The organism is Leptospira chreensis (assembly GCF_016919165.1).
Classification (GTDB): Bacteria; Spirochaetota; Leptospiria; order Leptospirales; family Leptospiraceae; genus Leptospira_A; species Leptospira_A chreensis.
Genome location: NZ_JAFFPS010000010.1, coordinates 1 through 57,671, shown reverse-complemented (window position 1 = coordinate 57,671; position 57,671 = coordinate 1). Strand labels below are relative to the sequence as shown.

Annotated in this window: 59 protein-coding genes and 1 tRNA gene (1 of these 60 running past the window's edge); 54 read left to right on the top strand and 6 right to left on the bottom strand. The window is 40.6% G+C overall.

All coding sequences use genetic code 11. From position 1 onward, the window contains the following. The 5 genes in view from JWG41_RS03280 to JWG41_RS03260 are tightly spaced (at most 19 nt apart) and all read left to right on the top strand, a layout consistent with a single transcriptional unit that may run on beyond the window. Positions 1-586, top strand: partial view of a BamA/OMP85 family outer membrane protein gene (locus JWG41_RS03280; RefSeq protein ID WP_205268527.1) — the 3' portion only. Its footprint begins 2,291 nt before the window's first position; the window shows 586 of its 2,877 coding nt (coding positions 2,292-2,877); its start codon lies beyond the left edge, outside the window; it ends in the stop codon at positions 584-586. Beyond that, complete coding sequence (locus JWG41_RS03275) at positions 587-2,770, top strand: ATP-dependent helicase (RefSeq protein WP_205268526.1); 2,184 nt, start codon at positions 587-589, stop codon at positions 2,768-2,770. Between the two features lie 18 nt (positions 2,771-2,788). Further along, a complete protein-coding gene (locus JWG41_RS03270) occupies positions 2,789-3,217 on the top strand; it encodes an LIC11625 family surface-exposed protein (RefSeq protein WP_205268525.1) in 429 nt (142 codons plus the stop codon). Between the two features lie 19 nt (positions 3,218-3,236). After that, positions 3,237-4,106 (top strand): 3'(2'),5'-bisphosphate nucleotidase CysQ, encoded by an 870-nt coding sequence (locus tag JWG41_RS03265; protein ID WP_205268524.1) that lies wholly within the window; start codon positions 3,237-3,239, stop codon positions 4,104-4,106. Continuing rightward, positions 4,100-5,242 (top strand): glycosyltransferase family 4 protein, encoded by a 1,143-nt coding sequence (locus tag JWG41_RS03260; protein ID WP_205268523.1) that lies wholly within the window; start codon positions 4,100-4,102, stop codon positions 5,240-5,242. The genes JWG41_RS03265 and JWG41_RS03260 overlap by 7 nt, the downstream gene beginning before the upstream one ends. Here the strand turns inward: JWG41_RS03260 and JWG41_RS03255 are convergent. Next, a complete protein-coding gene (locus JWG41_RS03255) occupies positions 5,225-5,620 on the bottom strand; it encodes a hypothetical protein (RefSeq protein WP_232373645.1) in 396 nt (131 codons plus the stop codon). The genes JWG41_RS03260 and JWG41_RS03255 overlap by 18 nt on opposite strands. Between JWG41_RS03255 and JWG41_RS03250 the strand changes: the two genes are divergently transcribed. The 3 genes from JWG41_RS03250 (at position 5,611) to JWG41_RS03240 (ending at position 8,968) form a co-directional block, all read left to right on the top strand. Further along, complete coding sequence (locus JWG41_RS03250; RefSeq protein ID WP_205268522.1) at positions 5,611-6,144, top strand: TlpA family protein disulfide reductase; 534 nt, start codon at positions 5,611-5,613, stop codon at positions 6,142-6,144. The two genes, JWG41_RS03255 and JWG41_RS03250, sit on opposite strands and share 10 nt — an antisense overlap. A gap of 135 nt (positions 6,145-6,279) precedes the next feature. After that, positions 6,280-8,214, top strand: coding sequence for an AMP-dependent synthetase/ligase (locus JWG41_RS03245; protein WP_205268521.1), 1,935 nt, complete (start codon positions 6,280-6,282; stop codon positions 8,212-8,214). Positions 8,215-8,296: 82 nt separating this feature from the next. Further along, on the top strand, positions 8,297-8,968 hold the full coding sequence (locus JWG41_RS03240; protein WP_205268520.1) for an LIC11631 family protein: 672 nt from the start codon (positions 8,297-8,299) through the stop codon (positions 8,966-8,968). Here JWG41_RS03240 and JWG41_RS03235 read toward each other — a convergent pair. Then, a complete protein-coding gene (locus tag JWG41_RS03235; RefSeq protein ID WP_232373664.1) occupies positions 8,952-9,503 on the bottom strand; it encodes an LON peptidase substrate-binding domain-containing protein in 552 nt (183 codons plus the stop codon). The two genes, JWG41_RS03240 and JWG41_RS03235, sit on opposite strands and share 17 nt — an antisense overlap. A 111-nt stretch (positions 9,504-9,614) precedes the next feature. On the opposite strand from JWG41_RS03235, the gene rfaE1 reads away from it, so the two are divergent. From rfaE1 to JWG41_RS03095, 28 genes are all read left to right on the top strand, one after another. Further along, a complete protein-coding gene (gene rfaE1 / locus JWG41_RS03230) occupies positions 9,615-10,628 on the top strand; it encodes a D-glycero-beta-D-manno-heptose-7-phosphate kinase (protein ID WP_408611702.1) in 1,014 nt (337 codons plus the stop codon). Between the two features lies 1 nt (position 10,629). After that, positions 10,630-11,118 carry a D-glycero-beta-D-manno-heptose 1-phosphate adenylyltransferase gene (rfaE2, locus tag JWG41_RS03225; protein WP_205268517.1) on the top strand — a complete coding sequence of 163 codons (489 nt, stop codon included), beginning with the start codon at positions 10,630-10,632 and terminating at the stop codon, positions 11,116-11,118. 63 nt (positions 11,119-11,181) lie between these two features. Then, a complete protein-coding gene (locus tag JWG41_RS03220) occupies positions 11,182-12,804 on the top strand; it encodes a CTP synthase (protein WP_205268516.1) in 1,623 nt (540 codons plus the stop codon). Between the two features lies 1 nt (position 12,805). Further along, positions 12,806-13,651: a 3-deoxy-8-phosphooctulonate synthase gene (kdsA, locus tag JWG41_RS03215; protein ID WP_205268515.1), complete on the top strand. Its 846-nt coding sequence runs from the start codon at positions 12,806-12,808 to the stop codon at positions 13,649-13,651. Positions 13,652-13,661: 10 nt separating this feature from the next. Continuing rightward, entirely contained in the window at positions 13,662-14,207 is a 546-nt protein-coding gene (lptC, locus tag JWG41_RS03210) for an LPS export ABC transporter periplasmic protein LptC (protein WP_205268514.1), read from the top strand. Beyond that, on the top strand, positions 14,204-15,541 hold the full coding sequence (locus JWG41_RS03205; protein ID WP_205268513.1) for an LptA/OstA family protein: 1,338 nt from the start codon (positions 14,204-14,206) through the stop codon (positions 15,539-15,541). The genes lptC and JWG41_RS03205 overlap by 4 nt, the downstream gene beginning before the upstream one ends. Positions 15,542-15,596: 55 nt before the next feature. Next, on the top strand, positions 15,597-16,304 hold the full coding sequence (gene lptB, locus JWG41_RS03200) for an LPS export ABC transporter ATP-binding protein (protein ID WP_205268647.1): 708 nt from the start codon (positions 15,597-15,599) through the stop codon (positions 16,302-16,304). Continuing rightward, complete coding sequence (gene rpoN, locus JWG41_RS03195) at positions 16,305-17,726, top strand: RNA polymerase factor sigma-54 (protein ID WP_205268512.1); 1,422 nt, start codon at positions 16,305-16,307, stop codon at positions 17,724-17,726. It abuts the gene before it with no gap. Positions 17,727-17,730: 4 nt separating this feature from the next. Then, complete coding sequence (gene hprK / locus JWG41_RS03190; RefSeq protein WP_205268511.1) at positions 17,731-18,699, top strand: HPr(Ser) kinase/phosphatase; 969 nt, start codon at positions 17,731-17,733, stop codon at positions 18,697-18,699. Beyond that, entirely contained in the window at positions 18,674-18,949 is a 276-nt protein-coding gene (locus JWG41_RS03185; protein WP_205268510.1) for an HPr family phosphocarrier protein, read from the top strand. The genes hprK and JWG41_RS03185 overlap by 26 nt, the downstream gene beginning before the upstream one ends. Next, positions 18,939-20,762 carry an LIC_11548 family sensor histidine kinase gene (locus JWG41_RS03180; RefSeq protein ID WP_205268509.1) on the top strand — a complete coding sequence of 608 codons (1,824 nt, stop codon included), beginning with the start codon at positions 18,939-18,941 and terminating at the stop codon, positions 20,760-20,762. Before JWG41_RS03185 ends, JWG41_RS03180 begins: the two co-directional genes overlap by 11 nt. Next, on the top strand, positions 20,762-22,114 hold the full coding sequence (locus tag JWG41_RS03175; protein WP_205268508.1) for a sigma-54-dependent transcriptional regulator: 1,353 nt from the start codon (positions 20,762-20,764) through the stop codon (positions 22,112-22,114). Before JWG41_RS03180 ends, JWG41_RS03175 begins: the two co-directional genes overlap by 1 nt. A gap of 1 nt (position 22,115) precedes the next feature. Further along, positions 22,116-22,934: a hypothetical protein gene (locus JWG41_RS03170; RefSeq protein WP_205268507.1), complete on the top strand. Its 819-nt coding sequence runs from the start codon at positions 22,116-22,118 to the stop codon at positions 22,932-22,934. 1 nt (position 22,935) lies between these two features. Then, positions 22,936-24,888, top strand: coding sequence for a replication restart helicase PriA (gene priA, locus JWG41_RS03165; RefSeq protein WP_205268506.1), 1,953 nt, complete (start codon positions 22,936-22,938; stop codon positions 24,886-24,888). Between the two features lie 11 nt (positions 24,889-24,899). After that, on the top strand, positions 24,900-25,868 hold the full coding sequence (fmt, locus tag JWG41_RS03160) for a methionyl-tRNA formyltransferase (protein WP_205268505.1): 969 nt from the start codon (positions 24,900-24,902) through the stop codon (positions 25,866-25,868). Beyond that, positions 25,865-26,884 (top strand): PASTA domain-containing protein, encoded by a 1,020-nt coding sequence (locus tag JWG41_RS03155; protein ID WP_205268504.1) that lies wholly within the window; start codon positions 25,865-25,867, stop codon positions 26,882-26,884. The genes fmt and JWG41_RS03155 overlap by 4 nt, the downstream gene beginning before the upstream one ends. 1 nt (position 26,885) lies before the next feature. Further along, on the top strand, positions 26,886-27,548 hold the full coding sequence (gene rpe, locus JWG41_RS03150; protein WP_205268503.1) for a ribulose-phosphate 3-epimerase: 663 nt from the start codon (positions 26,886-26,888) through the stop codon (positions 27,546-27,548). 47 nt (positions 27,549-27,595) lie between these two features. Continuing rightward, a complete protein-coding gene (gene rpsP, locus JWG41_RS03145) occupies positions 27,596-27,853 on the top strand; it encodes a 30S ribosomal protein S16 (RefSeq protein WP_002987273.1) in 258 nt (85 codons plus the stop codon). Positions 27,854-27,860: 7 nt separating this feature from the next. Beyond that, on the top strand, positions 27,861-28,091 hold the full coding sequence (locus JWG41_RS03140; protein ID WP_002974362.1) for a KH domain-containing protein: 231 nt from the start codon (positions 27,861-27,863) through the stop codon (positions 28,089-28,091). Further along, positions 28,081-28,617, top strand: a complete 537-nt coding sequence (rimM, locus tag JWG41_RS03135; protein ID WP_205268502.1) for a ribosome maturation factor RimM — start codon at positions 28,081-28,083, stop codon at positions 28,615-28,617. The genes JWG41_RS03140 and rimM overlap by 11 nt, the downstream gene beginning before the upstream one ends. After that, positions 28,607-29,260: a tRNA (guanosine(37)-N1)-methyltransferase TrmD gene (trmD, locus tag JWG41_RS03130; RefSeq protein ID WP_205268501.1), complete on the top strand. Its 654-nt coding sequence runs from the start codon at positions 28,607-28,609 to the stop codon at positions 29,258-29,260. The genes rimM and trmD overlap by 11 nt, the downstream gene beginning before the upstream one ends. A gap of 8 nt (positions 29,261-29,268) precedes the next feature. Next, entirely contained in the window at positions 29,269-29,712 is a 444-nt protein-coding gene (gene rplS / locus JWG41_RS03125) for a 50S ribosomal protein L19 (protein ID WP_205268500.1), read from the top strand. Next, positions 29,709-30,410 (top strand): ribonuclease HII, encoded by a 702-nt coding sequence (locus JWG41_RS03120; RefSeq protein ID WP_332461276.1) that lies wholly within the window; start codon positions 29,709-29,711, stop codon positions 30,408-30,410. The genes rplS and JWG41_RS03120 overlap by 4 nt, the downstream gene beginning before the upstream one ends. Then, positions 30,391-31,044 carry a hypothetical protein gene (locus JWG41_RS03115; protein ID WP_205268499.1) on the top strand — a complete coding sequence of 218 codons (654 nt, stop codon included), beginning with the start codon at positions 30,391-30,393 and terminating at the stop codon, positions 31,042-31,044. The genes JWG41_RS03120 and JWG41_RS03115 overlap by 20 nt, the downstream gene beginning before the upstream one ends. Then, entirely contained in the window at positions 31,041-31,301 is a 261-nt protein-coding gene (locus tag JWG41_RS03110; RefSeq protein ID WP_205268498.1) for an EscU/YscU/HrcU family type III secretion system export apparatus switch protein, read from the top strand. The genes JWG41_RS03115 and JWG41_RS03110 overlap by 4 nt, the downstream gene beginning before the upstream one ends. Before the next feature lie 34 nt (positions 31,302-31,335). Next, the gene (locus tag JWG41_RS03105) at positions 31,336-32,523 is read left to right on the top strand and encodes a cyclic di-GMP phosphodiesterase (protein ID WP_205268497.1); all 1,188 of its coding nucleotides are present in this window, start codon (positions 31,336-31,338) and stop codon (positions 32,521-32,523) included. Between the two features lie 30 nt (positions 32,524-32,553). Further along, positions 32,554-32,916: a YraN family protein gene (locus tag JWG41_RS03100; protein WP_408611701.1), complete on the top strand. Its 363-nt coding sequence runs from the start codon at positions 32,554-32,556 to the stop codon at positions 32,914-32,916. Positions 32,917-33,019: 103 nt separating this feature from the next. Next, positions 33,020-33,220, top strand: coding sequence for a hypothetical protein (locus JWG41_RS03095; protein ID WP_039937918.1), 201 nt, complete (start codon positions 33,020-33,022; stop codon positions 33,218-33,220). On the opposite strand, the gene JWG41_RS03090 is transcribed toward JWG41_RS03095, so the two are convergent. Then, entirely contained in the window at positions 33,221-34,666 is a 1,446-nt protein-coding gene (locus JWG41_RS03090; protein WP_205268495.1) for an ATP-binding protein, read from the bottom strand. It abuts the gene before it with no gap. Positions 34,667-34,786: 120 nt separating this feature from the next. Between JWG41_RS03090 and JWG41_RS03085 the strand changes: the two genes are divergently transcribed. The 14 genes from JWG41_RS03085 to gspN all read left to right on the top strand — a co-directional run bounded on the left by JWG41_RS03085 (position 34,787) and on the right by gspN (position 48,179). Continuing rightward, positions 34,787-35,155: a type II secretion system-associated lipoprotein gene (locus JWG41_RS03085; protein WP_205268645.1), complete on the top strand. Its 369-nt coding sequence runs from the start codon at positions 34,787-34,789 to the stop codon at positions 35,153-35,155. Positions 35,156-35,266: 111 nt separating this feature from the next. Continuing rightward, positions 35,267-36,172: a peptidoglycan DD-metalloendopeptidase family protein gene (locus JWG41_RS03080; RefSeq protein ID WP_232373644.1), complete on the top strand. Its 906-nt coding sequence runs from the start codon at positions 35,267-35,269 to the stop codon at positions 36,170-36,172. A gap of 29 nt (positions 36,173-36,201) precedes the next feature. Then, positions 36,202-37,116: a general secretion pathway protein GspC gene (locus JWG41_RS03075; RefSeq protein WP_205268493.1), complete on the top strand. Its 915-nt coding sequence runs from the start codon at positions 36,202-36,204 to the stop codon at positions 37,114-37,116. 1 nt (position 37,117) lies between these two features. Continuing rightward, positions 37,118-38,875 carry a type II secretion system secretin GspD gene (gspD, locus tag JWG41_RS03070; RefSeq protein WP_205268492.1) on the top strand — a complete coding sequence of 586 codons (1,758 nt, stop codon included), beginning with the start codon at positions 37,118-37,120 and terminating at the stop codon, positions 38,873-38,875. After that, the gene (gspE, locus tag JWG41_RS03065) at positions 38,872-40,548 is read left to right on the top strand and encodes a type II secretion system ATPase GspE (RefSeq protein ID WP_205268491.1); all 1,677 of its coding nucleotides are present in this window, start codon (positions 38,872-38,874) and stop codon (positions 40,546-40,548) included. The genes gspD and gspE overlap by 4 nt, the downstream gene beginning before the upstream one ends. Positions 40,549-40,553: 5 nt before the next feature. After that, the gene (locus tag JWG41_RS03060; RefSeq protein ID WP_205268490.1) at positions 40,554-41,780 is read left to right on the top strand and encodes a type II secretion system F family protein; all 1,227 of its coding nucleotides are present in this window, start codon (positions 40,554-40,556) and stop codon (positions 41,778-41,780) included. 5 nt (positions 41,781-41,785) lie between these two features. After that, positions 41,786-42,247, top strand: coding sequence for a type II secretion system protein GspG (locus JWG41_RS03055; RefSeq protein ID WP_002974101.1), 462 nt, complete (start codon positions 41,786-41,788; stop codon positions 42,245-42,247). Then, positions 42,222-42,854: a type II secretion system protein gene (locus tag JWG41_RS03050; RefSeq protein ID WP_205268489.1), complete on the top strand. Its 633-nt coding sequence runs from the start codon at positions 42,222-42,224 to the stop codon at positions 42,852-42,854. The genes JWG41_RS03055 and JWG41_RS03050 overlap by 26 nt, the downstream gene beginning before the upstream one ends. Next, the gene (locus JWG41_RS03045; RefSeq protein ID WP_205268488.1) at positions 42,832-43,359 is read left to right on the top strand and encodes a prepilin-type cleavage/methylation domain-containing protein; all 528 of its coding nucleotides are present in this window, start codon (positions 42,832-42,834) and stop codon (positions 43,357-43,359) included. Before JWG41_RS03050 ends, JWG41_RS03045 begins: the two co-directional genes overlap by 23 nt. Beyond that, positions 43,359-44,003 (top strand): type II secretion system protein GspJ, encoded by a 645-nt coding sequence (locus JWG41_RS03040; RefSeq protein WP_205268487.1) that lies wholly within the window; start codon positions 43,359-43,361, stop codon positions 44,001-44,003. Before JWG41_RS03045 ends, JWG41_RS03040 begins: the two co-directional genes overlap by 1 nt. Beyond that, positions 43,966-45,066, top strand: coding sequence for a type II secretion system minor pseudopilin (locus JWG41_RS03035; RefSeq protein WP_232373643.1), 1,101 nt, complete (start codon positions 43,966-43,968; stop codon positions 45,064-45,066). Before JWG41_RS03040 ends, JWG41_RS03035 begins: the two co-directional genes overlap by 38 nt. A gap of 2 nt (positions 45,067-45,068) precedes the next feature. Then, entirely contained in the window at positions 45,069-46,691 is a 1,623-nt protein-coding gene (gene pilM / locus JWG41_RS03030; protein ID WP_205268486.1) for a cell division protein FtsA, read from the top strand. After that, positions 46,691-47,215, top strand: a complete 525-nt coding sequence (locus JWG41_RS03025; protein WP_002987159.1) for a hypothetical protein — start codon at positions 46,691-46,693, stop codon at positions 47,213-47,215. Before pilM ends, JWG41_RS03025 begins: the two co-directional genes overlap by 1 nt. Position 47,216: 1 nt before the next feature. Beyond that, positions 47,217-48,179 (top strand): type II secretion system protein GspN, encoded by a 963-nt coding sequence (gene gspN, locus JWG41_RS03020; RefSeq protein WP_205268485.1) that lies wholly within the window; start codon positions 47,217-47,219, stop codon positions 48,177-48,179. Between the two features lie 298 nt (positions 48,180-48,477). Here gspN and JWG41_RS03015 read toward each other — a convergent pair whose 3' ends face one another. Beyond that, positions 48,478-52,095, bottom strand: a complete 3,618-nt coding sequence (locus JWG41_RS03015) for a vitamin B12-dependent ribonucleotide reductase (protein ID WP_205268484.1) — start codon at positions 52,093-52,095, stop codon at positions 48,478-48,480. Between the two features lie 220 nt (positions 52,096-52,315). Here JWG41_RS03015 and JWG41_RS03010 point away from each other — a divergent pair. Further along, positions 52,316-52,391, top strand: a tRNA-Asn gene (locus tag JWG41_RS03010). A gap of 20 nt (positions 52,392-52,411) precedes the next feature. Next, on the top strand, positions 52,412-53,149 hold the full coding sequence (locus JWG41_RS03005) for a L,D-transpeptidase family protein (protein WP_205268483.1): 738 nt from the start codon (positions 52,412-52,414) through the stop codon (positions 53,147-53,149). 228 nt (positions 53,150-53,377) lie between these two features. Here JWG41_RS03005 and JWG41_RS03000 read toward each other — a convergent pair whose 3' ends face one another. After that, on the bottom strand, positions 53,378-54,844 hold the full coding sequence (locus tag JWG41_RS03000; RefSeq protein ID WP_205268482.1) for a flavin-containing monooxygenase: 1,467 nt from the start codon (positions 54,842-54,844) through the stop codon (positions 53,378-53,380). A gap of 736 nt (positions 54,845-55,580) precedes the next feature. Between JWG41_RS03000 and JWG41_RS02995 the strand changes: the two genes are divergently transcribed. Both JWG41_RS02995 and JWG41_RS02990 read left to right on the top strand, forming a co-directional pair. Continuing rightward, positions 55,581-55,910, top strand: coding sequence for a metalloregulator ArsR/SmtB family transcription factor (locus tag JWG41_RS02995; protein WP_205268481.1), 330 nt, complete (start codon positions 55,581-55,583; stop codon positions 55,908-55,910). Next, the gene (locus tag JWG41_RS02990; protein WP_205268480.1) at positions 55,897-56,379 is read left to right on the top strand and encodes an SRPBCC family protein; all 483 of its coding nucleotides are present in this window, start codon (positions 55,897-55,899) and stop codon (positions 56,377-56,379) included. Before JWG41_RS02995 ends, JWG41_RS02990 begins: the two co-directional genes overlap by 14 nt. A 406-nt stretch (positions 56,380-56,785) precedes the next feature. Here the strand turns inward: JWG41_RS02990 and JWG41_RS02985 are convergent, their stop codons facing one another. Further along, positions 56,786-57,403 carry a hypothetical protein gene (locus tag JWG41_RS02985; RefSeq protein WP_232373642.1) on the bottom strand — a complete coding sequence of 206 codons (618 nt, stop codon included), beginning with the start codon at positions 57,401-57,403 and terminating at the stop codon, positions 56,786-56,788. Positions 57,404-57,671 lie beyond the last annotated feature (268 nt).

Genomic DNA, 57,671 nt, shown 5'->3' with positions numbered 1-57,671 from the left:
AGAACGAATTCCTTATATCCAAGTGCAGGACCGTTTGTTCCTCGGGGGATATGAATCACTTCGTGGATGGTTTTTTGATGATAAATACTATCCTGATGAATGGAAAGATGGTGGTTCTAGTAGGGTCTTGTTTACTTCCGAGTTAAGATTCCCGATTGAACCTTCATTACTCTGGTTTGTAATTTTCTTCGATGCCGGTGCGATGTATGAACAGATCAACCGGGCTGTCGGAGAAAGAAAAGAATTCTTCAGGAACTATGATTCCCTCGTTCGTGCCCAAAGATATTCGGAACCTGTGGAAACTTATCTTTTTGAAAATTATAATTCCTATGGCCAAAAACTCCCCGAATCACCCCTTGTTGTGAATGATCCTGGGAACCTAGTCCTTTCTAGTAAAAACTTATCGATGTCAAACTTTCGATTTTCTTGGGGTTTTGGTCTAAGGATCCAAATTCCCGTATTACCGCTTCGTTTGTATTTTGCGCAAAGGATTCGTTATACGGGTGTAGAAGAGAGACCTTTTGGGTTATATCCAGACAATAATAGTTTTCAGTTTGTTTTTGGTATTGGGGATATGCGATTCTAAGTGGAGTTAGTTGGACTCAATTCCGAACAGAAAAAAGCTGTTGAAGCGGTAGACGGGCCACTCCTCATTTTGGCCGGTGCGGGTTCTGGTAAAACGCGAGTGATTACTTACCGCATTGCCAATCTCATTTTAAATCATAAAGTTTATCCGAACCAAATTTTAGCTGTTACCTTTACAAACAAAGCTGCGGAAGAAATGCGAATCCGCTGCCGGAGTTTATTACCAGAGGGGAATAGTGAACCTTTCGTTCGCACCTTCCACTCCCTTTGTTTGTATTTGTTACGTCGAGAAGGGAAAGCTCTGGGGCTTGGGAATAATTTTACTGTTTATGACAGTGATATGCAAGAGTCACTCATCAAAGAAATTCTAAAATCCAAAGATATGGATACGAAAGAGTTTCGTCCATCGAGTCTTGCCAATATTTTTTCTTCTACGAAAGATTCCTTTATGACAGCAGAGGAATATGCCAAAAAAAAAGCAGACGACTCTTATACAAAAACCATTGCCTCCGTTTTTTTAGAATATGAAAAAAGAAAAGACTTACGGAATGCTTTGGATTTTGGAGATTTGATTTTAAAAACCGTTATTTTGTTTCGTGATTTTCCTGTGATTCTGGAAAAATACCAAAGACTTTGGAAATACATCATGGTAGATGAATACCAAGATACAAATAAAATCCAATACCATTTGGTACAATCTCTGTCTTCCTTTCACAAAAACCTTTGTGTTGTGGGTGATGACGACCAGTCCATTTATTCTTGGCGCGGTGCTGATATTTCGAATATTCTAAACTTCAAAAAAGATTATCCAGAAGCTGTGGTTGTTAAGTTAGAAGAAAACTATCGTTCTACCAAAACCATCATTGAAACCGCTGCCGCACTTATTTCCAATAACAAACAAAGGACTAATAAAACCCTTCGGACGGAAAATCCGATGGGCGATAAAATCAAAGTCACTTCTTACCAAAATGAAATGGAAGAATCCGAAGGGATTGTTCAAAAAATCCAGGCCGGAGTGAGAAGGGGACAGAAGTATTCGAATTTTGCAGTATTTTACAGAACCAATTCGCAGTCCCGATACTTTGAAGAAGCCTTACGAAAAAGAGCCATCCCCTATAAGATTTTTGGTGGATTTCGTTTCTTTGATAGAAAAGAGGTAAAGGATTTAATTGCCTATCTTTCTGTTGTTGTGAATCCAGTGGATTCCACTTCACTCCTTCGAATCATCAATTCGCCACCGCGTGGGATTGGAGACACAACTGTCAGTCGTTTGTTGTCTTATTCTGTAAACGAAGGTCTTTCTCTATTTGAATGTTTAGGAAGAGCGGTTCCGGAAATCAAAAAAGGAACCGTGCAGAAGCTAACATCATTATATCGTATGTTTGATTCAGCGATGGAAGACCTTGGAAAAAAAACTCCCTCAGAAATTGCATATGAGGTTTTAGAACATTCCGGATACCGGGAATTTTTGGAAAACGAAGGGACAGAGGATTCTTTTTCTCGGCTCTCCAACTTAAATGAATTTGTAAATGCCCTCAAAGAATTTGAGGAAAACAACCCCGAAGCCACACTCGAAGAATACCTTGGCAATATTTCTCTCATCACAAGTGAAGACAATACCAAAGATTTACCGGACTATGTGATCCTTATGACGGTTCACAATGCTAAAGGATTGGAATTCCATCATGTATTTATGGCCGGAATGGAAGAGGGAACCTTCCCTCATTTTCTATCCATTGATTCCGCGGACGGGTTGGAAGAAGAACGTAGGCTTGCTTATGTTGCCATCACTCGGGCTCGTAAGAATTTAGAGATAAGTTTTTCGCGATTTACACGTAAGTTTGGAGATGTGGATGCAAGGCTTCCTTCCCAATTTTTGGAAGAACTTCCGAGTGAATTTGTAGAAGGAGAATTTACAGAAAATCGGTATGGGGTGCGTCGTCCGGAATTTACCCCAAGGGCCGAAAGGTTCCAAAAATCGGAAGAAAAGTTTGAATCGGTGCAAGCAAAGGTGGGCGACGGAGATTTCCAAGTCGGAACGAAGGTACGCCATAAAGTTTACGGGGAAGGTCGGATTTTAACCATTTCAGGATCAGGGGATAACCGTAAGGTCGAAGTGCGATTTGGTTCTCATTTGGATAAAAAATTCTTATTGGCATACACACCATTAGAGATAATTTCATAAACTAGAAGAGGAACGGCAATGAAACGAGTTTGGATTTTATGTATGGTTGTATTATTTCCGGTAACGTTTGTCTATGCAGAGCAAAACACCGGTTTGGCGGAAGAGTTTACTAAACTAGAAGATTATCTTAGAAATCCAAAACTAACCGAAGAACAGAGAAAAAAGAATTTTGAAACCAATTTGGTGAGTTCTGTTCGTAGTACATTATCAAAACGTCTAGCCAATCCTAAAAAAGATTTAAAAGATCTAAAATTTCAGGACTTACAGTCCGAACGTTCGGAAGGAACCAATACTTTTTTTGTAAAATATAAGAACTATTATTTTCAATATCTATTTCCAGTAGATCCTGAGACCTATGTAACTTCTCCCTCAGAAGAAATTGTTTTGGAGAAACCGGAAGGTGTAGACCTCGGGTCAAACGCACACAAAGAAGAAAAGAAGAATTAGTTTTTTTAATAAGGGCGGAATGGAAGAAAACGATTTTAGGGAAGTTTGGCGGTGGGTATTATCTGTTGGGGACTCAATCCTTTCTATTTATAAATCGGACTTTCAGATTCGGGACAAAGGTGGGAATGATCCTGTCACAGAAGCAGATTTATTTGCGAGTGAGTTTCTTTTCGAAAAAATTTCCCACCGGTTTCCGGGCCATGGATTTTTATCGGAAGAGAAGTTAGATACAAACAGCCGTTTGGATAAGGAGTGGGTTTGGATTTTAGATCCCATTGATGGCACTCGCGAGTTTGTTAAAAAAAATGACCAGTTTGCTCTCAGTTTGGGCCTTGTTCGTAACGGCGAAGCCATTTGGGGAGTGATTTTCAATCCTGCCACGGGTGAGTTTTTTTCTAAAAACAGAAATACCTTTTTTGCCAAATTACATCCTCCTTTTGCTACAGAGGAAAATTTTAGAACCTTACTTGTGGAAAGTGGTTCCGTATTGCACCCGTTAGAGGAATCAAAGCCGGTCGCAGAAAAACCCATCCTGCTTGTATCCTTATCCGAAATGAAAGAGGGCCTCTTTTCTGATTCCTTTTGGCATGAGGATTTTGAGATTCGTTCGATGGGAAGTATCGCTTATAAACTGGGACTACTGTCTGCCGGATTTATCGATCTCATTGTCTCCCTAAAACCCAAAAATGAATGGGATATTTGCGGGGGAATTGCCTTACTCGATGAAGAAAATTTCACCTGTTTTCCTTTGAAGGACAAAGGGTATCAATTCAACCAGGCACAAACACTTTCTTACGGATTGGTCGCGGGAAAAAAAACAGCGATCCAGTATTTAGAATCCAAAATAGATTTCCACCAATTATCACTTAAGGTAAAGGAACGATGGTAAGACCCACCAAAAGGATTGGTCTCGACGCAAGGCCTTTGTCTACAAGGGTTTCTGGAGTGGGACGACTCATTGCTGAAACCTTAAAGGCATTCCCGCATAAAGAAGAATATGATTTCTTTTTATTTTCTCATTTGCCCATCCACGAGGATCACAAAGCTGTTTTGAGTTTGCCCAATGTGACTTGGGTTTCTGGTGGCGGTTTTTTAAAATGGAAAGGGGGGTTGTATTACAATCTTTTTGTTCCGTTTTACTTACTCAAACACCGATTGGATTTGTTTTGGGGTTCGCAACAAGTATTACCTCCCTTTTTGCCTAGAAGTTTAAAAGCAGTGCTTACATATTGTGATTTGGTTTTGTATTTGTATCCAGAGACCATGCGTTGGATTGCAAAAGTCCAACAAAGATTATTTCAAAGTTATTCTGTTAGGCGATCTAGTTTTATCCTATCTATTTCCAAACAAACAAGTGATGATATGTGTCGTAAATTTGGATATCCCTTAAACCAAACGGGGGTCTCTTATCCCGGTGTGAATCCAATAGAGATGACAAATCTTTTGGAAACCAAACCTTCCAATCGGGTGAAAGATTTAGGCACTGACTATTTGTTATCTGTATCTACAATTGAACCTAGAAAAAATTATCCGTTTTTACTCGAAGTCTTTCGTGAGTATCGCAAACTGGATCCCCATCACTACAGGCCGTGGGTGATCGTAGGAAAAATAGGTTGGGAGTCTCCTGAGTTTATCGAAGAATTACTACAAGAGCGTACCTTGTATAAAGACATTCATATATTGGATTCTGTTTCTGATTCTGAATTGCAACACCTCTACAAAAGAGCGGGTCTTTTTGCTTTTGCCAGCAAATACGAAGGATTTGGAATTCCTATGGTAGAGGCCATCTTTCATGGATTGAATTGTGTGGTATCCGATATCCCTACCTTCCATGAAATTGGAAAAGACGGAGTGACCTACCTTCCTTACCAAACCAGGGAGGATGCAAAACTTTGGGCCTTGGCTATCAAAAAGTTTTTTGAGAATCCGACACCGCCTACGGTATCGATCGAAAGTTTTACTTGGGAAAATGCAGCCAAGATCACAGAAGATGTGTTTCGAAAGGTGTTAGAGGAAGGAGAATAGTCCTTTTTTTTTGGTCACAACCCCTGAGTAGAGAATTTTGGATTTGTCCGATTTGGGAAGGACATGCAGATGGAAACGATCCCGTGTCATGGCTTGAATTTCGCATTCCCAATTTTGTCCTTCTGCAGTCAGTTTGATCCTGTCACAGAGCACGGGAGATTCTAGAATCCAAACCAGAGAAAATTCAGTCTTTCCTCGCTTGAACCTAGATTTGGTTTCTTTCGGGTTTGCCTTCCAAGTAACGGTTGTTTCATCTCCCGTTTCATAGGGTTCTGCAGTGGAAGGAATCATCGAAATTCCTTTTCCTGACCAGTTTCCCTTTACGTAATCATTCCATTCGTCTAAATTGGAGAAGTAATTATAAATCAATGAATTCAAATTTAATGACCCAGGCTTTTTGGAACCTTAGATCCAGATTTTATCTGATCTGTATCCTATCGCTCTTTTTTTGTAAACCCCAAGGGACAGTCAGTGAATTTTATCCCGAACCCCTTCCGAACCTCACAGGTGGAACAGAAACATTGGAAGATTTTAAGGGAAAGGTTTTGGTTCTAGATTTTTGGGCCACTTGGTGTGAACCCTGTGCCAAGGCAGTTCCTACCATCAACGAGTGGAAGTCTTCTGTTTCCGAAAAGGATTTTGTATTTCGTGGGATCAATACGGATACAACAGAACCCATTGAAAAAATCAAAAAAGATATGAACCTTTTGAAAATGAGTTATCCCACCTTACTAGATAAAGACTGGAAAATGACTGATTTTTATCAAGTGGAGGGAATTCCATGCCTACTTGTATTTGATCGGTCGGGTAAGATTGTCTATCGCCAGTATGGACTTGTCCCGTCCGACCTTTCCGGGCTTGTCATTCGATCTCATGTATGGGCCGCGTCGGATCTGCCATAATTGTGCAATGCGAAACAACATTTTGATTTTCCCTTGATTTCAATGACAAGATTGAAAATGTCTTGACTCATGTTCGTTAAAAAAGTCCCTTAAAGATACCTTTTTACGTTTTCTTTTGAGAAAGGAGTCAGAATAATGCCAGCCAATTTGCCCGAACTCTTCCAGCAGAGTGCTGAAAAATTTGGGAACCGCCCCGCGTTCGTTAGTAAAGACGAATCTAAGTCCTATAAACCCGTCACTTTTCAAGAAGTATATGATCTTGGTATCAACTTAGCAGAAGCTCTCATTGATTTGGGTGTATCCGCGAAAGAAAATGTTGCCTTGCTTGCAGATAACCGATTGGAGTGGATTGTTTCCGATTATGGAATTCTCATGAGTGGTGCTTGTGATGTTCCGAGAGGAACAGACATTACCGATTCAGAAATTGCTTATATTCTAAATCATTGTGAAGCCAAAGTTGTTTTCTTAGAAAATGACAAAATGTTAGAGAAGTTTCAAAAGAACCGCTCTCAATTAGAATATGCAAAGACTCTAATTGTTATGGATAAAAAATCCACAGCAACTGGTGTTCTGAAGTTATATGAACTGATTGAAAAAGGTGCGGAACTTCGTGCGAAAGGTTCAAAAAAAGCAGAAGAGCGAATGAAAGCCATTGCTCCTGATGATCTTTTTACCATCATTTACACTTCCGGAACCACTGGTATGCCAAAAGGTGTAATGTTGAAACATAGCAACATGATCCACCAAACTTCTGTCATTCTAAACAGCATGATCGAAATCAAAAAAGATGAAAGGATGTTATCCATTCTTCCTGTTTGGCACGTATTTGAAAGGGTGTTTGAATACCTAGCGATTGCTGCCGGTTGTGCTACATACTATACCAATGTCCGTGACCTTCGTGATGATATGAAAAAGTCAAAACCGACTTTTATGGCATCAGCTCCTAGACTTTGGGAAAGTATCTATAATGGAATTTATACAAGAATCAATGATCCAAAACAAACACCTGCGATCCGCCGTGGTTTGTTCAATATGGCTTATTTTTTCTCCAAACATTTCAATGCCGCCATAAGGTTTTTGAAAGGAAACCAAGTCGACTATGTAGGAAGAAATCCTATCGTTTCTCTTTTTAGAGGATTCTACTATTTGGTTGTGGCGATTGTTTTAGCCGTTCCTTACTTCTTACTGGATTTGGTCGTACTCTCTAAAATTAGAGAAGCTACTGGTGGGGAACTAAAAGCTTCTGTTTCCGGTGGTGGTGCTCTCCAAAGACATGTGGATGCATTCTTTAATGATATTGGAATCAACGTACTTGAAGGTTATGGAATGACGGAAACATCTCCGGTCATTTCTGTAAGAACTTTCAAAAAGTTAGTCCAAGGTTCTGTGGGTCTTGTCACTCCAGAAACTTCCGTACAAATTCGAGATGATTTGGGTAAGGTTCTCACTCACGTGGATGCCAACCAAAAACTCATTTCTGGTAAATACGGAGCTCGTGGGGTCATCCATATTCGTGGACCACAAGTGATGAAAGGATACTATAAAAATCCTGAAACCACTGCGAAAGTTCTGAAAGACGGTTGGATGGATACGGGAGATATTGGAATGTTCAATTTCAAAAAGACCCTTACCATTACTGGTCGTGCGAAAGATACCGTGGTTCTTCTGGGTGGTGAAAACGTAGAACCGGTTCCGATCGAAGACAAACTCACCGAATCTCCATTCATTGCGCAAGTTATGGTCATTGGCCAAGACCAAAAGAATTTGGGCGCCCTGGTGGTTCCCGATTTCGACAAATTGACCGAGTGGGCCAAGGAAAATGGAGTTTCTGAGACGGACAAACAGAAACTCATCGACCACCCGAAGGTTCTTGATTTCTACAAAAAAGAAATTAAGGCACTCAACAATACCAAAACTGGATTTAAGTCTTTTGAACAAGTGACTCCGTTCATCCTCATTACCAAACCGTTTGAAGTGGGTGATGAATTGACAAACCTGTTCAAAATGAAACGCCACTTGATCACGGAAAAATACAAAGATAAAATCACAACTTTGTATACTGCTGATTAAGAGAGTTTAATTTTCTAGATCGCCCGCACCTTGCGGGCGGTTTTTACTCTTCTGTTTTTCTCCTCCAGTCGATACTCTAATTGTGAATCGATCGGACGGATCTTTAGTTTCCTCATCTACAGGCGTTTTTTACCCCTACCAACACCAGGACTTTTATGCGATGGATTCCTTGTTTTTATCTACTTTGAAACAGGAAGAAGTCTGGGACTTCCAATCCGTTTCGCAGGTGCATTTAGGTTTCCTAGGATTTTTGACCTTAAGAGGTTTTTTACGGGAAACCTTATCTCTACCCAAACTCCAAGTGAAGGGACTCTCCAAACATTGGAAGTCCTACCTTGCTAAGGTGAATTTTTTAGGCAAAGGGGTGCCTTGGGAGTCTTTGGAATTTATTCCGAATCTCGTGACGGATATGGTCCCACCTCTCACTGAGTTTGGTGGCAAAGGCCACTGGGCGACAGAGTTCCATTGGGAAAAACAAGATAAAGAAACTACATCCATATTTTTTTCAGCCACAAACAAACAGAGTGATGGTGATGTAGCGATCAGTGATTTGATGAAAGATTTTTTGCATTATTCCCAAACCAATCATTATTTGGAAAGAGCCTACATCCGAAAGGAAAATTCGAGTTATCTGTATTTGAATGCGAAAGAAACAAACCCTCGGGTGTTTTTTCGAGAAACGGCTACAGACTTACCGGAGTTTTTATTTTTAGTGGCAGAGTTAAAAGCAAAACCTTCTACTCACTCAAATTAAGACCAAGTAATACAGTCTTTAAAAGGTCTGCTTTGGTTTCTAGATGAGTGGTTTCTAAAATAGTTTGTTTGGTTTTGAAGTCGAAATAAATCAAAGAAGCAATAAAATCCACAGGGTAAGGATGTACCAATATTTGGTTCATCTTAAGAATGAGGTCTTCTTCGGCACCTTCGGCAAGTAAGATCCGTTTGGTGAGAACCAGTAGTTCTTCAATTTTTTCTTTTAAACTTTCCGAAACATTTTTGTTCCGTTCGTGTTCCCGGCGGACAATCTGAGCAATATAAAAAGGTTCTGTGGAATCCAAACTCACAATTTCCGCGGTTCCGATTCCTTCTAAAATGATATTGGATCTTCCGTCGGGAAGGGATTCTTTTTGAATGATATGCCCATAACCCACCACTTCGGGAATGGGAGGCAGGCCAAGTCCAATCCAATTTTTGGGATAAGGTGCCATTCCGAGTTCTCCGCCATTTTCCATACAAAAATCGAGCATCATCCGATACCTTGGTTCGAAGATATGGAGGGGCAAAAACATTCCCGGAAACAGAAATACATCCGGTAGCGGAAAGAGAGGTAAGGGGAAGGTTGACACAGAGAAAGGTTTTAGATTCTCTGTTTAGTTGTAAACCAATTCAAGGATCTGGCTTTGTTGAAAATAAAGAAAACTTCACTTCATAAATCTTTTGAGGATTTAGGCAAAATCAAAGTGCTTGTGATCGGAGATTTGATTTTAGATGAGTATTTGATTGGTTCTGTGGAAAGGATTTCCCCGGAAGCGCCGGTTCCTGTGGTTTGGGTTCGAAACGAAAAACAATCCTTAGGTGGATCGGGCAATGTCGTTCAGAACCTTTCTGCGATTGGTGTATCGGGTGTGGTTTTTGGAAGGATTGGAAAGGACAAAGCCGGGGACTCTTTAGAGAGGCTTCTCCTTGGAAATTCCGTAACTCCAAAAGATTTAGTTTTATTAAAATCAGAGAAACTTCCCACCATTCTAAAAACAAGAATCATTGCCACCCACCAACAGATTTGTCGAGTGGATCGGGAAGAAGTGGTGCCCCTCACAACCGAAGAAGAAAAGTCCATCCTCACCCAATTTGAAAATAAATTAAAAGAATGTTCGGCAGTCATCCTTTCGGATTACGACAAAGGGTATTTAACTCCTTCCCTCATTCAATCTGTCATAGCCCTTTGTAACAGGGAAAATAAAATTGTGACAGTGGACCCGCAAGTAAGTCATTTTTTCTTATATAAAAATATACATATCATGACCCCGAACCACCATGAAGCAGGCAAAGCTTTGGGCCGAAAACTGAATACTGATGCAGAAATTGAAACTGCATGTCGGGAAATCACAACCTCACTCACACCGGATGCCATGATGATCACTCGGGGTGAAAAAGGAATGTCCATCTATGAAAGAAAAACAGATTCCTTTTATCATATTCCCACTGTTGCCAAAGAAGTTTTTGATGTGACAGGAGCGGGAGATACGGTCATTACCACCTACACTGCTTTTGTTGCTACGGGAATGCCCATTGCCGATGCGGCTCTCATCTCCAATGTGAGTGCAGGGATCGTTGTTGGTAAGTTAGGTGCGGCAACGGTGACAGTGACCGAAATTGAAGATGCTCTCCAAACTTTAGGATATTTGGAAGGATAATATGAGTTTTTTCTCCCATCTAAATGCAAAAATCATCACACCAGAAGAAATCGAAACCCAAAGAAAACTTTTGGAAGGGAAACGAATTGTTTTTACCAACGGTTGTTTTGACATCCTACATCCGGGCCATGTGAGCTATTTGGCCCAAGCTAGGGATTTAGGAGATTTACTATGGATTGGTGTCAATTCGGATGCTAGTGTTAGGCGACTGAAAGGGGAGTCCAGACCCATCAATAGTTGTGAAGACAGAATGCTTGTGCTTGCAGGCCTTTCCTCAGTGGATTTTGTATCTTCTTTTGCAGAAGATACTCCTTTGGAAATTTTAAAAAAAGTGAAACCATCCGTTCATTCTAAGGGAGGAGATTACCAAGTCGAAACCCTGCCGGAATACCAGATTTTAAAAGAGATGGGAGCGGATATTCAAATTTTACCTTTCGTTGTAGGAAAATCCACAACGAAGATTTTAGAAAAAGCCAAATCTCCTTCCTAAACGTATTGATTTTGGACCCAAATCCCGCCAGTCTGTAAAAAACATTCTTTTTTGAGGTCCAGTTTGTCCAAGACTAGATATATATTCATTACCGGTGGAGTTTCCTCTTCTTTAGGAAAAGGGGTCACCGTTGCGGCTCTAGGTTGTTTGTTAGAAGCCAGAGGTTATACCGTCTCTTTACAAAAAATGGATCCTTACATCAACATCGACCCAGGTACAATGAGTCCGTACCAACATGGGGAAGTGTATGTTACGGAAGACGGAGCAGAGACCGATCTTGACTTAGGATACTACGAACGATTTACAAAATCAAAATTCTCTAGAAAGAATTCTGTATCCACAGGGCAAATTTACCACGCCGTCATTGAAAGAGAAAGAAAAGGTGATTATTTAGGAAGAACCGTACAGGTTGTACCACATATCACCAATGAAATTCGAAGTCGAATTTATAACCTAACACGCGATCAAGAGACAGATTTTGTGATCGTTGAGATTGGTGGAACCGTAGGGGACATCGAGTCAGTCCCTTTCCTAGAAGCGATTCGACAAATGCGATACGAACATGGCGGGAGCCAAGTTTTGTTTTTGCATCTAACCCTTGTCCCAACCATCACCGCGGCTGGGGAAGCAAAAACCAAACCCACACAACACTCAGTAAAAGAATTGTTGGCGCTTGGAATCCAACCAGATGTTCTAATTTGCCGTATCAACAAACCTATGTCCAAAGAGATGAAAAATAAAATTTCTCTCTTTTGTAACGTAAAAGAACAAAATGTAATTTCAGCTGTTGATATCACAACTTCCATCTATGAAATTCCTCTGATGTATCGTGAAGATAAGTTGGATGAAGTGGTTCTGAACGCCCTTGGAATGGACCTTCGCAAACTGAATTTTTCCCAGTGGGAAAATATGGTCAAAAAAATTCGTAATACGAAAAAGACCGTAAAAGTAGCGTTAATTGGGAAATACATTTCTCTTCAAGATGCCTATCGTTCCGTGTATGAGTCTTTGGCTCATGGTGGGATTGCCAATGATGTTGAAGTGGTCGTAATCAAAATCAATCCAGAAGATATCGATACTAAAAATGTAAAAGAACACCTAAAAGGCGTTCATGGAGTTTTGGTTCCTGGTGGATTTGGAGAACGGGGAATTGAAGGAAAAATCGCTGCCATCCAATACGCAAGAACCAAACAAATCCCATTTTTTGGAATTTGTCTCGGGATGCAGTGCGCTGTCATCGAATTTGCAAGGAATGTTCTTGGATTCAAAGATGCCAATTCTACGGAATTTAAACCTAACGTAAATTATCCTGTGATTTCTATGATCGAAGAACAAAAAGAAATCGAACGTATGGGCGGAACGATGCGGCTTGGTGCCTATCCTTGTGTGGTCAAAAAAGGAAGTCTTGCTTATTCGGAATACAAGTCAGAGCGAATTTCCGAAAGACATAGACATAGATTTGAATTCACTTTGCGTTATAAAGATGATTTTGAGAAAAAAGGAATGAATCTCGCTGGGTTTTCACCTGATGGAAGTTTGGCGGAGATTGTAGAAGTTCCCAATCATCCTTGGTTTGTAGGTGTTCAGTTCCATCCGGAATTCCAATCCAAACCAACCGACCCGCATCCACTCTTTGCGGGTTTTATTAAAGCAGCATCCAAACTAGCTAAAAAGACGGAGGATTAAGATGTACGATTTAATTGAAGAAAGAGATTTTTTTGGTAAAAAAATCGGGGGTCGAAATCCCTTTTTTCTGATTTCCGGACCTTGTGTAATGGAAAACAAAGATTTACTCGACCGAGTTTGCGGAGAGATGAAAGCCATCTGTGATGATTTGGGGATTGTGTATATCTTTAAGTCTTCTTTTGACAAAGCCAATCGCTCTTCGATCAATTCTTATCGTGGTCCAGGGTTAGATGAGGGAAGGAAACTTCTTGATTTCATCAAAAATAAATACAATGTTCCTGTCCTTACAGACATTCATGAGACCATCCAAGTGGATCCTTTAAAAGACACCGTCGACATATTTCAAATCCCTGCTTTCTTAAGTCGCCAAACAGACCTAATTGCGAAGGCCGCAGAAACAGGAAAATGGGTGAATGTAAAAAAGGGTCAGTTTATGGCACCGGATGACACCCGTCATATCAAAACAAAAATCCAAGAGTCAGGTTCTGAGAAGTATATGGTCACGGAACGCGGAGCTAGTTTCGGTTATGGAAACTTAGTGTTTGACCTTCGTGGCATTCCTATGATGCACAAACATGGAATCCCTATTGTGTTTGATGCCACCCATTCGGCACAACTCCCTGGAGCTGCCGGAAACATTACTGGTGGGGTTCGTGAATTCATTCCTCATATGGTACGTGGTGCGGTTTCTGTTGGTGTGGAAGGACTGTTTATGGAGGTCCATCCTGATCCGGAAAAGGCACTTTCTGATGCAACCACCCAGTTTCCTTTAGCCAAAGCCAAAACTCTGCTAACTCAACTTTTGGAATTGGATCGTTTGGTAAAAACCAAATTTTTAGAGGATTAAAATACCTTTTATGATGCGAAGGTTACTCGTTCTTTTCTTTCTTTTGACAATTGTTAGTTGCAAAGATAAGGAATACCTTCGCGTCGAAACTGAAAAAGAATCGGGTTCTATGGTTTCTATGAGAAACTTTTCTCGTTCCTCTTATAAAGAATCTGGGGAACTCGAGTGGAAATTAAAAGGTGCGGAATCTTATATATTTCCCAAAGAAAACAAAACGATCGTTTACGGTTTTGAATTCAAACAATTAGAGAAGGGAAATGTAACTTCTGCCATGACGGGCGACCGAGGTGAAATCAACCATTCCACAAAAACAGTTGTCCTTAGTGGAAAGGTTCGGTTAAAAACGAGTGATGGTAAATACATCGAATCAGAATCCTTAACTTATAATTTAGATGAAAAAACCTTAGCTTCGGAAGATGATGTCCTCGTTTATTCCGATGGAACCACCATTCGCGGGAAAGGTCTTCGGGCTGATAAAAGTTTGAACAAATTTACCATCATCCAACCGAAAGCTGTGACTGTGGGGGGAAGTAACCCGCTTAAGGAAAAACAATGAAAAAACAAATTCTTTTTTTTCTATTTGTTGGTTCTATCCTTAGGGCAAATCCATCACCTATACCCGTGTTATATGGTTCCGAAGATCTTTTAAAAAAAGAAAATTCGGTTTTCACTCCGGAGAAAAAAAAAGATAAAAATGATAAAATCCCTGTGCTCTGGGGAGGAAGTAGCCTAACGCAAGAAGAACGTACCATCAATGGAATTCCTATGAAGGTATATATCTTAGGTGGTGGGGCTTATATTATGCACAAAACCATCAAACTGAGTGCGAGAGAAATTGAAATCATTGGGGAAGATGCTCTTGTTGGAAATTTGAAAGGTCAGGTCATCGTCGAAGACTTTCAAAATGGGGTCACACTGACTGCCTCAAAAGGAACTTATAATAAAATGGCAGGGACTGTCAGTTTAGAAAACAATCCCGTTCTTGTGCAAAAGAAAGATGGAAAGGTGGTTCGAATCCACTGCCAATCCATCGTTCGTTATTTGGAAGAGGCAAAAACAAACTTAGCGGGAAAGGTAGTCGTAACTTCCGACGAATTTCAAGTGTTTGGTGAGGATGCTGTTTTTTCTGAAAAAGAAGATCGGATTGATCTTGCAGGAGAACCTTTTTTGTTTTCCGAAAATCGTTTTCTCATTGGGAAAACTCTCAGTTATTTTGTGAAAGAAGGCAGTATCCAATTGGATGGGGATGCGACCATTTACCAAGTATCGTATGAAAATAAAAAAGACAAAGAAAAGGATACCACGACCAAAGAACGTGTGGTGACTTTATTTACAGGAAAAACTTTAACTCACCAAAATAAAGGTAAAGAAACTCTTACCTCTATGAATGGGGACGCTTTTATGTATAGAAAGACCTCTGAGTTCAAAGCCAATCTTTTAGAAAGTCGTCGTAATAATAAAGATATCAAAGCAACGGGGAATGTAAGTTATTTGGATCGTGAAAACGCCTATAGAATGGAAGGTGGTCTTTTGTCTTATGATAAAGAAAAAGGATACTCCTATCTAACGGAAAGTCCTCGAATTGTGTTTTTAGATAAAAAAGAATTGAATGAACGTGGGCAACTAACGGCAGTTTTTTTGGAACGGTTTGATGAACGTTTCGAAACTGTAGCTCGGGGTGATGTGCAAGTAGAAACACAAACTGCCACAGCAACCGGTGAATTTGCAACTTATTATGAAAAAAGGGATGAATTGGTTTTAGAAGGGAATCCGACTCTTGTAAAAGACAACACCAAAGTTTCCGCGGGAAAAATCATCCTCTTTCCTAAATCGGACAGAGCCTATCTGACAGATGGACTTAAGGTAATACCGAATGGCGAAAAAAAGTAAAACAGCAACTCAAACTGCAAAAAAAGAAATCGATCCGAATATAAAAACGTTTCGGATGGAGAATCTTGTAAAAATCTATAACAAGCGTAAGGTTGTAGATGGTGTTAGTTTTTATATTCAAAAAGGCGAAATTGTTGGCCTTCTTGGCCCCAATGGTGCCGGAAAAACTACAAGTTTTTATATGAGTGTTGGGTTTGTGACACCTGACGAAGGTCATGTGTTTATTGATAATGAAGACATGACCAAAGCACCCATGCACATTCGAGCCCGTATGGGTGTGGGGTATTTAGCCCAAGAAGCCAGTATCTTTCGTAAACTGACAGTTGCCGAAAACTTAGAAGCCATTTTGGAAACCATGAATCTTCCTGGTGATGAAATCATTCGCCGTCGGGATGAACTCCTTATGGAATTACAAATCATGCGTGTGGCCAACCAAAAGGGATATACTCTTTCTGGGGGAGAGAGAAGGCGCTGTGAAATTGCAAGAGCCCTTGTCACCAATCCCGACTTTATCCTTCTCGACGAACCTTTTGCTGGTGTGGATCCGATTGCGGTGAAAGACATTCAGAATGTAATCCAATCCTTAAAAGATAGAGGTCTTGGGATTTTGATCACAGACCACAATGTAAGAGAAACGTTAAAAATTACTGACAGAGCCTATATCATGTACAGTGGTCGGATTCTTATTTCCGGAACTGCGGATGATTTGGTCAGCGATCCAGAAACAAGACGAATTTACTTGGGTGAGGATTTTAAACTATAAATGAAACTCGGGGCTTCACTTTCACAACGCCAAACGCAAAAATTAGTGATGACCCAGGACTTACGTCAGTCCATCGAACTTTTGTCTTTATCTACTTTAGAACTTTCTGATAAAATCCAAAACGAACTTCTGGAGAATCCACTTTTGGATGAAGTGGGTGTGGATGAAAAAACGAAAATGCCGGAACTTTTTTCTATCGATGAAGTAAAACGATTAGAAAAATTGAATCACGAAAAAAGTACCGATGTGAATTGGCAGGACTCCTATTCTTTGGAAGGCCCCAGGTCTTATGATACAGAAGCCAGTGACAGAAATCAAAAATACATTGAGTCATCCACTCGCGGCGAAACCTTAGAAGAACATTTGTTAAACCAATTGAGAATGATCAAACTGACTAAGTTAGAGTTTGAAATTGGAGAAGTCCTGATCAGTATGATCGATGATAAAGGTTTTATCACCGATGATTTGGGCATCGTTTCCAAGGAAATGGGCTATCAGGAATCAAAGGTTAGGCGAGTTTTGCAAGTAGTGAATGAGCTGGATCCCATCGGGATTGGTGCGAAGGATATGCAAGAAACCCTTCTCATTCAAGGCAAAATTCTTTTTCCAGATAACACACTTTTACACCAATTGATCGGTGAATTTTTATCGGACTTAGAAAAAGTTGATTATAAAAAAATTGCCAAAAACCTAAAAATCACTGAAGAAGAGATCCTAACTTTAGCAAGACTGATTAAAAAATTAGAACCTTATCCTGCGACAACTTACCAGGGAAGAAAAGTTGATTATGTGGTTGCAGACGTAGTTGTCAAAGAAGTCGGAAATGAATTTAATATTTTTATCAATGATGAGTGGTTGCCAAAACTTTCGATCCAAGAAGAATACCGTGAACTTTTAAATCATAAACTCCCTCCCAAAGAAAAGGAATATTTTCAAACCAAATACAGTTCGGCACAGTGGCTCATTCGTTCCATCCAACAAAGAAGACAAACCTTACAACGTGTGGTGAGTTGTATTATCGATTTTCAGGTGGATTTTTTCAGGGGTGGGATTGGGTTTATCAAACCTCTCACTCTAAAAGAAGTCGCAGAAAAGTTAAACCTACATGAATCTACAATTTCTCGCATAACAACAAATAAATACATTCAAACCACTTGGGGTATTTTTGAACTAAAATGGTTTTTTTCTTCTGGGGTTAAATCCGCAGAAGGTGGAAAAGAAAGTTCGAAAAAAATCCATGAAATCATTCGAAATTTGGTCAAAGACGAAGATGAAAACAATCCATTGTCCGACCAAGATATCGTTGAGCTTATGGAGAAAAAAGGAATTGAAATTGCCCGTCGGACAGTTGCAAAGTATAGAAAGGTTTTACGAATCCTTCCTTCCAATGAAAGGAAACGGATTAGTTCTCTAAAGGGGTAAACCAATGCCAGTTCCTGGAATCACAGTAGACACAATTTTAAGAGATCATGAAGATCTCCAATTGATTTTGGTCACCGGTGAAGCCGGACTTTCGAATCGTATCAACAATGCGGAAATCAATCGCCCCGGTCTTTCTTTAACCGGGTTTTTTGATTTTTTTGCCAATGACCGCATTCAGATTTTAGGTAAAGGAGAATGGGCTTATCTCAATTCTCTCTCCGAAGAAAAACTCCACGAGATCACCGATAAATTTTTTGAATTCCATTTGAATTGTATCATCTATACACATGGGAATGAACCACAAATTCCTTTTGTGGAAAGAGCCAAATCGAAAGGGATTCCGCTTTTCAAAACAGAAATTGCAACACATAGATTCATCACTCTTATCTCTCAAATTTTAGACAGAGCCCTGGCTCCAAGAACCATGCGCCATGGAGTTCTGATTGAAGTTTTTGGAATTGGAACTTTACTCACAGGGCGATCTGGTGTTGGAAAAAGTGAAACAGCACTCGAACTGATTGAACGAGGTCACAGGCTTGTAGCAGATGATATGGTTGAGATTCGGCGCTTAAGTGAAAGTTATTTGATTGGATCTTGTTCCGATTTACTACGTCATCATATGGAAATTCGAGGTCTTGGAATTTTAAACATCAAAGATTTGTTTGGCGTTGGATCTGTCAGAGATCACAAACTCATTGAACTCATTATCAATTTAAAAGAATGGGAAGAACAAACTTCCGGCGATTATGAAAGAACAGGGATCGAACAAAGTATGGAAGAGATCCTCGGTGTTTCTGTTCCCTATATCGAAATTCCTGTCAAACCAGGAAGAAACATTCCTATCATTGTAGAAACAGCAGCTATGAACCAAAGACTCCGAAAAATGGGGAAAAACAGCGCTAAAGAATTTTCCAATAAACTAAATACCTATATCCAACAGAGTTCCATTGAAACAAATCCAATTAAAGATTAGAGAAGACAGTAGTGGATTGCATGCAAGACCTGCTTCCTTATTTGTAAAGGTTGCGGCAAGTTTTCCTTGTGAGATTTTTGTTCTCAAAGATGACATCGAAGTGAATGGAAAATCCATTATGGGTCTTATGATGTTGGCCCTAGGCCCAGGTTCCATATTTTTTGTAAAGGCCGATGGGAAACGAGAAGAGGAGGCGCTTCTTGCTTTAGAAGCATTAGTTGGCCGCAATTTTGAAGCCAATGCCACTTAAATTTTTAAAAATCCTTCCGCGTTTGTCTGATGAAAACAGATATTATTTACGAGATATCTTTATCTTTTTCCTTACTTTGGGAATCTCCATCGGTTTTTCGGAACTTGTCTTTTTTAGGCAAGAGGAGGACATCTCATTTTTTTCCAAACTGGATACCTATGTTTTTATCCTCATTCCATTCTTTATCCTTTCTTTAATCTTAAGTTATGTCTATCGCAATCGCCGTAATAGAGAAACAGGAAAAATTCGTAGTTCCATTCGATATCGCCTAACACTAGCCTTTCTCTTTGTGGCACTTGTTCCCTCACTCCCTATTTTTATTCTTTCTTCGAATCTTACAGGAAGGCTCATCGAAGGTTTTTACCGAGTGGATATTTCCAATGCCCTTCGGTCAGCAAATTTGATTGTACAAAATGAAGAAAAGGAAATTGAATCCGAATTTTTCGAAAAAGTAAATATCCTGCGATCTAGGTTGTCTGGGCTAAAACCTGATAGTTATACGGTATTCCAAAAAGGGGTTGAAAACGGACTCTTTGAAAAAAACGAATATTACTTAGGATTTGTGGATTCGGGAAGACTGGGTTTTGAATCTAAAGGACTCTATCATAAGTTGGAGCGAGTAGAATTCTTGGAATCCAAACGTTCAGGAATTTTTATCGGTCGGTTGTATCTATCGGACCGGTCATATATCCTTTGTAAGTTTTTTTTAGATGAGAATACGGAAGTTTATGTAGGGCAAAGAATTCATCAAGGTATGGAGGCAGATGTCCAAAACATTGTGAATGCCACTTCTACTTATGAGAAGGTCAGTCTCTGGAAAGAGAAAATTCCCTTTAGTGTTCGTATGACCATTGCATCCTTTTCCTTTGCCATGTTTCTCATTGCTATTTTATTTTCCTTCCTGTTTGCTCGTAGAATATCTAGACCCATCATTAACTTAGCCAATGCCACGAAGAAAGTATCCCTCGGTGAATCCGATATTCGATTGGAAAAAACAGAAGAAGGGGAGATGGGAATTCTCATCGACAGTTTCAATCAAATGGTGAGTGATTTGAATGCTAAGTCGGAAGAACTCATGCATACACAAAGGATTGCGGCTTGGAAAGAAGTGGCCCAACGTATGGCCCATGAGATCAAAAACCCCCTAACGCCCATTCAATTGTCGGCTCAAAGAATCCAACGTAAATTTCAAAACCCTAAATCGGTAAATTTGGAATCTGTAATCTTCGATGCGACAGAAACCATCATTGGTCAGGTTCGTGTTTTGGAACATTTGGTAAAAGAGTTTAGCGAATTTGCTCGGATGCCGGTACCTGTTCTCATCAATCAAAAGTTAAATCCAATTTTAGAAGAGGCAGTGGCACTTTTTAAAGATACAACAGACATTGACTTTGAACTGAAACTCGCAGAAAATTTACCTGAAGTTTTTTTGGATAAACGTTTGTTTTTAGGCGTTGTTAATAATTTGATTAAAAACGCAGTGGAAGCAATCCTCTATGCTGAAAATTCCAAGGAAGAACTCGATATTTTGAGTCCCAAACGGAAAAAAATTCGGATCATGTCTAAATTACAAAAGAAGGCACTTCGAAAATCCATTGTAATCGAAATTGATGATTCTGGCCCTGGGTTAAAAGAAGAATGGAAAGAAAAAATATTTGAACCTTATTTTTCGACCAAGGAAAAACATGGATCAGGAATTGGACTTGCTATTGTTCAAAAAACAATCATTGACCACCACGGACATATATCCGTCGAAAGTTCTAAGTTAGGTGGATGTAAATTTAGAATCGAACTTCCTTTGGATAATCATTAATGCAAAAGCTAATCTACATTTTAGATGATGAAACAGAAATTCGAAAATCCTTACGGGTAATTTTGGAGGATGAAGATTATTCTGTGGAAGATTTTGCCAACGGGAAAGCTTTACTCAAAGCTTTATCTAAGGAGAGGCCTTCTCTTGTATTACTCGATGTATGGGTGGGGAAAGAAGACGGACTGACGATTCTCGGTGAGTGCAAAAAACTGTATCCTGGTCTACCCATTGTAATGATTTCGGGACATGGAACGATAGAACTTGCGGTCAATGCCACCAAAAAAGGAGCCGTAGACTTTTTGGAAAAACCACTTTCGATTGAGAAAGTCATCCAAACGATTGAATCCTCATTAGAAAAAACGAAGGACAGTGAAATTCCAGAATTCCAATTAGAAGTGGATGAGATTTTAGGGGAGTCTTCTTCTATTAAAAGACTTAAATTTGCTATTTTTCAGGCCGCACAAACCAATGCTCGTGTTTTCCTATTTGGTGAAAATGGAACAGGTAAGGAACTTACCGCCAGAGCCATCCATCAAAACTCAAAAAGAAAAAAAGAACCATACATTGAGTTCAATTGTGCTGAGTATGCAGAAGATATCTTAGAACAAGAGTTATTTGGGTTGGAAACTCTCGGAACAAGTGAACCAAATGAAATCAAAATTGGGAAATGGGAAGCCGCCCAAAATGGAACTCTATTTTTAGATGAGGTCTGTGACATAAGTCCCGCTCTGCAATCAAAAGTATTAAAAGTTATCCTCGAACAAAAGTTAGACCGAGTGAATGGGAAAGAAAATGTGCCGGTGGATGTCCGAGTCATTGCTGCCACCAATTCCAATGTGGAAGAAGCCATTCGCGAAGGTCGGTTTCGAGAAGATTTATATTATGCACTCAGTGTCATTCCCTTGGAACTTCCCCCGCTCAGAGAGAGAAATCAGGATATACCTTTGTTAGCTGAATACTATTTAAAAAAATCGATTCAGGAAAACAATCTTTCTCCCAAAACGATTGATCGGGAAGGTCTCGACGCGTTGAATACACATTTTTGGCCAGGAAATGTCAGAGAACTTGGAAATATCTTAGAACGACTCAGTATTCTCGTTCCAGGCGAAACGATCCGAGCCAAGGATGTAAAGGAAGCCTTACATGGATTCAAAAAAGCCAATGAGATGGTGGCCCGTGGGGATTTGAAACATGCCAAAGAAGAATTTGAACGCCAATACATCATCAAAACTTTACAAATTTGTGAGGGAAATGTGACGAGGGCATCCAAAGCTTTGGGAATTGAACGTACACATTTATACAGAAAATTACGTTCCTTAAATATTTCTATGGATCAGTTGAACGAAGGTTAGTATGGATCAAAAATCAATTTTAGAACGCTTTACTGACATTCTAACAGAGGCTCGGTTTTTAATTCAAAATAAATCTGTTTCTGTATATAGATTCCAGGAAGAGAAGGATCCGAATGATTATGGATTTCCTTGGAAATCGAAAGTTCCCGAATCTTTAGAAATCCAGAAAAAACAACAAAAAGAAAACCAAAGAAAGAATAAAGACTTAGTCAATTTTTCTTGTACTTTTTGTCAGGGGAAACTCAGTGGGGTCCGTCAATTTTTACACAAAGGAAGAAAACCAGTCCTTGTTCTCCACTATACGGGGGCCACAAATCCCAAAGAAAAACCATTTACGAAAACAAAACCCAACCAAATTTTCAAAGACAAACTAACGGAGTCAAGTTGGGGAGAACTCGTACAAAAAGTATTTGGGTTTTCCTTTGAAGAATTTTTTTACCAAGAATACCCGGCTTGTACATTTTCTCATACAGATTCCAAAGAAACAGATTGGACCACTCGGGTAGAAAACTGTAAATTTCATGTTAAGGAAACTGTCGAGGAATACGGAATCAAAATGATCGTGATTCTCGGATCTTCCGCAAAACTTTTGTTTGGAGCCGAAAAAGCAAAAGAACTTTTAGGAAAAGAAATCCAGTGGGATTTATCTGGCCTTTCTATTCCGATTGTCACTACGAGATCTCCGGAAGCCCTTGTTTTTCTAGGAGAAAAGGCAAAAAAATCCGATTCCGAAACCAATCTTTTCCAATACGGAAAGGAAAAACAAGACTTGGAAGAAAGTTTTATTTCCCATCTATCACTTCTAAAACCTTATCTCTAGTATGATCCAGTACGCGGAAGTTGCCCTCAATCTATCTTGGGAAAGTGGAACTCTTACCTATGAAATCCCACAAGAGATAGAGAATTTGGAGCGGGGAGTTCGGGTGCTTGTTCCTCTGAATGGAAAGGAATGGGAAGGGGTTGTGACAGGGATTCATTCGAATGAACCTAATTACGAAACGCTTTCGATTCTAAAGTCCATTGATTCGGAACCGGTGCTTACCGAAGAACAATTGGATCTAGCGCAGTGGATGGCCGATTCCTATTTGTCGTCTCTCGGTGAAGCTTTGTTTTTGATGGTTCCGAAAGGAAAAAAACGAAAAAAACAAAATCCATCCCCGGTCCAAATCCATACTGAGTTATTACATCCTTTGAATGTTTCCCAAAACAAAGCCCTAGAAGAAATCAAAACAGGTTCCAAATCCAACACACATTTGTTATATGGAATTACGGGAAGCGGAAAAACAGAAGTGTATCTACATCTGATGGCAGAGGTTTTGCAAAAGCAAAAAGGTTCCGTGATTTTTCTTGTACCGGAGATTTCTTTGACCTATCCCACGATTGCAAGGATTGAACGGATTTTTCCGGGGCAAGTGGCAGTATTACATTCGCATCTACGAACCTCCGAAAAATTTCAGAACTACTTAGATTTAAAGGAAGGAAAGAAACGGATTTGTATCGGGACTCGTTCGGCAGTATTTGCCCCTTTGTCTGATATCTCTTTAATTATTTTAGATGAAGAACATGACGGCTCTTATAAAGAACATGGCTCTCCTCGGTACCATGTCCGCCAAGTTGCCTTACAACGAATTTTGAAAACAAACGGTAAACTTTTGTTAGGTTCAGCAACTCCGAGTGTGGAAATTTATTACCTTGCAAAAGCTGGACAAATTGGCTATTCGGAACTGAAAGAAAGAGCCAATCCCCATGCCTCACTTCCTACTGTAGAAATTACAGATAAAAAGGAAGATAGTGACCTTCTTTCCGGGGACTTGCAGTTTAAAATTGCCGACAGGTTAAGAAAAGAAGAGCAAACCATCATCCTTCTCAACCGGCGAGGGTACAATCCGTTCATTTATTCCACTACCACAAAAGAATTCATCCATTGTCCCAAATGCACTGCGACTCTTTGTTATCATTCTGACAAAACGGTTCGTTGCCATCTTTGTGGTTATAAATCTAGTTTACAAAGTCTCAAAGCAATTCATGGGGAAGACTTGGATCTTTTTGGAGCGGGAACACAAAAATTAGAAGAGTATTTACTTTCTCATTTTCCAAAAGCTAGGATCGAACGATTGGATCAGGACAGTTCGAAAAACAAAGAGGTCACTCGTGATGTACTCGAGAAGTTAGGGGAAGGAAATTTGGATATTCTTACCGGAACCCAAATGATCGCCAAAGGTTTGGATTATGCCAATGTCACCCTTGTGGGAATTCTCAATGCCAACCATGGACTCGGGGTTCCTGATTTTCGCAGTAGTGAAAGAACTTATTCTCTCATTTCACAAGTTGCTGGTCGGGCGGGCAGGGGAGAAAAAAGAGGAGAGGTTCTCATCCAATCGAATGATCCCGAACATCCCGTGTTAAAGATGGCCATGGAACAAAACTATCCTGCTTTTTTTGAATGGGAACTAAACTTTCGAAGGGATATGTTTTACCCACCTTTTTCTCGTTTGGCGAGACTTGTTTTTCGTTCCAAATACGAAGAAATCGCAAACAAACAATCCGTTCTGTATGCGGAAAACTTAAAAGAAAAAATGGATGAATCGGTAAATCTCCTCGGACCAAGCCAATGCCCTTTTTACAAAATAGATAATAACTATAGGTATCATATTTTATTAAAATCAAAATCCATCACTACCTTACGAAATCTTTTACGCGAAACAAAATCAAAATTTAAAGTCGATTCCAAATGTTATATTGAATACGATTTGGATCCTCTGGAACTTGTATAATAGGAAATACTATGAAACTTTCGATTGGATACTTTGGATCCCCCGAACATTCTAAAGAATTACTTTCCCTTTTGCTGGATGCGGGAATCACAGTGGATTTTGTTGTCACAAACATTGACAAACCCGTGGGACGAAAACAAATCATCACGCCCACTCCTGTAAAAGAATTGGCACTCACCAAAGGAATCCCCGTCATCCAATCCCCGAAACTAAGAACGGATGAAGAGGCCCAAAAACAAATTTTATCTTACGGATCTCCCGTTCATATTGTCTATGCCTATGGGTCCATTGTTCCAGAAATTGTATTCCAGGATCCTAAGTTTGGTAGCATCAATCTCCATGGAAGTCTCTTACCGAAATACCGTGGCGCCTCTCCCGTCCAAAGTTTTCTTTTCAGTGGAGAGGAGAGTTCTGGATTTACGATTCAGTACTTAGCCAAGGAAGTGGATTCGGGGGATATCATCTCGCAGAAATCTTGGTCTGTGGGCCCTTTGGAAACGACGGCTTCTCTTTTGCAATCCATCACGAACGAGGGAGCGGTGGAGCTGATTCGTTTGTTACGGGAATTGGAATCCACAAATACCCAATGGAAATCAAGTCCGCAAAATGGAAGCGAAGCCACGCATTGCAAAAAGATCACCGCAAGTGACCGTCCGATCCAATGGACAGAACCGGCAAAGAAAATCCACAACCGCATCCGTGCGCTCTATCCTGATCCTTTGGCTGTGACCGAGTTTCGGGGAAAAAAACTCATCCTCTTTTCCTCAGTTTTGCCGGATTCCGAGCCAGTACCCATTCCCATACCGGACGGGCTTGCTCCCGGTTCCTTTTTCCTATACCAGAAAAAAAGACTTTTCTGCCTCTGTGGAGACGGAAACCTGCTTGGTATAGACACCTTACAACCCGAAGGGAAAAAACCCATGAAAGGATTTGAGTTTTTCAATGGGGCACGGGTTTTAGCCGGAGAATCATTTACGTGAAAGAAAAGTTTCTAAAAATCCTACCTTACAGTGGTTATGTTCTATTTGTTGGTTTAGGGCTCCTTGTTTTTTTTGTGGCAGCCTTCCTTGTGGTCGTAGTTCGAACCAAAGAAGAACAAAAGGTAATGATGCCTTATGTGATTGGAAAAAACTACATTGAGGTTCATAATGAACTCCAAAGACTCCAACTCAAAGTTCGTTTGGAAACACAAAGAATTCCTGAAAAAACAGATGGAATCATTCTTTCGCAATCCATTGATCCTGGAAAGGAAGTGGAAGCGGGATCTAAGCTTTATCTCACAGTTAATATTGGATTTGATCGAGTTGCCATCCCTGATGTCAAAGGTCAGGATTTAAAACGTGCCAAAGCCATTTTAGAAAAGGTATTATCTGGGGAAGTGTACGTTCCTTTACAAATCGGTGGGATCACTTATGTGCCTGCTGTTGGGGATGAACCTGCTGACACCGTCATTGACCAAATTCCAGCTCCAGGAAAAGAAACTCATTCCGGCGAGAAAATCTATTTACTCGTCACCGAAGCCAATCCAGAAAAAATATCCAACCAATCCGTCAATGAACCAACAGACTCCACAAAGTTTGTGGGAACTCCCGTTCCCTTTGTCGTGGATTATTTACTCCGTAAAAAAATTCCCTATCGTTTGAAAGAAACCACCAAACCAGAGTTTCGCGACCTACATGGCCTTGTTTCTTCTTTTGAAATCAAACCTACGGGTGCAGAAGTGGGTGCTTTCTTTTTAAAACCATCCGAATCATTCGTTCAAGATTATGAATTTCTTGAGTATGAAGTAGACGATGATGATCTCTATTCGGCTAAAGTGAGTTACACGAAGCCAGGCGAAGATACGGAAGTCGAAAAAGAAATTCTAATCAGCCAAAGCTTGAAAGAAGACGAACCAGTCCGTTTTCTCATCCACCGAGCGGGAAACGTTAAGGTTACCTTAACCGGTAAGGAAACGGGTGTGGCAAAGGTTTGGAAACTCAAAGGAACTTATTAAGATGAAAATTTCAGCCTCAATCCTTGCTGCAAAACTTACAGGACTTTCTGCGGAACTTCCTACATACAAACAGGAAAATATCGATCTCATCCATATCGATGTGATGGATGGAAACTTTGTCCCTCAGATTTCCTTTGGAGAGGCCTTTACCAAAGAAGTGAAGTCGCATACGGGGATCCCACTCGATGTACATCTCATGGTAAGTAATCCCGAACTCCATGTTCCCAAATACTTTGACTTAAGTCCGTATTGTATTACTTTTCATATCGAAACCACGAATTTCTCAGTGAGACTCGCAGAAGAGATCCGAAAGGCGGGAATCAAAGTGGGGGTTTCTCTAAACCCGCAAACACCACCGGAATCTATTTCGCAAATCCTTCCTTATTTGGATCTTGTTTTACTCATGACAGTGGATCCTGGATTTTACGGGCAATCCTTTGTGAAATCGGGTTTTGAGAAGATAGCCGCGGTTCGTAAACTCACAAAACCTTACAATATTGAATTGGAAGTGGATGGGGGTGTGAACGAATCCAATATGGAAGAGCTCGCAAGGCTCGGTGTGGACATCACAGTTGTGGGATCTGGTCTCTATAAAACAGGGGATCCGAATGCACAGGGCAAAAAATTAAAGGATCTCGCAGCAAGTGCAAGAACTCGCTCTTGACAGATCGTCCCGATGCAAAAAACTCGCTATAAAAGGGGTATTTTTCCTTGGTTAAATTAAGATTACAAAGAACGGGAACAAAAGCAGACCCGCACTATCGCATCGTAGCAGCTGACATCCGTGCTCCACGTGACGGAAAGTTCATTGAAGCGATTGGTCACTTTCACCCATCAACTTCGTCTGTGAAAAAAGCAACTTTCAATGAAGAAAAAACTATTTCTTGGTTAAAGAAAGGTGCGCAACCGACAGATACAGTTCTTGCTCTTTTGAAAAAAGACGACGTTTGGGCAAAATTCAAAGGTTAATTGATACATGGAATCCTTAGTTCGTTATATCGTTACATCTCTCGTTGACCAACCAGAACAAGTGGCAGTCAACCAAGTGCCCGGAGAGGAAGAAACAGTGATCGAACTTCGGGTAGCAGCTAAAGACCTCGGGAAGGTTATCGGAAAAAACGGAAGGATTGCGAAATCTTTACGAACTGTGTTACAAGCCGCCGGTACCAAACAAGGTAAAAACTATACTTTAGAAATTGTCGACTAAACCAAGTTTAGTGAAAGTGGGGGTCATCGGATCCTCACATGGAATCAAAGGGTTCATCAAACTGTTTACAGAAGGTGACACCCTAAGTTCCGCAAAAGCTCCGCTCACCTGCACCGTAGAAGACACTCGCGGAAATCAGTCCCAGATACATATCGAAGAAATCAAACAGAATGGAAATCATTACCTTCTGAAGCTGAAAGGTTATGAAACGCCCGAAGCAGTTGTCAAATACCGGGGATTTTCACTTTTATGGAAAAGAGAAGAACTTCCCAAACCAAACGCTGACGAAATCTATTCTGAGGATTTGGTGGGCCTTCTTGCCATATCCAAAGAAACCAATACATCTCTGGAATATACGGTCACACAAGTGATCGACAATCCCGCCCATCCCATTTTGGAACTGAAACCCAAGTCTGGCGAGGGAGAAACAGTCCTCATTCCCTTCCTCAACCGGTTTGTGGGAAATTGGAATTTAGAATCTAAAACTTTAGAAATCATCGAGTGGGAGCAGTGGTTTGAAGTTTAATTTCATCACTCTGTTCCCAGAAAAAATCACATCCTATTTTGAAACCGGAATTCCGGGTAAGGCTGTCAAACAAGGTGTTGTGGAAATCAACACTGTCCACCTGCGCGACTTTGCCGACAACAAACACCAAAAGGTAGACGACACCATCTACGGAGGTGGTCCCGGAATGCTTTTGCAAGTGGGACCGGTCTATCGTGCCTTAGAATCGCTCGGCGAAAACAAAGGAAAGGTCATTCTTCTCAGTCCGTCGGGAGAACTTTTCAACCAGACCTTGGCCCGGGAGATTTATGAGTCCTCGGAGACTTTGACCTTTATTTCCGGCTACTACGAAGGGGTCGACCATCGTGTCACAGAGCATTTAATTGACAGGGAAGTGGCCATTGGAAACTATGTTATTTCATCGGGGGATTTAGCTGCTCTCGTTGTTGCGGATTGCCTTTCTCGGTTTGTTCCGGGGTTTTTAGGAAAAGAAGAAAGCCTTCTCGAAGAGTCGCACAACGAAACAGAAGAATTAGAATACCCTCAGTATACAAAACCCTATGATTTTATGGGTTGGACTGTTCCAGATGTGCTCCTTGGGGGCCATCATGAAGAGATCCGGAAATGGCGGCAAAAAAACCGCAAAACAAGAAATCATTCTTAGAGGAAGCCATGAATCAGATTCTAGAAACAGCACTCGCAGGCGAAGCAAAGAACGAACTTAATTTCGAAATTGGTGATACTGTAAAAGTTCACTACAAAATCGTTGAATCTGGTAAAGAGCGGGTTCAGGTTTACGAAGGTGTTGTGATCTCCATTGCGAATAAATCACAAAGCAAAACGTTTACTGTAAGACGAGTTTCCTATGATATCGGAGTGGAAAGAATTTTCCCACTTCATAGCCCACGCATTGCAAAGATTGAACTCGTTCGTAAAGGATCGGTTCGTCGTGCAAAACTTTTCTATCTCCGTGATAAAAAAGGAAAAGCGGGACGTATCAAAGAAAGAAAAGGCGGTCAAGCGATCGTTGCCAAAGATAAAAAGAGACAGGACGAGGCTTCTAAAGCCGCTCTTGCACAAGCGAAAGCTGCAGAAGCAGAAGCACCTAGCGCATAATTTCTCTTGAAGCGGTCGTCACTCGGCCGTTCTTTCCTGAATTTCAAATTCCTAACCTGACCTGTTATTCACTCGATGAAGCAGGTCGTGGTACACTTGCCGGCCCCGTCTCCATTGGTTGTGTTTCCTTTTCACTCACTACTTTAGAAAAAATCCGAAATGGAGAAATCCTAAAAGGCCTTCGCGATTCCAAAAAAATCCCAGAACCCAAACGATTGGAACTCCGAAAGGAAATCCTCAAATATGTTTCTTACTATCGTGTAATCTTCGTTAGTGCCTCTTTCATTGATCGTTTCAATATCAACCAAGCTATTTTTTATGGAATGAATCGGTCTTTGCCAACGGACTCTAAACAATCGGACTCAAAGAATGACAGGAAGGAAAATAAACCGTATCTCCTTGCTGATGGAAATTACAAACTAAAGATCACAAAACCCATAGAAGGTTACCTCTCACTTCCTAAGGGTGACGATTTGATTCCTTCCATTTCTGCGGCCTCCATCCTTGCGAAAACCTACCGAGATGAATATATGGAAAAAATGGATTCAAAATATCCGGGCTATGGGTTTGCCAAACACAAGGGATATGGAACCGAAGAACACCAGGACGCTCTGCGGAAACTGGGAATTTCTCCCATCCATAGATTGAGTTTTTGTAAATTTCTCCGAAAAGAAGGAAGTGAACCCTCTCTTTTCTAAATTTGTAAAACTTCCCCCAATCACTTCTTTCGGGAAATGGGGAAGCACTACCCAGAATCGGGGAAACCTGTCCTTACAAACCAAACTAACAAATCTTATGGCTCTCGAAGTTCCCCATTTGGGACCTGGAAAAACTAAAAATCTTTTTCAGAGTGCGCAGGCAAAATCCACCTCTTGGATGGAGAACCAGGAGACAGGGGTTAGTTCGTTGAAACCAAAGACACTCTCTCGTTGGGCCTCATGGACAAACCACCAATCAAATTCCAAAACTCTGGAGATCACGGATCTCAAACCCATCTGGAACTATCTCCTCGGAGAAACGGGGTTTTCCGATCTTCTTTCCTACATCCATCCTGATAAAGAAGAGTCTTTACAAATGGTTGTCGAACCGAAGAACAAGGGTTTGGTTCTCTATGTGTTTTGGGAGTCAATGGAAACTGGTGCTATGGGAATCCAATTCCATTACGATCCAGAAAAAGACAAACCCATACTTGTCGAGATCACCACGGAACAATCGATCCAGGGAGAAGAATTTTCCAAACAACTAGCGGGCCTGATTCGGGACTTCCCCCAAATCCAATCGGTGCAAATCGAAACTTGGTCGGAAAGTACCTTTAACGGAGATTATAGATGAAACAAAAAATGGCAGCCCTTGCTTATGATCCGAAGATCCATACGGCACCGAAACTTGTCGCCAAAGCAGAGGGTAGGCTCGCAGAGACATTAATTCGTGTGGCAAAGGAATCAGGAGTTCTTGTCATTCGTGATGAAGTGATGGTGCAAACCTTAGATCATCTCCCTAATGGGAAAGAAATTCCGAGAGAATTATATGAAGTCGTGGCAGCTGTGTTTCGAATCCTTGTTTTAGAGAGACAAAAGAAAAACAATTGAAGTTTCTAAGCTTCTTACTAGAATTTACGCAATTATGCGGAAAATCTCCATACGTGACTTAGAACCTGGCTCGAAGTTTACTAAGTCAATTTACCTAGACAAAGACACTGTTTTTGTAGGTGCCGACCAACCCATCACACAACAAGACTTAGACCGGTTGGTTCAATTTGGGATCACCTTTGTTCTGACAGATGGAGAAAAGGTAATGGCGGATGGAGGGGACAAAACCGCTCCCGGTCAAGGCCCGGGATACTTCGATACCAACCTCCCTTTCTATCAGGATGATGAAAATTCCACACGGTTTAAGTATCTTTTAGAAAAAGCCAATACCACCAAGGTAGAGTTTAACGCAGTTTTTAAAGATTGTTTTGACTTGGTCCAAAAGACCTACCGCTCGGCGTCTGAGGGTCGTTATACGGAGATCAGGGAATTTCGGGAAATTGCGGAAAGGATTGCCGACCATACCAAAGCCAATGCCCAAATTCCTATTTTACTTTTATCACATTCTCATTCCGGTTATTATTTATACACTCATATCTGTTATGCGACATTTTTTTCGGTAATGCTTGGAAACTTTTTGGAGTTTTCCAGACCCAAACTGATTGATTTGGCTCTTGCCTCTCTTTTTGCGGATATCGGAATGGTGACCGTTCCCGAAGAAGTATCCGAAAAAAAAGGAGTTCTTTCCGAACTGGATCTAAAAACCATCAAACGCCATCCAGTGACGGGTTACCAAATCCTCACCCAACGTTTGAAATTAAAGAACTCACTCGCCATCGTTGCCTTACAACACCATGAAGCAGTAGATGGTTCTGGGTATCCGCAGAGGATCCTTGCCAACCAAATTGAAGAGCTCACCAAAGTATTTATGATCGCTGACCAATTTGCAGCGATGATCCACCCAAGACCGTACAGAGGGGCCATCCTTCCTTACGAAGCCATGAAGATCATGATTAGTGAAAACGTGAACCGTTTTGATTTAAAAATGGTAAGACTGTTTTTAAATAAACTATCTATGTTTCCTGTGGGGTCCGGAGTCATTCTTTCTGACCTAAGAATGGGAATGGTCATTGAATCCAATAAAGACAAACCCCTCCGCCCCGTGGTCCGAGTGACAAAAGATGCAGAAGGCAAACGCCTCAAACATTTAGAATTTGTGGATCTGATGAAAGATCTCAATCTTTATATCCAACAAGCCATTCCCTTTTCGCAGATCTATTAATCCCAGCCGCGGAAAGGTCCTACCTTTGGTTTGGAATCTCGTCAGTTGAAAGAAAAATCAAAACTAGGAAAAGCCGGAGAAGGAATTGCCGCAGATTATTTAGAATCGGAAGGGCATTGGATTCTTTTTCAGAATTACCGGAAGGCTTACGGCGAATTAGACATAATCAGTTTTAAGGACGAGACCCTCCATTGTTCAGAGGTCAAAACTTGGAACCTAAGTAGCGGATTTCACCCCTTAGAATGCTTTCATGAGACAAAACGCAGGAGAATGCGGAAGGTATATTACTATTTACTAAAGGAGATTCCAGCCTTTTACCACCTAACACCTTCGTTTAATTTGATCCATATCTCTGAAAAAAAGGAAGTTCGTTTTTATTCGTCAATCTTCTAAATACTTCATCAAGGGATTTTTGTACCGGGCCGATTGATCATGTATCCCATAAGGGAAAACGCTCTCAAGGATGAGAGTTTGATTGTTACAAGGAAGTAACCACATGAAACAATTTAGTATTTTTGGAAATTTAGCAGAAACCGACGAATTTGGGCCAGATCCGGTATTACTCCGGAAAAGGGGGATGGCTTCTACCATTCAGAAGAAATTCGAAAATTACAAAAAAAAGATAGATGATCCAGCTTATATGGATTATGCGATCAATAAAATTGCGATGGAAATCTCACATTTTATTTCAAAGTAATTACCCTAAACTATAAACCCACTGGTAACCGATACAATACTCCACCGCCTCCCAGATGTGTACTTCCTTGGTTCGGGAGGAGAGATTCCAATCAGCAATGGTCCTTGTTAGAGAAATGATTTGTTTTTTCTTTCGTAAGGATAGTTGTCTGGTCCTGGGGTCTGTATCTAAGATTTTTTGAATTTTATTTTCTTCGCCTTCGGGACTCTTCCTGGTTTTCCGAAACAAAAAACGTTCCCCTAAAATATCTTTCATTTTTAATTCTTCTAGTTTGATACACCGATCATTTGTCGTTTCGAATAACGTTTGAAAGATGGTGATCCGATCCAAAAACGCACCACTGATTTTTTGTAAATATAACCGAATCTTTTGCAAGGAACAATGACATGTTTCTGTGCTATGATAATTTCCGCAAGGGCAGGGGTTTGCTGATAACATCAAAGTAAAATCGGTTTTGAGTTTTGTTTTTTCATTCATACGAACAATTTCTAAATACGAATCTTCCATGGGCATCCGTAGACTTTCTAAAATCCGATCTTTGAATTCCAAAGCTTCATCCAAATAAAGAATTCCCCCGCAAGCTTTCGAGATCTCACCTGGTTGGAAGGGAAGGCCTCCACCCACAAGTCCCACTTCCGTTGCCGAGTGGTGGGGAGTGCGAAAAGGCCTTTTTAGACTGGGGATTTCAAACTCGCCGTTAGATGTCCAAATGCCTTGGTCACCCTGGTCTCTCGATTCTTTTGGTGGGAGTAAGGGCTCAAGCATTCTGTGGAGCATGGTCTTTCCTGAACCTGGACTTCCCAATACCAAACTATGGTGGCCTCCAAGAACGGAATAGAGCAGTCCTTGGAAGACTTTCATTTGGTAAGGATCCAAGTGGACCTGGTCCCAAATCACGGAAGGGAAAGTGATTTCTTCTGACTCGGTTCTGTTCGGAGTGACTTCGGGGGGATTTTTTAAGTCTTCCAGATATTCTACAAACTGATACCTTCCCCGAGGTAGAGATTCCTTTTGTAAAGATGTGGGAAGGCAAAAAGAAAGCTCCGTGGACTCAGGGCTTTGCCAAAGGTAGGGTAGAAGTTCCTTTCCTCCGAGTATCCTTCCATCCAAACCCAATCCGCCGAGATAACGAACGGGATAGGGTGGGTTTGGAATTTGGTCTGTGGCAAGAAGGATGCCCGCAGCCATGGCTAAATCCAAACAAACCATTCGTTTGGGGATATGGGCCGGCTTTAAATTGATGATGATGGTTTCTAGTGGGAACTGGTATCCAGAAGCCTCTAAAGCCAAACGGATGCGATCTCTGGACTCTTTTGTGGAAACGGAGGCACAACCTAAAATTTGAAACGCCGGAAGTCCTCTTCGGATTCCTACTTCGACTTGGATTTCTTTGGTTCCATTCCATTCGTATAACAGACTTCCGACTTCTGCGCGTTTGGGGATCACAACGTGATGAGTGCTTAAAAACTCTCTTTTGGGCCAAAAAATAAAAAAGACTTTTCATAATTGAGGCATCATGGTGACTTTTCCTAAGAGTTTGCTTTGAATTGTAGTATCATTCGTGTAATTCCCCTCGTTCTTATCCTTGCGTTCAGTCAATGTTCTCAACGGTTGATCAAAAAAGAAAGATTAAGGGAAATCAATGAATTCTATGATGGAAAGACATATGCCTTACAAGAGGAAATCAAATTCTCTCAAACGGAAGTTTGGAAGAAAGGAACCTTGGTTAAGATCTATATTGAATCCACTCCTTCTCTATTAAAATTGAAGGTTTATCCCATTGCTGACTCCAGAGAGTCTTCTGTGGGAAAATTGGCAGCCTATATCATCAATGATGATGTGAAGAAAAAGCAGTATGATTTGGAAGATATCGAAGAGTGGGTTGGTAAAAAATTCACTCTCGTGGAAGCCAATGTCAAAAAAACAAAGAAATAAAGGTTTGGGATGTCGTCATTGTCGCAAGTAGTTCGTTTTCATTCTTTCTTTGTTTCTTGTTCAAGATTCTTCCCCCCAAGTCCCGATATTCTGATAGTGAAGATCTTCCGGTTGGTAACAATTTCCCTTTTGGTTCTTTCTGGAACTCAAGTTGTAGCCAATCCATTTCAAAAAATCCATTCTGAAATCAACGAAACACTTCCCGGCGGTGAATCAGGGATGTTTCGTCTCTTTGGCTCCCAATCACAAGAAGCCGAAATCCATAAACTCTTTTCCGTTGGTGTCAATGCGGCTTCCGATGAGGAAGAAGTAGAGCTTGCTTCTCTCGATTTACCCAAATACATCGATGTCTCTCCTGTTGTGAGTAATACAGTCGTTCACGAATCCGGTATCATCATCAAAAAATATGCAGTCCAAAAGAAGGACAATCTTTCTAAGATTGCTCGTTCCTTTTCCATTGAACTCGCAAAACTCAAAAAACACAACGGGCTTAACTCGGACCAACTCAAAATTGGTCAAGTTTTGGAAGTTCCTGTGCAAGTGAAGAATGCATCTTCATCCCGAGTGGTTCTTAAAAAAATCTTTATTATGCCGGTTCCGCAAAGCCGAGTGACATCTCGGTATGGAAGGAGAGTGGATCCTTTCAATAAATACAATCGTGTGTATCATACAGGCCTTGATCTGGCAGCGAAAGTCGGAGCTCCTGTGCTTTCTTCTGCAGATGGAGAAGTGGTATTTACGGGTCGCAATGGTGGGTATGGAAATTCCGTCACCATCCAACACAAAAACGGTTATAAAACAGTTTACGCCCACTGTTCCCAGATTTTAGTTGAGGTTGGGGAAACGGTGAAGATGGGTCGTGTGGTTGCCCTTGTCGGAAGGACAGGAACAGCAACAGGAGCACATCTGCATTTTGAAGTGTTTCGAAACGGGAAGATAATGAATCCTGAATCGGCTCTAAGCATCACGGAAAAACAAGTCACCAAACTCCCTAAATCTGAAGTAGCCGGAATGTAGTCGGAGCCTTTCTCCGATTTGTGGGGAGCATGAATTTAATCCTTCAAAGAATCCAATCGAGTCAATTTTTGACATTGATTCCGGCAGTTTTACTTTTTTCCTTTTCTCTTGCTTATCTGTTAAAGCTTGTCCTTTTGCTTTTGTTTTCTACAGAAACAGGGATTAGTGCCGCAGGCAATGTAAGACCCAAACAAATGCGCCAAGAAGTCATTTTGGCGGTAAGCACTTACGAAGATATCGTTACCGGAAATTTAATCCGAGGCCAAGTCTATGATCCCAATGATGCCACCAAACGAGGGGCAGATGGGGCACCTCTTGATCCTGAAATTGCTCAGGACAATGGGGACGATGACCAAATGCTCATTACAGGAACACTTTCCGGACATTGGTCTTTTGCTCGAGTGACCATTCGGGAAAAACAAAATAACGATTCAGAAGAGTATGGAACCGGTGAGATGGTGGGTGGTTATAAAGTCCAGACCATCGAACAACATTATGTGGTCTTAAAAAAAGGAGGCCTTAGCCTCCGTGTCAATATTGGCGAAACACCGGCTCAGGCTAAAGAACGAATCCGACCGAAAGATGCTGCGGCCGTTTCCAATTTAGGACCTTCTAGCCAAACGGTTCAAAAAGTTCTTTCCCGTGAGGATGTGAATCGAAAACTGAAAGACCCGAACACCATCTATAAAAATGCAAGGTTTGGCCCTCATTTGGTAGACGGAAAGATCGAGGGTTACAAGATCTATCAGGTGGCAAAAGACCATGTGTTTTATTCCCTCGGCGCACGCGGTGGGGATATCATCAAACGAGTCAATGGAATGCCACTCAATGAAACAGAGAAAATGTTGGAAATTTGGGGTTCGATCAAACAAGCCCCGAAAATTACAGTGGATTTAGAGAGACAAGGCAAAATAATCACATATGAATTTATCATTCGGAATTAAAATGAGAAATCGTCTTCCTTTACTCGTACTTAGTATTTGCCTTTATTTAATTGTCACTCCTAGCTTTTCCCAAGAGAAGGGGAAACCAAAGGCCAAATCTTCTCCCGAACCTGCCAGTTTTACGGCTGATTGGCGAGACACGGAACTCAAAGACTTCCTTATGGGAATGAGTGCCATCATCAAACGAAACATTCTCATCGATGATGCTGTGAAAGGAAAGAAGATCACCATCATCTCGCAAAAACGGGTGAAAATTGAAGATGCTTTCGGATTTATGAAATCCGTTTTAGAAACCCAAGGGTTTGGACTCATCGAAGAAAATGATCTCATCAAAGTGGTAAAGATCAAAGATGCTCTTGCTAAGTCTCCTATCGTTCGCATAGGTAAGGATCCGGTTTCCGAAGCCGATGTTGCCTTAAACAAAACCATCACTCAAATTGTTCCCTTAGAATTTTCGAACGCAGCAGAACTCGAACCCATACTAAAAAGAGTCACATCTCCTGATACAGACATCATCATTCCTAAAAATCAAAACACTTTGATTTTTTCTGGATCCACATCCGACATCAACAAATTACTCAAGTTAGTTGATAACTTGGATGTTCGTGCGGAAGGTCCAGGTTCCATCTCTTCTGCGGGTGATATCCATATTTATACATTGGAATACAATGAAGCAGAAAAGTTAGCTGCCATTTTAGTTAAATTAGATATGCCTGATGCTCCGACTTCTCCAACACAGGGCCCTCCTGGAGAACCAGGTCCTGACGGCAAACCGGCACCACCACAACCAGTGGTCCAAGCACAAAAGGTTCCAGGCAAACAAGATAAAATCAAAGCTGTTGCGCACAAAGAATCTAACTCACTCATTGTAACCGCTTCTCCGCAGGAATGGGAAGAAATCAAAAAAATCATTAAGATTTTAGATACACCCAGAAAGCAGGTGTTACTCGAAGTGCTGATTGTGGAGCTTAGTTCCACGGATCTAAATGACTTCGGTATCGACTGGCGTTATCAAGAATTGGCTTATGGACAGTTTAACACGGGTCTTGCGGCACAAGGGGGAGTGATTGATAAAAACGGACGACCTACAAACGTAAACACACTCTCTGGTTTTTCCCTTGGTTTCATTCGCCGTGGGGGTCAGCAAATCATTGGTATTTTGAATGCCAACTCAACCAATGAAAATTTCAATGTATTGTCAGCTCCGCAAATTTTGACCTTGGACAACCAAGAAGCGGAAATCAATGTGGGGCAAGATGTTCCGGTCAGGACCCAAAACCGTAACGCTGGTCTTGGTGGGGACAATGCCGTGACGGTTGCGAACTTTGAATATCGCCCAACAGGGATTAAACTCAAGTTCACTCCCCATATCAATAAAAACAATCGCATCACTCTCGATTTATACCAAGAGATTAAAAACGTAGCTGGAATTTCTTCTGAAGCCACGGGCGGAAACCCAACCTTCAACAAACGAGATATCAAAACAACAATCGTTGTGGACAATATCCAAACCATCGTGATTGGGGGATTACTTTCTAATGACAAACAAAAGAAAGTACAAAAGATCCCGATCCTTGGTGAAATTCCACTTCTGGGAACACTATTCCGTAGAACCACGAATCAAAATCGTAAAACCAATTTGATGGTGTTTTTAACACCGCACATTCTAGACGACAGAGACAAATCAGATCGTATCACCATCCAAAAGAAAAATGAACAAGAAAGGATGGTCGACGAACGAGAAAAGAAACTGCGATGAGAAAGAGTTTAAGCCAAATTCTATTAGAAGATGGGATCCTTACCATAAAGGATCTCGAAGATATTTCCAAACAACAGGAAAAAACAAATCTTCCCATCATTCATATCATCCAGAAAAAAGGTCTCGCTTCCGAAACTGATATTTTAAAAGCCTTATCCAAACTCCATCGAATGGATTTTATCGACAAACTTGAGTTTGTTGCCAGCGAGGATGTCTTTGGAAAAATTCCCTTAAAACTAGTCCAACGTTCTAAAATTGTTCCTGTATCAGTCAAAGGTAAAAAAGTCGTCGTTGCCACCTCTGACCCTACCGACCTCCATCCTATGGATGATATGCGTTCCTTCTTAAAAGGATACGAAATCCAATTCGTTCTCGCCACAGAAAACGAAATTATGAGGATCATCCACTCTCAGTTCGACAAAACCACTGCCGAAGCCAAAGAGATGATGGATGAGATGGATGGTAGTTTTGGTGATCTATCGGATGCCTTCGAATCCGATGCCCTAGATCTTTCCAACGAAGCTCCCATCATTAAGATGGTAAACGTTATTTTATCACAAGCTGTATCCGAAAGAGCCTCGGACATCCACGTGGAACCTTTTGAAAAATCAGTAGTGGTTCGGTATCGTGTGGATGGGGTTTTACAAAAGGTCTTAAGTCCACCTAAGTCATATTTGGCGGGAATTTCCACTCGTATTAAAATTATGTCAAACCTAAACATTGCGGAAAACCGTTTGCCGCAAGATGGTAGGATCAAACTTCGGTTAGCCGGAAAGGATGTGGACGTTCGGGTTTCTATCATTCCGTGCCAATTTGGGGAACGGATCGTAATGCGGATTTTGAATAAAACCGACCAAAAGTATTCCATTGATACTATGGGTTTTAATAAAGAAATCCTAAATGATTTTAAAGATTTAATTTATAAACCGTATGGGATTATTTTGGTTACTGGTCCCACGGGATCTGGTAAGTCGACCACTCTCTATTCAGCTCTTTCCGAAATCAATACAGAAGAACGAAATATCATCACCTGCGAAGATCCAGTGGAATACCAAATGGATGGGATTTCCCAAATGCAGATGAACGATAAAATTGGTCTGACCTTTGCGGCGGGTCTTCGTTCCATCCTTCGTCAGGATCCGGATGTGGTGATGGTGGGGGAGATCCGGGATGAGGAAACGGCAAGGATTGCGATCCAAGCTTCACTTACCGGTCACTTGGTATTTTCCACTCTGCATACTAACGATGCGTCCGCTGCCGTCACAAGACTTGTGGATATGGGAATTGAACCGTATTTGATTACGAGTTCTGTGCTTGGGTTTATGGCGCAGAGACTTGTGCGAGTCATTTGTAAAGATTGTAAAACATCCTACAAACCGACGGACAAGGATTTGGCCGGTCTTGGGATCCAGAGAAAAGAGTTAAAAAATGGTGTCCTCTACCGCGGGAAAGGTTGTTCTTCCTGTCTAAACTCTGGATATAAGGGACGAACTGGTTTGTATGAATTATTGAAAATGAATGATGAAATCAAACGTGCCATTTTACAAGGCGCTGATTCCAATCGAATCAAAGAACTTGCTGTGAAAAACGGACTTTCCACTCTCCAAGAATACGGCAAATTCAAAGTGATCGAAGGTGTCACCACTCCAGAAGAAGTCCTTCGGGTATCTTAAATTTTATGCCACTCTTTACGTACGTTGCATTCAACCGAAAGGGCAAAGAAGAAAAAAATATCATCGATGCGCCCAATCTGCAGGCAGCGCGTAACAAACTAAAGGCGAAAGGCCTTTATGTTCGCTCCATCCAAGAAGACCGCGAAAAAGAAGAAAGGGAACTCTTTCCCTTTTTATCCAAGTTATTATACCGAATTCCAAGAAAAGAAGTGGGGCTATTTTGTAAACAGCTCGGGACTTTGATTGGTGCCGGAATTCCTCTCGATAAGTGTCTACTTTCCATCATTGACCAGGTGGAAAACATCTACTTCAAAAAAGTTTTGATAGAGATGCGAGCAGACATCACCGAGGGGATGAGTCTCTCCGAGTCCATGAAAAAACACAAAACTGTTTTTCCAGACCAGTATCCCAGTTTGATTTCCGTCGGTGAATCCACAGGAAATTACGAAAACACCTTGCATAGGTTAGCTGAGTTGGAAGAAAAATCTTCTGAGTTAAAATCGAAAGTACAAGTGGCCATGATTTATCCTATGATTATGGGTTTACTTTCTCTTGGTGTATCGATATTCTTACTCGTTGTGGTGATTCCACAAATCGAACAGTTGTTTGCTTCCTTTGATGCCAAACTCCCACTCCTCACAAGAAGTGTGATTTTTTTGTCTTATGTTCTCGTTAATTATTGGTTTTTTATATTAGGTGCGATTATTGGTGGCCTTCTCGGATTTATGAAATGGAAAAGTTCGGGGGAAGGGAAAAAAACTTGGGATAAATTTCTTTTGAGGTTACCTGTAATTGGAACCTTACTGCGGAAGATCCTTGTTTCCAATTTTGCAAGGAACTTATCCATCCTCCTTATGAACCGAGTGCCTCTCATTGTGTCTTTGAACATTGTTTCTGATGTTGTGGGCCATACGGTTTTTAAAGAAGAAATCGAAAGTGCCATTATTAAAATCAAAGAAGGGGGAAAACTTTCTGATTCCTTACAAGGATCGCAGGTTCTTCCTCAGATGGTTCTTGGGATGCTCAGTGCCGGTGAAGCATCCGATAAAGTTCCCGAAATGATGAATAAACTCTCGGAAATCTATGAATCCGAGGTGGATACGGCAATAAAATCTTTGACCCAATCATTAGAACCAATGATGATCATTGTAATGGGTGGAATTATTTTTACCATTATGGCGGCAATTATGACGCCAATGTACAAACTAACTCAAGAAATCCAGGGGATGTAGAGTTTATGAAAACTAAAGGGAAACACAGAAAGATTCGTGAGGGACTCACCTTAATCGAGATTACAGTGGTAATGCTCATTTTAGGTTCACTCATGGCGATTCTTTACTCCAGTATCGGAAACCGGGGTGAAGGCGAAAAAAAACTGAAGCTGAAAAATGATAGTGCCGTTCTCAAAACAGCGCTGGAACGTTATTTGGAAGTGTATGACAAATACCCTTCGGAAGAACAAGGTTTGCAAGCTCTCATTGAAAAGCCAGACGACGATAAAATCGGTGATGATTACGAACCTATCATTCGTGAAAAGGCAGTTCTAAAAGATCCGTGGAAAACACCATACGTGTTAAAGTTTGAAGGAGCTGTTCCTCAAATTGTGACCTTAGGTGATGATAAAAAAGAAGGTGGAGAAGGAAAAGGTAAAGACTTTAATATCCTTTCACCGGATGATTACCCGGCCGCTTTCCGATAAAATACCGGTTCTGAAAACCAAACGGAAATTACGCGATGGTCTCACTTTAATTGAGATCGTCGTTGTGATCTCCATCCTTGGTCTTATCATGGTGATCGTTGGAGGAACTCTCCGTAACCTCATCATTCCTTCCACTGAGGATATAGCTGTAAAACTACAGGAATCCTTTAAATTCGGATACAATAAAGCCCAGTTAACCAACCAAGCGGTTCTTTTTCAATATGACTTTGAAAAAAGGGAATACCAGTTTTTTTTATTGAAACGAGAAGAAGGTGGGCTGGAAGAAGAAGCCATTTTAAAAAAAACAACCCTTCCTTTTTATTCCAAAATTGTCAGCGTACGCGACTTAGGTGGAAAACCAAGGTCGGAAGGAAAAATCCGCATAGTCTTTACTCCCCAAGGTACAACAACCGATTTGTTTTTATACGTGGGTTCCGATACCGAAATCAAAAGGACCATTCAAATCTACCGTTATGGTGGAAAAATCAAAATTCATAAAACAGAATATTTCCCCGAACCAGAACCTGCTTCCATGCAAAAGGTTTCTTATGGACTGGATGAAAGAGATGAACAGGTGGACTCTAATGCGAAAACCCAACCTAAGTAAGATTACTCGTTTGGCCTTTACTCTCTTTGAAGTCACGATTGCTATGGCGATGGCAGCAATGGTAATGACTTATACTTATTCCCTGATTGCCGAAGGAATCTCGTATCAAAAAAAGGCAGTTTTACTCGCCAATGCCGTGCATTTGGCAAAAATCAAAATGGCCCAAGTGGATTCTTCTACTACCATGCAAACCGATACCTCGCGCGGGTCGATTGAAGCCTTTCCAGGTTATACCTTTGAAACAGAAATCAAAGAAGAAGAAATGGATCTCCTCAAACTTGCCGGTGGGCCCAATGCGGAAGCACTTCGCAACAAAGCACCTAAGGATATGTTAGGTGATAAAGATGTGGGTTTTAGTGATCTTATGAAAAAACGGGGTCAGAAAAAAAGTTTTGAAACCGGTGGGGTTTTGAAAGTTTTCCGAGTGAAGGTTTCTATTTTTTACATGGATGGAAACAAAAAACAAACTTATAGCGTAGAAACATTTAGGAGTACGAAATACTAATGTTTGTGATGCGGCGTTACAGACGTGGATTTACTCTGGTGGAGATCTCCATCGTTGTGATGATTATGGCTGTAATTTTTACAGGAATTTTTTCTGTTTTTTACACAGCCAATAAAATTTCGAAAAAAGGTGCCTCAAACAAAGGTGCCAACCGAAAGGACATTCTTTATGCGATGGAGAATATCCGCGGCACTCTCGCACGTACTTATTTTATAGATAATCAAAAAAGGATTTTGTTTGTGGGTAAACAAGAAGGGGCAACAGGCACAAGAAACGACCGGGTTGTTTTTGCCACCGCCAATCCAAATTCCGAAGAAGAAGGCCAGGCCTCCGTTCGGGAAGTTTCCTTTTTTTTAAGAAAGATGCCCAATCCCAAAATGGACGGTTTGTCTTATTTGATTCGCAGAGAAGATGAAATGATCGACACTTTTCCTACGCAAGGTGGCGTTGAACATGTATTACTCGAAAATGTAAAAAGTTTTCAAATGAAATTTTCGGAACGTGGCGACAAATGGGTAGATGATTGGAATTCCCGGACAACCAAAAAAATTCCAAGACTGATTCGGTTTGAAATTATATCATTAGTGGGGAATGCCTTTGTTAAATATGAATCGCTTGCGCATCCGGTTATCCTCTACAAATAGAAAAACAAAAAAGGGGTTTATGGTCTATCTCCTTGTGATGGCCATAGGTACCGCTTCTATGTTTACAGCGTCCAAATTCTTTGAAGATGCTGCCACCGAATACCGAGTGGCTCGCTCTCAGGCCGATGGATTTCGAGCTCATATGCTGGCGAAAGCCGGGTTTATGGGGGCAGTCGGTGCCTTAAAAAAAATCCCGGAAGAAGTTTTATACCAATCGGGTCTTGCTATGGACCCGCCACCGATCCCTCTTGGGGGAGGAGTCATTTACTACACAATGAGTCCAGAAGATGGAAAGATCAATATCAACTCCCTTGTGAAAATTTACGATGACCAGCCGAACCAAAGAACAATTGAGATGATCACTCGTCTCTTCTATCAATTTGGATTAAAACGAGAGATGATTTTTCCGATTTTGGATTGGGTGGATGAGAACCATCAGGAAACCGGGGGTGGTGCAGAGCAGTACTACTACAACCGGCTCACTCCCCCAAGAAAAATCAAAAATGCACCGTTTTATTCCCTTTCGGAACTCCTAAGTGTCAAGGGTTTTGACAGGTCCGTGGTTTATGAAAGTTTAAAACCCAAGGACTATGACAAAAATAATTCTAAGGACTTTATGACAGAAGAGGAAAGGGCCCTTCGTTCCGATAAAGATTATGTGCTCTCGAATAATATTACAGCCTATTTGCCTGCGGGTGATTCCTACGATGACCGGATCAATATCAATACGGCACCTTATTTTGTCCTCATTTCCCTTTCTGACTTTATGACCAAACAAGCCGCTATGAAAATTTTGAAACTCAAGTTGCAGAAAGGAGGCTATATTAAAGAATTGAAAGATCTGGAGACAGAACCTGAATTCCAAGTCAAAACAACAGGGGACCTCACTCTGTATAAGGAATTGGCGGGCGAGGGAACAGATGTCTCTGGTGGGCGCATCAAAACCAAAGGCGAAGTTTATAAAATCACAGGGGTTGGGATTATAAAGGATAAAGTGGTTCGAAAGGTATCTGGTCTTTTTGACCTTACCAACAACCAAATGTTATACTATACTGAAGATTAATTATGTTATCATTTGACCAATACCTAGCTATCGATTATGGTTCGACGTTTCTAAAAGGAGTCCTTTTTAAAAAGGTACTCGGAAAAGTTGTGATCCTTCGCACAGAGAGTCTTCCCGTTGTGGAACTCGACGAATCAGAGGGAGACCCCTTTGAATACAATATCATCCGTTTCATCCAAAGTTTTTTCCCGGAAGAAAACCGCTTCCTTCTCAATTTAGGAATCCACAATCTTTTTGTACGTGACCTAACAGTTCCTTTGGTTTCAGAAAAAGCCATCCAAGAGGTATTACCCTTTGAAGTCGAAAATTTAGTTCCCTATCCTATGGAGGAACTAGAAGTCATTGGGAAAACTTGGAGATCGAATAAAGAAAATTCAGAAGTCATTTCTTTCAATGTCCATCATTCCGAACTCCTGCGCGCATTAAAACCATTTGCAAAGGGCGACCTTTCCTTATCTTGTTTGTCTCTTGATTCCTTTGCTCTTTCTTCTCTAGTAACCAAAAACTACCCACTCTTAATTACAGAAAAGACCATCTTACAATTGGATCTGGGTGGTAAGTATAGCATTCTGAATGTTCTCTTTGAAGGAAAACTCCGCCATACCCGCCAAATTTATATTGGTGGGGAAGATGTGAGTTTGGAGATTGCAAACTTACTCAAAGTGGAATTAGAGGATGCTCGGGTTCTAAAAGAATCTCTACCTGTTGGTTTTCTTTTTGAAACTATGGAAAAATCAGAAGAAACAAGTTTTCTTTCGAAATTCCATATCACTGCCACGCAGTGGAAAACCCTTCGTAAGTTCATTTTAGCAAAGCTCGACCAGCTCATTCACGAAGTAGAAAACAGTATTTTCTCTCTTCCGGAAACAGAAAGACCAAGTCTTATCCTATTATCCGGTGGAGCTAGTTTGTATCCGGGTCTTACTGCTTATTTGGAAGAGAAATTAGGAATCAAAACGGGACGTTATGAATTTTTAGGAATTGCTGATCCGAGTTTTGTAACCGCTGTGGCGACGGGCACTCATTTTGAGTCACGTAATCGAGTGAACTTTCTCGAAACCGGATTTGCCAAAAGAATTCACACCAACCGATTTAAATTATCTGCCTTTAAACCTCATTTAATACTGGTTAGTATTTCTTTGGTGCTTTTGTTCGGAGTATTTTTAATAGGGATTATTTTAGATAAACGAAAAATTGCTGCCAACAAACAAGTGTTGCTCGAAAAGTATAAAAATGGAATTGGTGGGGAGCTCGGGGACGAAGAAGATCCTCTTTCTGCTGCAAATAAAAAATTAAAAGCAGAAAGAAAGAAAACCGAAATCTATCGTTTGTTTCTTTCTCAGGAAAGTGTTTTGGATGTTTTGAATGAAGCCACTGAACAATTTCCTTCTCCTGAAGTATTACCCTTTATTTTGGATCAGTTCAATTTTGAAGAAAAGGAAATCCAAATTTACGGTCGTGTGAATGAGTTTGGGGAAATTGGAACCATTCAATCTGCATTAGAAAAATCTGAAAAATTTACCAATATACAAATTCAAAACAAAAGACTGATCACCGGGGTGAATAAATTCAAGGTTAGTTTTAAAATCAAAATGGATGTTGTGACTCCTAAGGATGAACCATAATGTTTGATCGTCTGAATGATAGAGAACGTGTTTTAGTCACTGGCCTCATTAGTTTTGTGGCACTTCTTGGAATTTATACCATTATCACTTTGTTTTCTGATTTGAGAAATAGCCTCACTGAAGAAATTTTCGAAACTAGAACCCAAGCAACAGAACTCGACCGAGTGATTCGTGAATATAATTATTTGCGTGGTTTGCAGTCGGGTGGAAGTGAAGAAGATGTGAGTGTTATGTATTCGAAGCTGGATCAAATTCTAGTTCGTTACAATTTAAAAGACAAAGTCCAAACTATGAAGGATACAAGTAATGTCATTCAAAAGGACTATAATAAAATTACGATCGATGTATCCTTTCGTTCTGTTCTTTTGCAGGACATAATTAAACTTGTTTACGATATCGAAAAGAACAAACAAATCCAAGCAAAGGTAGATTTACTTAGTTTTCGTAAACCCTTTGCGGAAAAAGAAATTTATGATGTAAATTTAAAAGTTTCATCTTACAGTCGTTTGTCCAAAGGAAAATAGTATGCCAAAAGAAAACGAATTGGATGACGATTTACTTACCGAAGAAGACCAAGAAATCCAAGAAAGTCTTTTGGAAGATGACGGTGATTTGTTTGATGAAGATGGCGACGAAGAACACACTAAAGTCAATCGCAAACAAGTAATTACTCTTGTGGCCATTGCCTTTGTTTCGTTTCTAGTATTTACTTTATTTATATTTCCCCTCAATGAAATTGTTCGTTCGATCCTAATCAAAACCGGAAAAGAAACCGGGATCTTTATGGACGCGAAAGAAATCCATTTCCCTATGATTGGAAGAAAGTCTTTTGATAGTTTTATTGCGAGTTTCCCATCCGGCACTTCGATTAAGGCAGAAGAGGTTAGTTTGGGAGTTTCACTCCTTGGGCTTCTGCAGTCCCGATTGGATGGGGATGCAAATATCGGATACTTTAGTTTTGAAGGAAGTGAATGGGCATTCAGTGCTCAAACTTTGGATATTCCTCTCCGCCTCGCGCCACTCGATGATAAAATTACCAAGTGGAATGGAGAAGGGGAGATTGATTTGTCCGGTGGTAAAATCAAAGAATCAGCGGAAATTCCATTTTTAGGTAGTTTAAAAGGAACTGACATTCGTAAGGCGAATATTGTTTTTAAAATGCGTTCGGGAAAGTTACTTTTGGAACGAGGAAGTTTGGAATCCTCTCTTGCCAAATTCCAATTCCAAGGTGTGGTTCGCCTCTCGGATAATTTTGCTTATTCACAACTAGATCTAAAGGTTTGTTTTACTCTGACAGAAAAGTTTGCCCAGGAACGGCAAGACTTAGTGGGTATGGTGGCTTTGCTCCCACAAGAAGGGGGAAAAACCTGTATCCCCATCCGAGGTACTTTTTCCGCTCCGAAAGTGGATCTTCCCAACTTAAATCAGTTAGGTGGTGGTGCTCCCAAAGCAGAAGAAAGTTCTATCGAACCGGCACCCGTTCCTTAAGTATCTATCCCAGTTTGATTTTAATAGGATCTCTCCCGAAAGTAATGCTGATGCCTTCATTTAGGGAGCGTATTCATGAATTCCTGTCTGAAAACATGATAAGCCCGCTGGTTGAATCTAGTTAAATTCTGCTGACTGACGAGCTATCTCTACGGATCTAACTTAACCAATTCTACTTACTGCAAGAAATATAAGAGATAAAAAAAAGAGACCCTATTTGGTAGGATCTCTTTTCTTCTAAATACTCAGCTAAACTCTGATCTTGAATCAGAGTTTAGTAGTGAATCGGTTTTAGTTTTTACGAACAACCAGTTGTGGATCCACAAGAGATACACTTGAGACAGGCTCCGTTACGGACCATTTGGAAGGAACCACATTCAGTACAGGAATCTCCAGTATAGCCTTTGGTTCTAGCTTCCCCAATGATTTTCAGAGTTGCCGCTGCCGATTGCGCTGCCGTTGGTTGTGTGCCACCTGCTACTGCCACCGGTTCTGATTTTTCTTCCAATACAGACTTCATAGAAATGGGTGCCACTTGTAGCGGAGCACGAAACCCGCTACTTTCCTGCTTTCCCACTAGATCCTTTGCAGGTTCTGCCTTTCTGCCTACTTCATCAGTTCTTAGATCTTCTGGAGATACTTGTGCCAAGTCGTATCTTCCTAGGTAGGTAATGGCAAGTTCTCTAAAGATGTAATCGATCACAGAGGTTGACATCTTAATGTGAGGGTTGCCAGAAACCATACCATTTGGTTCAAACTTGAAGAAAGTAAATGCTTCTACAAATTCTTCTAATGGAACTCCATGTTGGAGACCAAGGGAAACCGCAATCGCAAATGCGTTGGTAAGAGAACGGAAAGCCGCTCCTTCTTTATGCATATCGATAAAGATTTCACCGAGTTGGCCATCTTCGTATTCTCCTGTGCGAAGATATACTTTGTGACCACCAACCATAGCTTTTTGTGTATAACCTGCACGTCGGTGTGGGAGTTTTCTCCTTTCCGCAATGTATTTATACACTAGTTTTTCAGCAACTTCCGTTACCGTTTTTGGAGCAGAAGAAGTTTGAAGTTCTTCCTCTTCTTCACCCACAGCACTTAACAACTGGAATACGGAGTTAAGTGGTTGTGAAAGTTTCGATCCATCACGGTAAAGTGCGTTTGCTTTGATCATCACTTTCCAAGACATGAGGTATGCGTTTTTCACATCCTCGATGGTTGCCTCCTCGGGAAGGTTGATCGTTTTGGAGATAGCACCCGAAATGAATGGTTGAGCCGCAGCCATAATTCGGATATGTGATTGATAGGATAAGAATCGTTTTCCGTATTTTCCGCACTTGTTTGCACAATCAAAAACAGCTAGGTCTTTCTCTTTGATGAAAGGTGCGTTTTCGATGGTCATCGTTCCACAAACATAATCGTTTGCTTGTGTTATTTCATCTGTCGAAAATCCCAATGTTTCCAAAAGGTTAAAACTCATAGAGTTGTAAACAGTTGCATCGATTCCTAATGTTTTGGATAGGAAATCTTCGCCTAATGTGAATTTGTTGAAAGCGAATTGAACATCAAAAACAAATGGAAGTTGTTTTTCGAGTTTTTCCAATACATCTTCTGTAAAACCTTTTTCTTTCAAACGAGCTGTGTTGACTCCTGGAGCTCCGTTGAAAGTAGCATGACCTTTACAGTAGTTTACAATTGCATCTTGTTCTGCTTGGCTATAACCTAGTTTTTTCAAGGCAGCAGGAACGGATTGGTTGATGATTTTGAAATACCCACCACCAGCCAATTTTTTATATTTCACTAGAGCAAAGTCTGGTTCAATTCCTGTGGTATCGCAGTCCATCACAAGTCCAATGGTTCCTGTTGGGGCAATCACTGTTACTTGGGCGTTACGATACCCATACAATTCCCCAAGTTCTAGGGCTCTGTCAGAATCTTCTTTTGCTGCTTCGAGTAAGTACGAAGGAAGAAAGGATGGATTGATTCCCACAGGAGTGATGGTCAGGCCTTCGTATTCTTCTTTTGGTGCATTGTAAGCGGCACGTCTATGGTTACGAATCACTCGGAGCATATGGTCTTTGTTTTTTTCGTATCCAGCGAATGGTCCGAGTTCCTTTGCCATCTCTGCCGAAGTTGCATATGAGGACATATGCATGATCGATGAAATTGCACCAGTGACAGCCATTGCTTCTTGTGAATCATAAGGAATTCCCATGATCATAAGAAGGGAACCAAGGTTTGCGTATCCGAGTCCCAAAGTTCTGAATTTGTAGGATAGTTCTGCAATTTCTTTAGAAGGGAACTGAGCCATAAGCACAGACACTTCTAAGATAATGGTCCAAACTTTGTTTAAGTAGCGGTATCCTTCTACATCAAAGGATCCATCTTCTTTTAAGAATTTGACTAGGTTTGCCGACGCCAAGTTACATGCGGTGTTGTCGAGGAACATATACTCTGAACATGGGTTCGAAGCATTGATGGCACCGTCTTCTGGACAAGTATGCCATTCATTGATCGTGCTATGGTATTGTGTTCCTGGGTCTGCAGAGTTCCAAGCGGCATTCGCAATTCTTTCCCAAAGGTCACGAGCCCGTAGAGTTTTAGAAGGTTTTGCATCCCGACCGGAAGCCTTTGCTTTTTCTTTTTCGGTTCTGTTGTAGAGATGAAAAGGGAGATCCTTTTCAACTGCTTCCATAAACTCATTTGTGATTCGCACAGAGTTATTGGAATTTTGTCCAGAAACTGTATTGTAAGCTTCGGATTGCCAGTCAGTGGTCAACTCTTCAAAGAGTAAGTCTTTGTAACCTTGTTTGGAAAGGTCAATCACTCGTTTGATGTAATTGTCTGGAACAAATGCTTTTCTAGCTTTTTGGATCGCTTTTTTGAGATCTGCATTGGCAGTAGGGTCGTATGCTTCTTCACCAAGTATTTGTTTGGCGGCAGAGCAAGCACTCATAATATCATTAAGAAGGCGGTTGTTGAGAATGGATCCTGTAACAAGGGATGCCACTTTTTTCTCTTCTTGTACTTTCCAATCAATGAACTCTTCGATATCCGGATGGTCCATATCCAGGCAAACCATCTTCGCTGCACGACGAGTGGTTCCTCCCGATTTGATCGCACCAGCAGCTCTGTCCCCAATTTTAAGGAAAGACATAAGGCCAGAACTTTTACCACCACCAGAAAGAGATTCATTGGCAGCACGTAAGTTAGAAAAGTTAGTTCCTGTACCAGATCCGTATTTGAAAAGACGAGCTTCACGAACCCAAAGGTCCATGATTCCACCTTCATTCACTAGATCGTCATCCACTGATTGGATGAAACATGCATGGGGTTGTGGGTGTTCGTAAGAAGAGGCTGATCTTACCAATTTTCCCGATTTTGGATCCACATAGTAATGTCCTTGTGACTTTCCATCAATTCCGTATGCCCAGTGGAGTCCTGTATTGAACCACTGTGGGGAATTGGGTGCAGCCATTTGGCTTGCGAGCATAAAAATAACTTCTTCATAGAAGACACGAGCACTATCTTCATCTGTAAAATAACCGTATTTATAACCCCAATAAGTCCAACATCCAGCAAGACGGTGGAATACTTGTTTGGAATCAGATTCTCCGACAAATCTGTCTTCTGGATTGAGAGCGGAGAGTTTTTCATCGTCCGGAACCGAACGTTGCAACCATTCTGGGATGCCTTTTTCGACAATCTTCTTTAGGTATTTGGGAACACCTTTCCGGCGAAAGTATTTCTGCGCGAGGATATCTGTTGCTACTTGCGACCAAAAATCCGGAACTTCCACTCCGTTGGCTTCAAATACAACGGACCCGTCCGTATTCGTAATTTTAGAATCCTTACGGACCCAAGTAAGATTCGGGTATAGACCCTTATTCCCTTTGGTAAAATGCCTCTCAATTTTCATGCAGACCCCATCTACAACAACATATACAATTTCTATTTTTTCCCCTACCAGGAGCGGAGAGGATTATGTCACAATGAAGGTATCTTTAGTTGGAAACATCCATTTTTTCAGCTAAGGTTCCCTGATTTTTTAGAATTTTTTCAAAATTTCTGTTGGCTCTGAATATTTTTTTTCGTTGACCTAGCGACCTTCCTACGTAGCATGGTCACAGATTCGAGATTCCCCTTTAGCTCAGTCGGTAGAGCAAATGACTGTTAATCATTGGGTCGCTGGTTCGAGCCCAGCAGGGGGAGCCATTCGAATCGTCCCCAGAGTTTTGAAATCCATCGACTCTCCGAAATCCCTTATTTTCTTAATCCATTCCCTAGGCTTCTCCCCAAAATCCAAGCAATTTCAGTGCCACAAAACCAATTCTATCACTGTTCTTTTTAGTTTTCTCTATTTTTTTTGCCAACTTCCTCTTCTTAGCCAAGGAAATCCACCGCCAGAATCTCCCCTGGGGAAGGCGGAACAGATTCTTTTTGTTACCGCAAAAGCCGGTGAAACCACTGGAAGTTTAGATTTTTACACCGTAACCGATGGGGAATGGGTGGGAGTGATCGAAAAAATACCGGTGCGACTCGGACGTAACGGACTTTTATCAGGATTGGAGAAAAGAGAAGGGGATGGGCACACTCCCACAGGTGTTTTTCCAATCCAAAGGATCATCGGTAAAAGTAAAAAAGAAATTAGAAGTTTAGAATACACTGAAATTCAAAAGAACCATCATTGGAATGACAATCCTAAATCTAAAAATTACAACCAACTGACCAAACAAAGCGAAAAAGGTGCCATTCCTCTCTGGGATTCCTATATTTATGAATTATTTGTAGTGATTGAACACAATACAAAACCGGCTCTTCCCGGCATGGGGAGTATGATCTTTCTTCATATTTGGAATGAGGACAAACCAACCTCTGGTTGTGTGGGTGTTTCTAAAGAAGGTTTAGAGACTTTAGTATCCGTGTTAGATGGTGACAAAAAACCAATCATTTTCATCCAAATTTTGGATTGAGGATACCGCTCCTGCCACCGATCGGAGTGGAAATCCTTTGCGTAAGCAAAGATTGGACCGGAGAGCGGGATCGCTTATCGAATAAAATTCTGATTTTGAATGGATTTGCGAGGCGCAAAATTAGAGATTATAAGATACTTTTGATTATTAGAATATTCTAAATCTAAAAAAATCCGGCATTAATCATTAATGCCGGCAAAATATGTTGTATTTGGTTTTAAGTTCGAATCAAAAAGTTTTGAGTGCAAAGTCCTTGTAGTTAGGAGTTTTCATTTCTTTTTCCCAACGACTCCAGGTATAGGGCCACATCGCAGGATCCCCGTCTGGATCTAAATACCAACTTTGGCAACCGCCAAGCCAAACCGTATTTACCATGCCGGCTTTTAGATAAGCGGCAAATTGTTTCAGAGCCTCTTCTGTGGTTTCGATTTCATCAAATTTCTTTAGTCTCCAATCTTTGATGATTTTCATTACATACTTGGTTTGTACTTCGCTCATAGCGATGACAGAAAAGTTCCCAATCGGAGTATTGGGGCCAAGCATAAGAACAAAGTTAGGAAGGTGAGGGATGAATAGGGATCTATAGGCCTGCACTTTCTTTTTCCAAACTGTTTCAATGGAGGTCCCATTTTTTCCTGTTAGATTCATTGGTCTCATAAAGTTGAATGGATGAAATCCTGTGGCAAGGATGATTACATCCAACTCATGCAGTTTTCCATCTTTGGTAACCACTCCTTTTTCATTGATTTTCTCAATACCTTCAGTCACTAAGTCGGCATTGGGCTTTTGGATGGCATCATAAAAAGTAGAATTGACGATCACTCGTTTGCATCCGACCCGATAATTCGGTGTTAGTTTGGCTCGAAGTTTCGGGTCTCTAACGGAATTTCGCAAGTTTCGTTTGCAAAGAAAACTCATGAGTATATGTGGGATTTTTTTCCCAATCACTGCTTTCGAAAAAGTTTGTTCTACGGCAAAGGTATACCATTTATGAAACCGTTTTAATACAGCTTTATCTTTTCTCCAACGTGCTTTTTCTTTTTCGGAATAATTGGTATCGGGAACTTTTACGATCCACTGGGGTGTTCTCTGGAATACAGAAACTTTTTTGCCAAGTTTCATGATCTCGGGAATGACTTGTGCCGCAGTGGAACCTGTTCCAATGATTCCAATTCGTTTCCCTTGTAAATCCACGGAATGATCCCATTCTGCCGTATGAAAACATTTGCCTTGGAAAGAATCGAGTCCTGGAATATTGGGCCTGGCTGGGTGGTGTAAGATTCCTGTGGCGGAAATCAGAAAATCGGAAACGTAAGTTTTTCCTTGGTTTGTTTTTGTTGTCCACTTTCCATTGTGATACGATGCATCTGTGACTGCTTCCTTAAAATGGATTTTGGGAGTTACATTGTAAGTATCACTCACTCGTTTGAAGTAGGCTTGGATTTCATCTCCATGAGCAAAGCGATTGCTCCATTCCGGGTTTGGTTCAAAACTATAAGTATACATATGGGCTGGAATGTCACAGGCAACTCCCGGATAGGTGTTTTCCCGCCAAGTTCCCCCTAAGTCCTCTTTTTTCTCGAGAATGGTAACGTCTGTAATCCCTGCTTTTTCTAATTCGATCGCGAGTAGGATGCCAGTCATTCCAGCACCGATCACCACAACGGATGGGTTTCTAAGAACTGATGTTGTCATTTCTTTCCTCTTTTGGTAATTTCTGGGAACTACGTTATAAGAACATTGTTCCTTGATTTGCAACTGAGAGAGAATGACATCTGTTCGGGAGTCATTTGCAATAAAAAAAACATATGTGTGATAAAAAAGAAACTACCATGATTGAAATTAGAATCATTTTGATTCTAATTTTTTAGCCATTGAACAAGAAGTAGGTTGGTTCAGTTAGTTCGACTTTAGTCTGTTATGTGAGTATCTTTGGAAGCTTCATTTAAAATGAAGATATTTTGGCTAATTTAAATCTTAGACAATTATTATAATATGTAACGGACTTCCATATTATGTAAAACTTGATATTTCCAGTTTAAATACAATTCTACACCGAATCATATGTAAGTATTAATGAGAATATCTAGATATGATTTCAGTAGATTGCCTTTCACTTTTTAGAATTCTTTGACGGCTTTAAGCTTGGAGTATTGCCTTGCGTCTCTTTGTTATCACGCCGTCTTTGGTCTGGTTTCCCTGTGGATTTTGCAATTGGTTTTGGGCCCGGTTTTAATCCCATATAAAATCACCTCTTTACTTATTTTATGTTAACTACTCATATTTATATATGTTTGATCTGGATTTGTCAAGACCCTGCGGAGAAAAAAATTAGTTTTTCCTCAAAATTAAGTTTTCGTAATTCTGGATTCAGGTTAAAAAATTAATTAAGTATTGGCTTAATTAAGTAATTGATTTATGATTACACTCAATGAATGCTTTTGCTGCTCTGGCAGATGATACAAGAAGGGAGATTGTGCGACTCGTGGTCAAGAATGGGGAATTGACATCCACAGAGATCAGCCAAAATTTTCAAATGAGTCCTCCCGCCATTTCCCAACACCTAAAAGTATTAAAAGAAGCAAATGTGCTTTTGATGAAGAAGGATGCACAAAAGCGAATCTACAGTTTAAACCAAACAGGACTGAAAGAAATGGAAGATTGGATTTTGGATGTTAAAAATCTCTGGACCAAACGTTTGGATAAACTCGATCGGTATGTATTGAAATTAAAGAAGGAAAGATCAAATGATAAGAAATAATTTAGAAACCATTATTGATAATAACAAAGTGACTTATAAAAGATACTTTGATGTCCCCGTAGAACTATTATTTGAAGTTTGGTCCTCAAAAGAACATCTGGCAGAATGGTGGGGCCCGGATGGGTTTACCTTAACCACAAATAGTTTAGATTTTTCAAACGAAGGTATTTGGGATTTTGTGATGCATGGTCCCGATGGACATGATTACAAAAACAAAATTCAATTTATCAACATCCAAAAGCCGCATCTCATCTCTTATAAACATATTGGGGATGGAGAGGGCGACGAGGATGTTGATTTCCACTCAAAAATTATTTTTGAAACACAGGGTGACGGAACCAATCTGATTATGGAACAAATTTTTTCTAGTCAGGCAGAGTTGGAACGAGTGAACGAAAAGTATGGGGCCATCGAAGGTGGTAAACAACATGTGGGAAATCTTGCAAAGTATTTGGAAAAAATTAAGTAGGGGATACTGGTCTATATTTGCAATTGGGAGCTCAATATAAAGGGGAACTAAACACATCTATATGCATTTAGAATTCATATGTGCCAGTAGAGGCCTATAAAATGGAATGGAGTTTTTCATTCCTTGTATTCATCTAGAAAACATACGAATACTTGCTTCATACATGTATCGTATTGAATCGAACATTCGCTGGTCCCACCAGACCTTTGCCTACATCTTTCATATGCATCCGAGCAGGTTGTGGCACCAAATGCACAGACTTCAACTGGATATTTCATTTTTCCTTTTTTGAAATCCCATGATTCCCGCAATGAATGATGATTCCTATACTGGTTATTAAGATCAGTTTGTAAATATGATTCATATGCTGCGCCTACTGTCGTATTAGGTGATAATATAGCGATGGCTAATACACTGGAACTGGATCCCAATACCGACATTGAACCTGCTCATTTTGTCGATACTTTTTTCTATCCCTTCTCTGAGCCCAATAACAATCTCCGTCAACAACACTTTCTGGCCAGTATTCGCCATCCTTCCAATGTTTTTTATCTTTAATATTGGAATACTTACCAGGTATCCAAGGACTGTTTCTATTTGCTTCTTTTTTAATTCTGTGATTTATTATATATTGTTGTACAATTCCATCTTTATCAAAAAATATATGAAAATTTAGATAATCTACGCCTACATATCCACCATTCGGTAAAGGTGCAGTTACATAATTTACATAGCCGATAATTTTCTTCATTTCAAACTTACGTCCCAGGATTTCTTTGACGATTGGTTTTCTAAATGTCTTTCTCTCATTAGGACTAGGATACATTTCGAGTAGTTCTTGTTCGGTTGTCTTTCCAATCACTGGCAATTTGTTTGGATCATATTGGAATTTCTCTGGCCCGCCGATTATATCATCCGCAAAATCAGGATCATATTTCGATAATAACTCACATGATAGTGAAGATAGAATCATAAGAATCGTTAAGAACTTTGGCAATAAGGTAGGTATTTTCATTTCTTTCATCTATCCATTTCTCACCACTTAAGTATCTCTAAGGACATTGCCTGTAAACGAGGAAACGTTTCTTTTGTTATGATCTGTAATAGATTTTTAGGTGATGTGAGATGACTTGTGTTCCTCTGTAGATAATTACGTGAAAACATATACTACTTCCCATAATTAGTATTATGTCGCATTGCGGATGGGATCTTTGTTGAGTGTACTCATACATCCTTTACAGTTCTGTCTTGATACATACTTTACAAAAAGATGCATCAAAATCCTGTTTCAG

What these genes read in the sequence shown, in the direction of transcription:
- hprK (WP_205268511.1), top strand. Translation starts at nt 17,731, where the DNA reads ATGCCAGTTCCTGGAATCACAGTAGACACAATTTTAAGAGATCATGAA.
- lptC (WP_205268514.1), top strand. Translation starts at nt 13,662, where the DNA reads ATGATGCGAAGGTTACTCGTTCTTTTCTTTCTTTTGACAATTGTTAGT.
- JWG41_RS03095 (WP_039937918.1), top strand. Translation starts at nt 33,020, where the DNA reads ATGAAACAATTTAGTATTTTTGGAAATTTAGCAGAAACCGACGAATTT.
- kdsA (WP_205268515.1), top strand. Translation starts at nt 12,806, where the DNA reads ATGTACGATTTAATTGAAGAAAGAGATTTTTTTGGTAAAAAAATCGGG.
- JWG41_RS03000 (WP_205268482.1), bottom strand. Translation starts at nt 54,844, where the DNA reads ATGACAACATCAGTTCTTAGAAACCCATCCGTTGTGGTGATCGGTGCT.
- JWG41_RS03110 (WP_205268498.1), top strand. Translation starts at nt 31,041, where the DNA reads ATGAAACAAAAAATGGCAGCCCTTGCTTATGATCCGAAGATCCATACG.
- JWG41_RS03075 (WP_205268493.1), top strand. Translation starts at nt 36,202, where the DNA reads ATGAATTTAATCCTTCAAAGAATCCAATCGAGTCAATTTTTGACATTG.
- fmt (WP_205268505.1), top strand. Translation starts at nt 24,900, where the DNA reads ATGAAACTTTCGATTGGATACTTTGGATCCCCCGAACATTCTAAAGAA.
- lptB (WP_205268647.1), top strand. Translation starts at nt 15,597, where the DNA reads ATGGAGAATCTTGTAAAAATCTATAACAAGCGTAAGGTTGTAGATGGT.
- JWG41_RS03205 (WP_205268513.1), top strand. Translation starts at nt 14,204, where the DNA reads ATGAAAAAACAAATTCTTTTTTTTCTATTTGTTGGTTCTATCCTTAGG.
- rfaE2 (WP_205268517.1), top strand. Translation starts at nt 10,630, where the DNA reads ATGAGTTTTTTCTCCCATCTAAATGCAAAAATCATCACACCAGAAGAA.
- JWG41_RS02995 (WP_205268481.1), top strand. Translation starts at nt 55,581, where the DNA reads ATGAATGCTTTTGCTGCTCTGGCAGATGATACAAGAAGGGAGATTGTG.
- JWG41_RS03175 (WP_205268508.1), top strand. Translation starts at nt 20,762, where the DNA reads ATGCAAAAGCTAATCTACATTTTAGATGATGAAACAGAAATTCGAAAA.
- JWG41_RS03235 (WP_232373664.1), bottom strand. Translation starts at nt 9,503, where the DNA reads ATGTTTTTGCCCCTCCATATCTTCGAACCAAGGTATCGGATGATGCTC.
- pilM (WP_205268486.1), top strand. Translation starts at nt 45,069, where the DNA reads ATGTTATCATTTGACCAATACCTAGCTATCGATTATGGTTCGACGTTT.
- JWG41_RS03140 (WP_002974362.1), top strand. Translation starts at nt 27,861, where the DNA reads ATGGAATCCTTAGTTCGTTATATCGTTACATCTCTCGTTGACCAACCA.
- JWG41_RS02985 (WP_232373642.1), bottom strand. Translation starts at nt 57,403, where the DNA reads ATGAAAGAAATGAAAATACCTACCTTATTGCCAAAGTTCTTAACGATT.
- JWG41_RS03035 (WP_232373643.1), top strand. Translation starts at nt 43,966, where the DNA reads ATGAATCGCTTGCGCATCCGGTTATCCTCTACAAATAGAAAAACAAAA.
- JWG41_RS03050 (WP_205268489.1), top strand. Translation starts at nt 42,222, where the DNA reads ATGATTACCCGGCCGCTTTCCGATAAAATACCGGTTCTGAAAACCAAA.
- priA (WP_205268506.1), top strand. Translation starts at nt 22,936, where the DNA reads ATGATCCAGTACGCGGAAGTTGCCCTCAATCTATCTTGGGAAAGTGGA.
- JWG41_RS03105 (WP_205268497.1), top strand. Translation starts at nt 31,336, where the DNA reads ATGCGGAAAATCTCCATACGTGACTTAGAACCTGGCTCGAAGTTTACT.
- JWG41_RS03170 (WP_205268507.1), top strand. Translation starts at nt 22,116, where the DNA reads ATGGATCAAAAATCAATTTTAGAACGCTTTACTGACATTCTAACAGAG.
- JWG41_RS03025 (WP_002987159.1), top strand. Translation starts at nt 46,691, where the DNA reads ATGTTTGATCGTCTGAATGATAGAGAACGTGTTTTAGTCACTGGCCTC.
- JWG41_RS03040 (WP_205268487.1), top strand. Translation starts at nt 43,359, where the DNA reads ATGTTTGTGATGCGGCGTTACAGACGTGGATTTACTCTGGTGGAGATC.
- rplS (WP_205268500.1), top strand. Translation starts at nt 29,269, where the DNA reads ATGAATCAGATTCTAGAAACAGCACTCGCAGGCGAAGCAAAGAACGAA.
- JWG41_RS03265 (WP_205268524.1), top strand. Translation starts at nt 3,237, where the DNA reads ATGGAAGAAAACGATTTTAGGGAAGTTTGGCGGTGGGTATTATCTGTT.
- JWG41_RS03270 (WP_205268525.1), top strand. Translation starts at nt 2,789, where the DNA reads ATGAAACGAGTTTGGATTTTATGTATGGTTGTATTATTTCCGGTAACG.
- rpoN (WP_205268512.1), top strand. Translation starts at nt 16,305, where the DNA reads ATGAAACTCGGGGCTTCACTTTCACAACGCCAAACGCAAAAATTAGTG.
- JWG41_RS03060 (WP_205268490.1), top strand. Translation starts at nt 40,554, where the DNA reads ATGCCACTCTTTACGTACGTTGCATTCAACCGAAAGGGCAAAGAAGAA.
- JWG41_RS03045 (WP_205268488.1), top strand. Translation starts at nt 42,832, where the DNA reads ATGCGAAAACCCAACCTAAGTAAGATTACTCGTTTGGCCTTTACTCTC.
- rpe (WP_205268503.1), top strand. Translation starts at nt 26,886, where the DNA reads ATGAAAATTTCAGCCTCAATCCTTGCTGCAAAACTTACAGGACTTTCT.
- JWG41_RS03015 (WP_205268484.1), bottom strand. Translation starts at nt 52,095, where the DNA reads ATGAAAATTGAGAGGCATTTTACCAAAGGGAATAAGGGTCTATACCCG.
- JWG41_RS02990 (WP_205268480.1), top strand. Translation starts at nt 55,897, where the DNA reads ATGATAAGAAATAATTTAGAAACCATTATTGATAATAACAAAGTGACT.
- JWG41_RS03250 (WP_205268522.1), top strand. Translation starts at nt 5,611, where the DNA reads ATGAATTCAAATTTAATGACCCAGGCTTTTTGGAACCTTAGATCCAGA.
- JWG41_RS03260 (WP_205268523.1), top strand. Translation starts at nt 4,100, where the DNA reads ATGGTAAGACCCACCAAAAGGATTGGTCTCGACGCAAGGCCTTTGTCT.
- JWG41_RS03245 (WP_205268521.1), top strand. Translation starts at nt 6,280, where the DNA reads ATGCCAGCCAATTTGCCCGAACTCTTCCAGCAGAGTGCTGAAAAATTT.
- JWG41_RS03180 (WP_205268509.1), top strand. Translation starts at nt 18,939, where the DNA reads ATGCCACTTAAATTTTTAAAAATCCTTCCGCGTTTGTCTGATGAAAAC.
- JWG41_RS03055 (WP_002974101.1), top strand. Translation starts at nt 41,786, where the DNA reads ATGAAAACTAAAGGGAAACACAGAAAGATTCGTGAGGGACTCACCTTA.
- gspD (WP_205268492.1), top strand. Translation starts at nt 37,118, where the DNA reads ATGAGAAATCGTCTTCCTTTACTCGTACTTAGTATTTGCCTTTATTTA.
- gspE (WP_205268491.1), top strand. Translation starts at nt 38,872, where the DNA reads ATGAGAAAGAGTTTAAGCCAAATTCTATTAGAAGATGGGATCCTTACC.
- gspN (WP_205268485.1), top strand. Translation starts at nt 47,217, where the DNA reads ATGCCAAAAGAAAACGAATTGGATGACGATTTACTTACCGAAGAAGAC.